The sequence below is a fragment of the Nostoc sp. NMS4 genome (assembly GCF_017115095.1).
GTDB lineage: Bacteria > Cyanobacteriota > Cyanobacteriia > Cyanobacteriales > Nostocaceae > Nostoc.
This window is the reverse complement of sequence record NZ_JABXKI010000204.1, coordinates 1-42,018: the sequence shown is the minus strand read 5'-3', so window position 1 is coordinate 42,018 and position 42,018 is coordinate 1. Positions and strand designations below refer to the sequence as shown.

Genomic DNA, 42,018 nt, shown 5'->3' with positions numbered 1-42,018 from the left:
CTGCTAGGGTATACAAACCCTGTCCTTGATAAAATTTGCCCAAGCCAGTGAAAATCAAGGTTAAATTTTCATCCTCCACAACATCAATCAGATTTTGTGCCACCTCAGTTAAATGGGGAATTGCCAGTTGCACTAACTTGATATCCTCAAGGGTGAGAGATTCAGGTATTTTCTGAGCAATTTCTACTAATACTGCGGCAAAGGCTTTTTTGAGGTCATCGGCTGTGTTTAACCTTACCAATTTCCCTTGCAAAAACTCCCTAATTAAAGGATGAATTTTATAGCAACTTTCTCCTTCTGCTACGCTTTGAATTAAATGGCGTTGATAAAGTTGCTTTCTCGCCTTGTCAACATCTGCCTTCGCCCAATTTAGCTGCTGACTGACAGATTCAACTATTTGCCAAGGAATGATATCTGGGGCAAATAAACTCAACAACTCACCGACATACTGTGTCATAGAATCGAGTTGTTGCCAGCTTAATTCAAATACAGCTTCCAATTGAGATTTTTGCTGGTCTGGTAATCGCTGTAAAATCTCTGTTAAAGACAAATTTGGATCTTCTGCCAAATACGCGCCGACTAATTGCAAACCTAAAGGCAGATATCCCAGCCATTTACATAAATTTGCTGCCGTTTGTGGTTCCCGTTGCACCCGCCGATCATTTTCACCCAACAAAGCTGTCAACAACTTTAAAGCATCGTTTGGTGACAGTTCATCTAAATTTATCTGTTGAACTGTTGAACCGAGATTTCGCAACCGAGTTGTCATCAATATACAGAAGCGGTTATCTGTTGGTAGTACTTGGCGAGATTTTTCCCAGTTAGTCACATCATCAACATTGTCCAATACTACCAAGACTAGTCCTGTTTGTGGTTGCCAATTACGCCAGCACCATTTTGCTTGTTCCTGGGAAGTCAATAAAGTTTGCGGTACTTCCAGTTTCATGTAAAACCGAGCAAATTCCACAATCTCTGCTGCTAAATCTGGTTTTCTGGCATCTAACCAGCAAAGCCCACCAGGATAATTGTCTTTGTAGCGCTGTGCGTATTGTGTCGCCAGTTCAGTTTTACCCATTCCCCCCATACCAGCCAAAGCCAAAATTGCTGCGTTGTCATTTTGCAGCAACTTTTTATGCACTTGGGCAAGTTTCTCATCCCGCCCGACAAAGTTGGCGACACCCCGATAAGGAATATTGTTTGGAGAAGTTGACTGTAACTGCTGAGTAGGAGAATTGTAGATACTAATATCGCCTTGATAAACTATTCCACCCTCAACCTTATTTTCCCATCCCTTGGCATTATCCTGGTTGCTTTGGTTCATGATGGCTCAATTTAAGAATTGGGCGGTGCATGATGAATGCTAATATCGCCTTGATAAACTGTTCCACCCTCAACCTTAGTTTGCCATCCCCTGGCATTGTCTTGATTGATTTGGGTCATAGTGCTTTTGTCTACTATCTTACCAGCCTCAATTTCACGAGCCAGCGTTTCTACTTCTTTCGCAAACTCTGGTTCTTCATGTAAAATTATCTGCAAGTAAGCAGCAACCCTATCTAAATCTGGTTTAGAGCCTTTTTCAGCAGCGACGAGGGCTGTTTCTGCTTTCAGATTTCCCCGTAACTTACCCCAAATCTTTTTCCGCAGCTCGTCCATTTTACCAAGGGCTGCTTCAGTAAATTTCTCGATGGTTTTCTCAAATGCTTTAGTAAAAGCGAGAGTTGCGATCGCACTAGCTGTGATTGGTTCCAAAATATCCTACCTTATCTGGCGACATCTTCACTGAGGGACTTCCAACAAATAAATTATCCAATATTGTGGGGTGGGTCGAAAAGCCATTAGTGTCAAGTTAAGAAAAATAGAATCTTGTCAACAGGGTAAAACTGAATGGATAAACTCAACACAAGGGTGTTGATTTGAGCCATAAGTAAGCCACGCAAAAAACAAGGAAATCCAGACTTTCGACATCGGGTAACTTGCCCAGCCCCAACAAACCAACAGATAGAATCACGGTTGATTGAACTATTAAGTCCAGGGACATTTGCTAATCTCAGATATTTTTTTATTTGGAAGTCCCTTAACTTTGGCAGTATTTACGCCATGACCATACCGCCATCAACATTAAATACTTGTCCGGTGATGTAGGCTGCGGCGGGATCGGCAGCTAGGAAGCGCACCATCCCGGCGACTTCTTCTGGTTGACCGAAGCGACCGAGTGGGATGTATTTGAGAATATCTTCGGGATTGTTGAGATTACTGGTCATGTCGGTGGTGATGAAGCCAGGGGCGACGGCGTTAACGGTGATGCCACGAGTAGCGAGTTCCTTGGCAACGCTTTTCGTAAAGCCGATTACACCTGCTTTAGCGGCACTGTAGTTCGACTGACCTGGGTTGCCCATTTGTGCGGCAACTGAGGTAATGTTGATAATCCGCCCCGATCGCTGCTTCAGCATGATTTTACTGGCGGCGCGTGTACATAAGAAAACACCGGTTAGATTAAGGTCTATCACTGCTTGCCAATCTTCTGGTTTCAAACGCAAAAGTAAGGTGTCGCGGGTAATACCTGCGTTGTTGACCAAAATATCTACGCGGCTGAACTTTTCCATGACGGCGTTAACTAGTGCGTCTACTTGCTCAATTTTAGAAACATCAGCTTGAATAGCGATCGCCTGACCTCCTGCTTCTATAATTTCTGTAACAACTGCCTCAGCCGCAGTATTAGAATTGGCATAATTGACAATTGCGATCGCTCCTTGTGAGGCTAATTCAATTGCGATCGCTCGGCCAATTCCTCTGGATGCACCTGTGACAATTGCGACTTTATCTTGTAATAGTGTCATTTAATGTTCCTCAAGCTTAGAAATACCGCGCTAATTATCTTATGGTGATTTCGTGAACATCTGAAATATTATCTGAATAAAATCTAATTCTTGCGATCGTCATTACAAATTACGTTAGCGCAGCGTTAGCGAGTCAGACGCTCCTACGTCCCTAATGCTTCTCTACGAGACGCTTTGCGAACGCTATCGAGCGTCATTACGAATTATTTAATGTAGATGCACAACCTAAAAGAATATACGTATTTTATTATAATTATTTAATCTTTTTGGCTAGCAAATCATTCTATATTAATTAATCTAATCTTTTACCAACAAAAACCCATGAACCTATACCGATTTTATTTTCTAAGAATTACTATTGAAACAAACAATTGAAAATCGGTGTGTGTCATCATGGCAACTAAAAAGCAATTTAATAGCTTTGAAGATATGCTGTCTGCTTCTGATGTGCCTGTATTAGTAGATTTTTACGCTGACTGGTGTGGCCCCTGTCAGATGATGGTGCCAATTTTAGAGCAAGTCAATGCCCAACTTAAGGATCGCTTGCGGATTGTCAAAATCGACACAGAAAAATACACAGATTTGGCTACAGAGTATAAAATTGCTTCTCTCCCAACTTTAGTACTGTTTAAGCAGGGTAAACCTGTAGAGCGGATAGAAGGAGTGATGCAAGCACCGCAGTTGGTGCAATATCTACAAACAAAGATTTAAGCTAACACTTAGATACTGAGATCCCCCAACCCCCTTAAAAAGGGGGCTTTAGAAGTTCCCCCCTTTTTAAGGGCTACAGTGTACACACAAGTCTTTCTGACCCCCTCTAACTCCCCCTTGGCAAGGGGGAGAACCGGATATTTCCCCCCTTTACAAGGGGGGATTAAGGGGGGTAAATCCAGGATTGGGGCTTCATTACCAAGATGTGTACACCGTAGCTTTTTAAGGGGGGCTAGGGGGGATCTAGGTTTCAGGCTTCAGTGCGTAAGTCCTAATTACTTTGAGCAGCAATTAGGTGGGCAATGCCCACCATACTATACTTAACTAACGCAAACTACTAGCTGGCATACCCAAAATATCCTCCAGCTTCGGCATATCTTCCAACGGAATCACTCGCCCTTCATCCTCAAAACCAACAATTTGATCGAAGTTCAAATACCGATACAAATCATCGGCAAAAGGCTCAATTCTACTCGCTACAATATCCATGTATTCCTGCACTGTGGGAAGCCGCCCCAGCAGCGCACAAACTGCGGCTAATTCGGCTGAACCAAGATACACTCGCGCATCTTTACCCATGCGATTATTGAAGTTACGGGTAGAGGTAGAAAACACTGTTGTGCCATCAGCAACTCGCGCCTGATTACCCATACACAAGCTGCATCCTGGCATTTCTGTCCGCGCACCCGCAGCCCCAAAAATACTGTATACACCTTCTTCTTTTAATTGATGTTCATCCATGCGGGTTGGTGGTGCTATCCACAGACGAGTTTTCACTTCCCCTGCACCTTCCAAAACTTTCGCTGTTGCCCGATAATGACCAATATTTGTCATACAAGAACCGAGGAATACTTCTTGTACTGGATCGTTGGCAACTTCTGATAATAATTTAACATTATCGGGGTCATTGGGAGCAGCAACAATTGGTTCTTTGATTTCGTTCAAATCAATTTCAATTATTTCGGCATACTCCGCATCGGCATCGCCTTCTAATAATACGGGATTGGCTAACCATTCTTCCATCTTGGCCACACGGCGCAGCATGGTACGCGGATCGTGATAGCCCCGTGCTATCATATTTTTCAGCAGGGCGACGTTAGAACGCAGATATTCTGAAATTGTCTCTACACTCAGCTTAATTGTACATCCAGCACAAGAACGTTCAGCGCTAGCATCGGTTAGTTCAAAAGCTTGTTCAACTTTTAAATCTGGCAAACCTTCTATTTCCAGAATTCGCCCGGAGAAGATATTTTTCTTGTTCTGCTTGTCTGCTGTCAGCAAACCTTTTTGAATTGCCACGTAGGGAATGGCATTCACCACATCCCGTAGGGTAATACCTGGTTGCAATTCACCTTTAAATTTTACCAAAACTGACTCTGGCATATCTAAAGGCATGACACCCAAGGCGGCTGCAAAAGCTACTAATCCAGAACCGGCGGGGAAAGAAATACCCAAGGGGAAGCGGGTGTGAGAGTCGCCGCCAGTTCCCACGGTGTCGGGTAGCAGCATCCGGTTTAACCAAGAGTGGATGATACCATCACCGGGGCGGAGGGCGACACCGCCACGAGAAGCAAAGAAATCAGGAAGTTCGTGATGAGTTTTGATGTCTACTGGTTTGGGATAAGCAACAGTGTGGCAGAAACTTTGGATAACTAAGTCTGCACTGAAACCAAGACAGGCGAGTTCTGTCAATTCGTCGCGGGTCATGGGGCCTGTGGTATCCTGAGAACCAACGGTAGTAATGATGGGTTCGCAAGATGTGCCGGGACGTACACCAGGTAGTCCGCAAGCCTTACCTACCATTTTCTGTGCCAGGGTGTAGCCTTTGCCTGTATCAAAGCCTTGCTGGGGACGGGTAAAAACTGTGCTGGGTTCTAAACCAAGTGCAAGACGAGTTTTGTCGGTGAGGGTACGTCCGATAAGTAGAGGGATGCGTCCACCTGCGCGGACTTCATCGAGGATGGTGTCGGGTTTAAGGGTAAAGGTGGAAATGACTTCCCCTGTTTCGTTGGTGATTTCGCCTTTGTAGGGATGGATGGTAATCACCATACCTGTTTCGAGTTTGGTGACATCGCACTGAATAGGCAAAGCACCGGCATCTTCTGCTGTGTTAAAGAAAATTGGCGCGATCGCACCACCTAAAACATAACCCCCAGCGCGTTTGTTTGGCACAAAAGGTATATTATTTCCTGTATGCCACAATACGGAGTTAATAGCAGATTTCCGCGAGGAACCAGTACCAACTACATCGCCAACATAAGCTACAGGATGCCCTTTTTCCTTCAACTCGGCAATGGTTGCCAAGCTTCCCGGTTGCCGTGACTCTAACATCACTAAGGCGTGTAAGGGAATATCTGGGCGAGTTGTAGCGCTTTGGGCGGGTGATAAATCGTCGGTATTGGTTTCGCCAGGAACTTTAAAAACGGTGACAGTAATCGCTTCTGGAACTGTGGGGCGGAGGGTAAACCATTCAGCTTCCGCCCAAGAGTCAACCACCCGCTTGGCGAAAGGATTGGTTTTAGACAACTCTAAAACATCGTGGTAAGCGTCATACACCAAGAGAATTTTGCTTAAGGCGTTGGCGGCGTAGGCGGCGATGGGTTCCTTTCCTTGTCCGCCCATTACTAGAGGTGTTTCAGATGAGTCTGAGAGGGATACAGTGGGCAATTGCAGCAAATCGATTAAAGATTGCACGTTGTAACCACCAATCATTGTCCCCAATAATTGCACCGCTTCGATGGGCGCAATTAAAGGACTGGTGATTTCTTCCTTGGCAATGGCGGTGAGAAATCCGGCTTTGACATAAGCTGCTGGATCGACACCCGGAGAAATGCGATCGCTCAATAAATGCAATAATATATCCTCTTGACCCTTGGGCGGATTTTTCAGTAATTCACATAATTCTGAGGTTTGCTTTGCATCCAATGGTAAAGGGGGAATACCGAGTGCTGCTCTTTCGGCAACGTGTTTACGATATTGTTCTAGCATTTTGATCTTCTCCATTGGGATTTTCTCCCTTCAATTATGAAATATTTTTAGGCAATACTTGGCTATAAAAGTTTAGCTTACTTTTATTATTGAAAGCCTTACTGGTAATCGGTTATTAGCAAAGTTTTTTTATACTGAAAGTTTGAAAAGTGTGAGGCGAATAGAATTTGCTACTACACAAAACTTAGTCCACCGACTTGGACTAAGAGGATGTTTGGAAAGTCATGATTGATGTGTCATATATTGTTTTACCCCACCCTAACCCTCCCCTTATAAAGGGGCTACGGTGTATACACAAGTCGAATTACCCCCCTTAATCCCCCCGATGCAAAGGGGGGAAACCGGAAAATCTAGTTCCCTCCCTTGTTTTTCGCCTTGGCGAGTTGCATTACTACTTGCATTGGGGGGAAACCGAAAAATCTAGTTCCCTCCCTTGTTTTTCGCCTTGGCGAGTTGCATTACTACTTGCATTGGGGGGAAACCAAAAAATCTAGTTCCCTCCCCTTTGCAAGGGGAGGGTTAGGGTGGGGTAAAACCCTGGTTAATCAGGTATTTCAGACTTGTGTATACACGGTAGTTATAAAGGGGAGGGAACCGGATTTTCTTGTTTCCCACCTTATAAAGGGGGGTAATAATTCGATTTCCCAGCTATAGTAATAATGAATTAGATTGATTGTTGGTTTAACCAAATTTCAAAATCAGCAACACTAGAAAAGTCTAGCAATGCTTCTCCTAAATTCTCTAATTCTTCGAGCGATAAACCTTGAATTCGTTCGATTAATGACGTATCAATCTCACCAATACGGCGATTGAGTTGACGTATAACTAGACGTTGTTCTCGTTGTTTATTTCCTTCCTGTATAGCTTGTTCTCTGTCTCTTTGATAAAGTGGTTCTAGTCGCATAATTAACTCTTTATCAATCGAAATGAATTAGATTGATTGTTGGTTTAACCAAGTTTCTAAATCAGCAACACTAGAAAAGTCTAGTAATGCTTCTCCTAAATTCTCTAATTCTTCGAGCGATAAACCTTGAATTCGTTCGATTAATGATGCATCAATTTCACCAATACGGCGATTTAGTAGACGCAGTATTAAGCCTTGTTTTCCTTCTTGCCTTCCCTCTTGCCTTCCTTCTTGCCTTCCTTCTTCTTTGGCTTGTTCTCTGTCTCTTTGATAAAGTGGTTCTAATTGCATAATTAACTCCCTATCATCTGCTTCTAACTCTTGATTTACTCTCAAGTTTTCCCGCAAGTTGTAAACTAATTCAAGAGTTGCTTTTTGGTATGGATAATCTAATGGTAACGCTTGCAACTCGATAATTGCTTGTGACTGCACACTTCCCCTACCTAAAAGCCTCAACCATAAAGTTTCTGGTGTTTGGGGTAGTTGATGTATCGCTACAATTGCTGTCCGCAAAGCATCTGGTAGAAAATGGACTCCTGATAACCAACCTGGTTTTTGCATAGTTCCAAAGCTAGACAATCTAGTTTCAGATATGGTTGGAGTAAGAACCCACAATCTGGGAATTTCTGAATCCTGAAGTTTGGTTTTATTTGCCTTAGCTTCTCGTCGCAATAAAGCCTTGATTTCTAATAATTTAAGAATACAGTCGCAGATTTCATCGGTAGAAGCTGGATTGCGGTATGGTTCTATAATTGCAGGATGTTCAGCAAATCTTCCTAGTAAACCCAGTATTTGTAAATTCGAGTTTTGCTGTTTAGCAGGAGTGAATAAAACATCTATTTCTTTAATCTCTCCTGATACTTTTTCTGATGCCTTGACTTCTCCGTAATCTTTTAGTAATTCTTCTAGATAGTCTTTGGCAAATTTATCATGTATAAAACGGGTCATTCAATTTTAAGATTTCGGAATTTCTGGGTTAATGCAAAGTCTTATTATATAGCAGTCCTGAATCATTCGTAATGAAATAGATCCCCGACTTCTCAAAGAAGTCGGGGATCTGGACACCTTAAATTTTCACAGATACCATTCTAAAAAAGTTAAAAGCAGATTCTATAAACCTTTTGAATTTTGACTTCCACGTAGCGGTACTAGGCGGTTATAGCTTTTTCATCTGATGTTTTATCTGTATTAGCTTTCAAGCGTGTTAATCTGCTTTTACGGATACGATCGCTATCTCGAACACCACCTGCAAGTCCATATTCCTTACTATTTTTGCCATACTTGAAACCAACTCCCATCAGCATTTTGTCTGAAACCTGATTTAAGTTTTTTTCCATCTCATCTAACTTTGTTTTAGAAGAGTCAATCATCGCTATAGCAGCGTTATACTCATTAAGTATATTGTGAAAATCTTCTATTAATTGAGTCAAATTTTGCAAGTTGTAAGTATCATCAAATCTGATATTTTGATCAATAGCTTTCAGCCCGGCAACTCTAAACTCAGCTTTTTCTAAAATCCGGGAGCTACGTTTTTTTCGAGACATAAATTTATCCAGATATTAAAGCTTTACAGAGCTATTTTGTCTCAATTAATCTATATTATGGTTCAGCAAAAAGCGCAGTCTTTTAAATAAAATTTTTTACTTATGTCCGTAATTTTTCGGTATTTAATCACCAAGGGTTGATTTCTTGAAAAATATAATATTATGTTTAAGTTGCACGAAAACTACAATATTGTTGCATAAGCGTAGGCATAGCCCGTCGTAGACATCGCACCTTTACTTCTAGTTAACTGCGATCGCTTTAATCTTAAGGCTTAATGTTGTAACTTTAAGGCTTAATGTTCTGGCTCTAAGGCTTAATGTTGTAATCTTAAGGCTTAATGTTCTAGCTTTAAGGGTTAATGTTGTAACTTTAAGGCTTAATGTTCTAGCTTTAAGGCTTAATGTTGTAACCTTAAGGGTTAATGTTGTAACATTGATGACTAAAGTTTGTTGGTGAGTGCAATCATCGCTAGTGTATATTGTTGATTTACAGCGATCGCAAAGTTGGACAGCAAGGATCAACAGTTATTATTCTTTTGTGTGGTGGTGATAAAAGCACTCAAGAAAAGGATATTGCCAAAGCCAAGGAATATTGGGAAGACTACAGGAGTAGAGATCATGCCTAAAAGTACAAGCTATCATGAAAAACTGATTCAAGACTTAAAAAATCCACTAGAAGCCGCAGCTTATATTGAAGTTATTTTAGAAGAAGGCGACCCGAAAATGTTGAGTAAGGCGCTGAAAAATGTCATAGAAGCGCTTTACCCCACCCTAACCCTCCCCTTGCAAAGGCTACCGTGTATACACAAGTTATCGAATCACAATCAGTCTGTTGAATTACCCCACCCTAACCCTCCCCTTGCAAAGGAGAGGGAACTAGATTTCCGGCTTCCCCCCAATGCATCGGGGGGATTGAGGGGGGTAAGAGGACTTGTGTGTACACCGTAGCCTTGGAAAGGGGAGGGAACTAGATTTTCTGGTTTCCCCCCTTTCTAAGGGGGGATTAAGGGGGGTAAAAATGCAATTAAAATCACAGCCAACGACTTTTCAAACAATTAGCTGCTCAGTTATTCAGATCAGGGACATCAATTGGTGCAAATATTGAAGAGTCTCAGTCTGCTGAGAGTGATAGGAATTTTATTAGCAAGCAATCAATAGCACTAAAAGAAGCAAAAGAAACAAAATACTGGTTGAAGCTGTTAATTAAATCAGAAATGATGACTGAGGCACAAGTTAGAAATATTTTAGATGAGTGTGAACAATTAATTAAAATTATTGCTAAATCAATCGTAACAACTAAAGCAAAGCTAGGAAAATAAGCTTTTGACTTTTGACTTTTGACTTCCCGTTAGGGCGTGTTACAGTTTACAAGTCTCGATGCGAGAGAAGAAAATGGTAATACTTCCACCGCCGAGTTTGGTATTAAACCTCCATGCTTCTTTTGTGTACCTAGTATATCTTCTACCTCCTCTGCACTCCGATGATCTAATCTGTAAGGGAGGTGTCCTTTTGGCGAGGCTGTATCATAATTTACGTCAGAGTAATTTATCCAACTACTATTCACTCTCCATCCTACGCGATCGCCAAACTTTTTCCAGGCTTCTTCGTAATCCTTGCCGTCAGCTTTACCGCCAACGCTCAAGTAAATTTCCTTCTGGACGCTGAAGCCAAAGTGTCCATTGCTGTATCTTACCCATAAGCCGTCAATTGTGCGTAAGTCAGTGCAAGGAAATTTAAAGAGTTCCTCTGAGGTGAAATAGTTGCCATATTCATACTTTACAGCCTGAAGCATCACCCGATAGGTTTCTTTGTCGGCTTCCTTCCAGTTTTTTGCTACTAATAAGTCGCGTAGTTTGGTATAGTTAATGCCTCTCTCTGATTCAAGTGAGTTGCGTTCTTCCCGTTGCTCCCTTAGAGGGATGCTGCTAGTAGGCTTTGTTTCTGGTATTGCAGTCTGAGATGATTCAGTGTTTGTAGGTTTATTATTTGTTACAACGGGCAGATTTCCTCCTTGACTCAAAATCCCTGCACCCACGACTGATGTTACTAAGCCTAGACTTCCCCAACCTACCCATTTCAAAAATTGTCTTCTGTCTGAAGGTTTTTGAGGCAGTTGAGATAAAGTGATGGGTTGTGTTTTTGGCTTTTGTCCAGTAATACCCCAAATCAACTGTTCCATTGGATCGGGATTTTGTAGCCGAAAATCTACCCAATGAAAGCCTTTTAAGAATCTCGGAACTGTATCTATAAGTTTATCAGGGCATCCAGGAAGAATAACTAAGCCTATGCGAAGCTTATGATTCTTCGCAAATTCAACAAGAAACTCTTTCATTTCGATATCTGCCCACGGCCCTACACCAGAGGAACCGAGAAATACAGCTACAGCTTTGACTTGAGGAATAATTTCTTCAAGTTGGTCTTGCCAACGTCGAAATGGCTCAAAATCATACTTATCTAACCAAGCATCTATTCCTTCTTGTAATAGCTGCGCTCTAATTTTTTCTACCTGTGCTTTTTCTTTGCTATTGTGGCAAAGGAAAACATCTTTTGGCATTTATCACTCCTCCACGCCTGCAATTTTTGCCAAAGCCTTAGCGTAATCTTCCAACCCACCGCGCAAAACTTCCAACTCACTTCGCAACTTGGGTTCCTCCGACCAACTCTGCTCATGTTCTTTGGGACTCACCCCCACAGGTCGTCTACCTTCCCATGCTTGCAACAAGGGATGCCATTTAGCCAAAAATGGCCTTAACCCATTATTTAACACAGCGATCGCAATTCCCCCCACAGAATCACGAGAAGCACCCACATCCGGCCCGGCGGCTTTGAGAACTTCGCGGGTTGTACCAAATAAACTATAAAGAGAGTTCATCGCTTCTCGTACCAAACCTTGGTCAACTTCCAAAGGTTGTACAGCAATGCGTGTCACCAATTCCACATAAAGCGACCAAGCCGCCTTCTTTTGTGTGGTGTCAACTTTCCAAGACATGGAACCAATGCCAAAAGGCAGACTTACAGATACAGTCTCTAAAGAAACGCGATCGCGCATATTTATAGTAAGCAAATTTAACTAATTTATTTGTGTATTGTATAGTAAATAATATTACTAATCTATAACTTGTTCAGAATTAGTTGCTATAATTATTCCTCTTTAACCTAAACTTTTATAGTAACATCTGGATATTTTTAACTAATTCAGATAAACTAATACCTTTGTCCGTTGCATCACACTTGTTTTGTATATGCCCAAAATTTACACCGTAGAAATCGATCACCAAGGCAAAATTCATACCTTGCAAGTTCCTGAAAATGAAACGATCTTATCAGTTGCCGATGCTGCTGGCTTGGAACTGCCGAGTTCTTGCAATGCAGGTGTTTGTACAACTTGCGCCGGTCAACTATCTGAGGGAACTGTAGATCAAACTGATGGTATGGGCGTTAGTCCAGATTTGCAAAAGCAAGGTTACGTATTGCTTTGTGTTGCCAAACCCCTTTCTGATTTGAAACTTAAGACAGAAAAGGAAGACATCGTTTATCAGTTACAATTTGGCAAAGACAAATAATCTGTGAACAGTTATCAGTATATCGGATGATTATTCATGACTGAATAACTGTTCACTAACATTACCAAATCTGATCAATAATATTATAAGTATTTCATCGCAGAGGACATCAGCTATTCTAGAAACTACAAACCAAGAGAATTTATCAAGATGACGACTCACTTTATTACCGCAGAAGTTGATTTACAAGAAACTCCCGCAGAGTTACTACAAGTAATTGAAACAGAGTTGAAGAAACAAGGCGAACCCCTACGTTGGGCAGTTACCTCTGTGGACGTTAACAAACAAAAAGCTACAATTGAAGCCGTGGTGACAAAGAGTGCTGAGTAGTGAGCAGGGTATATCGGCAAACAAAAGGGCGTAATGAGAATAACTCCAAACTCCTAACTCAGCACGGGCTAAACCTTAGCTATCCGCTAACAGCACTCAGTACTCAGCACTCAATATGTACACAGCTATATTAATTGTACCAACAGGCGTTGGGGCTGCCATTGGGGGTTACGCAGGAGATGCTTTGCCTGTTGCTAGAGTTATATCACAGGTTTGCGATCGCCTAATTACTCACCCCAATGTCTTGAATGGCGCAAGTTTGTATTGGAATATCCCCAATGCTTTCTATGTTGAAGGTTATGGGCTTGACAAATTCGCCTCTGGGTGCTGGGGTTTGCGTCCAGTTCGCACCAACAAGGTAGGTTTGCTTTTAGACCAAGGCATAGAGCCAGAGTTACGGCTACGACATATACAAGCAGCCGATGCAGTTAGAGCAACATTGGGATTAACCCTAACAGATTATGTAATTACAGATGCACCATTAAACGTAGAATTACGGACTACAGCATCGGGAGCGAGTTGGGGAACAATTGGCAACCCAGATAGTTTATTACGGGCAGCCGAGATATTAATTAAAAAAGCGGGGGCAGAAGCGATCGCAGTTGTTGCCCGTTTCCCCGATGATATAGATGAAGAAGCAGTACAAAAATATCGTCACGGTGAAGGCGTAGATCCTTTAGCGGGTGCAGAAGCCGTAATTAGCCATTTGCTATTGCGAACCTTTCAAATTCCTTGCGCTCATTCTCCCGCCCTTTTGAGCGAACCTCCACAACCTGATTTATCTCCCCGTTCCGCCGCCGAAGAATTAGGTTATACCTTTTTGCCCTGCGTCCTTGTCGGATTAAGTCGCGCCCCACAATTTATAATAGAGAGAGGAGCAATCGGATCGCAGCCAGAAGATATTTGGGCTGATGAAGTTGATGCTGCGATCGCACCTGCAACTGCTTGTGGTAGCAGTGCCTTACTGAGTTTAAGCCAAAAACGATGCCAAATAATTACAGTAGAAGAAAATAAAACTCTGATAAAAGTTCCTCCCCAACCCCTGGGGATAAAATCTATACAGGTAAACTCATATTTAGAAGCAGTAGGTGTATTAGTAGCACATAAAACAGGCATCAATCCCAACGCTCTCCGTCCCAAATTATTACCTTTGCAGTCAGTAATTAAAAGTTAGGAGTACAGACGCGATTAATCGCGTCTGTACAGGAGTTAGAAGTTAGGAGTTTTGTTTATCTCCCTCATCTCCCTCATCTCCCTACCCCCTATGCCCAATGCCCCCTCTTTCTTAAAAACCCGTGATTGAACAACAAAAGCAAGAGCCAGAAATTCCATACCTGACGCGCATCCAAATACTTGGGGCGATGGGAGCGACTGCAATCATTTTGTTGATAGTCGCCAAACTTTCGTTATACTTAGGCAACTTTTCGTTATTTTCTTGGGACTTGAACCAAAGAGAGTTGCTGTTAGGTGTAGGATTGGGATTCCTCATCACCGCCTTAAGTGGCTTAACTTATCGCCTGTGGACTGCCTATCGTAAAAGTGCAGATTATTACCTAGAAGTAGTACTCAAGCCTTTAGCTTTACCAGATTTAATTTGGCTAGGGTTACTACCAGGGTTAAGTGAAGAATTATTATTTAGAGGTGTGATGTTGTCCGCTCTAGGCTCCGATTTGACAGCTGTAATTGTATCCAGTCTTTGCTTTGGAATTTTGCATTTTAGCGGTTCCCAACAATGGCCTTATGTAATTTGGGCAACAATTGTTGGGATGATATTAGCATATAGCGCCTTGCTGACCGGAAACTTATTAGTGCCGATTGTCGCTCATATTATTACGAATTGGATTTCTAGCTATTTCTGGAAAATGGGGCAACTGGCGGCAATTAAAAAATAAATATCATGTTCGGCTGATTACTTAGGAACATGGATTAAATAAGATGCAAAACTTTATCCTGTCTCTAGCTTCCCTCTCCTTTATAAGGAGAGGGATTGAGGGTGAGGTAAACCCATGATATTACAACAAAAACCTTCTCATAAATAACAGCTCCAGCCCTTTCATATTTTGGCGAATTTTTCCTCAACTACTGCGTTAATAACTTGTCCCAAGACATTCTGACCAGATTTTTCTAAAATTTCACAAGCAACAGTGGTCTGAACAGAATCAACTACCCCCGGACGAACTACCAATAAAACGCCATCAGTCATTTGACCCAAAGTGACTGCATCGGCGACAACATTTAATGAAGGAGTGTCAATAATTACGAAATCATAGTTGTTAGCAAAACTTTGAATCAAAGAAGCCATCCGTTTTGAATCAAGGAGAGATGCTGGCGATGGAGGTACTACTCCAGTAGTGAGGACATCTAAATTATTCATAACTTTTTTGACAACAGTGCTGATTTGGGCTTCTTCCAGAATCAGATTACTCAGACCTTGATTATTACTTAATTCCCAAATTTGATGTTGAACTGGATGATGGAAATCCCCGTCCACTAGCAAAACTTGATATTCCATCTGTGCCATTACTATTGCTAAATTAGCTGCTACTGTTGATTTACCTTCTTTAGGCACAGAACTAGTGACAACAATAACTTTTAACTCTTTATCACCACGTTTAAACTCCAAATTTGCCCGCAACATCCGATAAGCTTCATTAATTGGGGAGTGAGAAGTTTCTCTCTCAACAAATTTTGAGGTAGATAAGTCTTGCTTTTCATCCTTTAAATCAGACTTTTGAGGCTTGCTAAAGGCAGGAATTACACCTAATAAAGTTAATCCTATTAATTCCTTCGCTTCATCAACAGTCTTAATGGTTTTATCTCTTACTTCCAAAATATATATAGTCGCCAAAGCAGCTAGAACAGCGACTAAACCTGAACTCAAGTACGAAATCATATTAGAAGAAATCGGCTGGTCAGGAATTTGGGCTTCAGATATCAAACTGGCATTACCGACGTTCTGATTTTCTGCAATTTGGCTCTCTTGCAATTTTTGTAACAAAAGTGAATATGTAGATTGTGATGCTTGTACTTTGCGTTCTAGCTGACGCTGTTGTTGTTCCAATCTGGGCAAAGTTTTCAATCTTTGTTTGTAGACTGCTTGTAATTTGGATAAAGTTACAGCTTGGCTAACTAAACCCATACGAGTTGACTCTAATCCAATCAAGTTTGCAGTAAGTTGCTGTTGTAAAGCCCCAATCTGCAAATTACCATTCAATTGTGCTTGATTTGTCCCTAAAACCTGTGTTGTTCGCTGTTGTATTATCTTTTTTAAGGCTTCTAACTTATTTTTTAAGGTAATAATTTCAGGGTGTGATTCCCGCAAAACAGTTCGCCTAACTGCAAGTTGAGACTCTAATTGCTGGACTTCTTTGAGAATATCCTGCAACCCAGGAGATTGGCTCAGAGAAGTCTGAGCAAACGCCTGTTTTGAATTCATATTTAATTGTTTACGGATATCTTGAGACTGAGCATTGAGATTGGCAATTTGAGATTGAACCTGGCTAGATTGCTTTTGTAAGTCTGCAATCACATCTAGTGAGTTAGTTGTTTCTTCTTGCAGGGAAACAACTTTGTTCTTATCTTTAAACTTTGCTAGTTCACTTTCTGCTTTTCTGACAATTAATTCAGCTTTTGGTAATTCCTTTTGAAGAAATTTACGGGCTGATGCTGCTTCTTTTCTTCGAGAAGATACGTTGTGTTCTAAATAGATATTTATTACCGTATTAACTACTTCAGCAGATTTTTTAGCATCCCTGTCCTTGTAAGAAACTTCTAGAATATCAGAACCCTTAATATCTTTTACTGTTAACTGTTTCAGGAATTCTTTGGGTTTTAAGGCTACGCCTTGATTGTTTTTCAAGGCAAGTTTATCTATAGTTTGTTGCACTAAAGGGACTGACTGAATAATTTCTGCTTCTGTGTTTAAAGGATTGGTTTTCTGATCCTGTGCTACTGCTTCTAGCTTCCCTATCCCCTCTCCTACTCCCGTCAGCGAGGAGATCGTATTCGTCCTTTGAAACAGTAGCTTTCCCTCTGCCTCATAAGCAGGTTTTTTTAAATATGAAGTCAGCACTAAAAATATAAACACTGGGATAAAGACAGCTAAACCTGGTGTCCAACGTCGCTTTAGTATTTGCCAATATTTATCAGATATTAAAGAAAATGTTAAAGGAGATGTTTGTGATTCCATAAATCAATTTTAAATACTGAATAATCTTAACTTAATCTAATAAATTTATCTAATAATTTAAATTTGTGATGTTGGTCGCCATTAAATATAGGGTTTTATACCGCTATTTTCACATATAGCTTTTCTAAGGTAGGCACTAAAGTCCTATGTGAAACATAATTAAGAATTACTATCTTCTCCACGAAACGCCTCACGAACTAGCGGGGCGTAGTCCATTACTAAATTCTTATGACTTGTTGTAATGTTTTAAGGATAATCAGTAGAGCAAAACCTAAGTTATCTTTACCAAGATATTGCATATTCAACTCTAATTTTTGAGGCATTATCTCGTTAATATAGACATTTTCCGGGTTAGCAGTATCTTCTAGTAGTTCACTTTCATTTCGGAATTTGATTGAAGCTGGATCGGTGATACCTGGAAGCACATCTAACACTCGCCGTTGTTCAGATGTATAATATGCCACATATTTTGGAACTTCAGGACGAGGCCCAACTAAACTCATTTCCCCTTTAACAACGTTGAATAATTGGGGTAATTCATCTAGCTTGTATTTTCTTAAGAACTGACCACTTCGCGTAATCCGCGTATCTTTAGCTACTGTAATTTGTTTTCCTCTGCTTTCGGCATCAGCTACCATAGTACGGAACTTATAAATACTAAATTCACGTCCGAAGCGTCCAATACGAATTTGTCGAAACAATACATTTCCTGGAGAATCCAGTTTTATCCAGATTGCAATTGCAACAAATAGGGGTAATAGGATCAAAATACCAACTAGGGCAAAAAACAAGTCAAAAATTCGTTTAGCCATCATTAAACACCTCTTAAAAACGCAGTTATCTTACTTTTTGTATAGACAGAGATTCATTAAGTCTTTAGAAAGCATTAATCCAAACATAAAATTATTTAACTAACAATATAGTTGCAGTTAAATTAGAACTGTTTGTCAACATTAACTTTGGTTGAGATAATTTTGTGATTGAGTTATTTTTGGTATTTTTTTCAGTTATTTGGTTTAGCTGATTGAAAGCGATAAATTACAACGCATCCAAAATAAAACTTTTATTAAAACAGCGTTAATGCCTATTTAAAGTTTTAGACTAGATGGTAGTTTTTTTTACTATTTTATAGCTATATTAGTTACTTTTTAAATTTTTTTGGATAATTTACACGAATTCTTCATAAAAGTCTGCCTTATGTGAGTGCAATTTTATAGCAAAGTTTAGTACAATAAGCAGCGCAATATGATACTGTAAGATAAATATTTGTTGTTTGCATGATAACAACAGTTTGAAAGTAAATATTTAAACACAAAAATGTTAAGATAATACCTCATATACTTAGTCTTAAGATGATTTTTAAATCAACATTTTTAGAATATATTTCTTAAAATATTAAGTCAAAGTTTTGTGAATGATTTTAATGATATGGGTTTGATCTGCTTCAGTCATTTTTGTGTATATTGGTAGGCTTACTATCCCTTGATATGCATAGGATGCTTGAGGGAAATCTTGTAAGGAAAGATTGTAAGTTTCGCGCCAGTAGGGATGCAAGTGTAAAGGAATATAGTGAACGCTACACCCAATTCCTTTAGCAGCTAATTGCTCAATAAAATTATTGCGACTCACTTGTACAGAGTCGGCTAAACGAATTACATATAGATGCCAAGAGTGAATATCTCCATTAGTAGGTGATGCTGGCAGATGTAAAGGTAAGTCGGCTAGTTCTATATTGTATCGATTAGCGATCGCAGCTCGCTGTTGCTGTAGTATCCTAGCTTTCTTTAATTGATGGATACCAAGTGAGGCCGCGACATCCGTCATATTATATTTGAATCCTGGTGCAACTACCTCGTAGTACCATGATGGTTTAGTTGAGGTATAGCGATCGAAGGCATCTCGATTGATACCATGTAAGCGCATAGTCCGGCATCGTTTAGCTATTTCCGGGTTACAGGTTACTAGCATCCCTCCTTCACCTGTAGCGATGGTTTTGGTGGCATAAAAGCTATAAACGGTGACATCACTATCTAAACTACCAATCAACTTACCCTGATATGTTGTCGGAATCGCATGGGCCGCATCTTCAACTACTTTTAATTGATGCTTTTGGGCAATTGTTAAAATTGATTGCATATCACAAGCAAGTCCGCCAAAATGGACAGGGATGATGGCTTTAGTGCGGGGAGTGATCGCAGCCTCAATTTTGCTAACATCAATGTTCATGGTAGCCAGATCAATATCGACAAAGACTGGATTGCCCCCTAAGTAACGAATCACCTCTGCGGTAGCAGTGAACGTGTGGACTGTGGTGATTACTTCATCTCCGGGGCCAATTCCCAATGCTTCCAGAGCCAGATGTAACCCTGATGTGGCAGAATTAACTGCGATCGCTTCTACCCCAGAACCAATAAAATCTGCAAAATCTTGCTCAAAACGTTTAGTCTTAGGGCCTGTAGTCAACCAACCAGATCGTAAAGAATCAACAACCTCAGCGATTTCTTCTTCTCCAATATCCGGTAAGGCGAAAGGAATAAATTCTGTCATAGGATGTAGTAATTAGAATCAGTAAGTAAACATCTGAGCAAATTATGGCTTGCTAATCCAACACAAGACATGAGTACGCAGAAACGGAAGTAAGTTAAAAACATTATAAAGACTGGGATGAATTTTGGTAACTCGGCGACTAATGGGAGGAGCTAAACATAATTGCCAAGTTTTGATATCTCCATCGGGAAATAGTTGATGAATTTGTCTTTTAGTAACACCTTTGACATCGGGATTGTTCGGGTTATTGAAGATAAAATCATACCAAAGTACACCTCCTCCAGGTTTAACCATCGACCACATCCGATTGGCTAATTTTTGTTGAAAAATGGAATCTAAAATTGAAGTAAAAACTGTTGATTGAAAAACAATATCAAAAGAATTCTCTTCTAACTTCAGAGTTGATGCATCACCAACTAAAATTTGAGTTGCTGTTGGTAGTAAGCGACGTGCATTTCGTGCATACTCTTCGATTAATTCATTTCCCACCAAGTTCTCTGGTTGAAAACCCAATGACATAAATAAACTCAGGTTATTTCCATTCCCACAACCAATTTCTAATAGACGTTTGTCTGCAACTGGCGCAAGATTAGCCCAATCAATCCAACGAATCAAAGCTTGACGCTTTTCTTGATAAAGCATATAACGAGATGGATTCAATGGATCATATAAAGTTGCTGACGGGATTTGCTGCCGTCGATTATAACGCTGACGGATTGCTTCAATTTCGGTGTTCATATAAGTTTCATCAGGAAAAAATAAATTATTAAAATACTCTTATTTGAGTGTTTTTGGTAGCTTTAAAACCCGGCTATAAATATCAGAATAAGCATCTGCTACTTGGTTAAGACTGAAGTTCGCCTCGACGTGTAATTTACTTCGTTTTCCCATAAGATTTCTTTGTTCTGGAGAATTCAGAAGTTGTAGAATCGCTGTAGCTAAAGCCTTGCTATCTCTGGGAGGAACCAGCAAACCATTCCAGCCATCTTTGACAACTTCCTTACAACCAGGCATATCAGTTGTAATCAAAGGGAGTTCCATTGTCGCTGCCTCTAACAACACCCTTGGCACTCCTTCACGGTAATAACTCGGCAACACAAATACATCGCTTAAGTTCAACAGTGTCGGGATATCATTACGAGGGCCAAGATAGCGAACAATTCCGGCTTGTTGGTGAATTTCTTCTATTGGTACGGCTTGTCTACCTTCAGAAGATACAGAACCAACTAAGAGAAACGTGACATTTTTCATTTGCTGGCAGACAATGCTAGCTGCCTGAAGAAATTCTCTCACCCCCTTAGAGACAACAAGACGTGAGATCATTGTGACTACAAGCTGTCCTTCTAATCCTAACTCCCGTCGTGTTGCTGCCAGTTTTTCTGGTGCGGGGGAGTTTTTCAACAGTCCTTCGATATCAATACCCGATCCTAAAACTAAATCATCCCGACCATCCAGTACCATTTTGTGTTTGCAGAAATAGGCGCGATCGTCAGGATTTTGAAATATAGTTATGCCAGTTGCGATCGCAGCTTGCTTTTGAAGATGGCGATATATTGGTCTAAGGACAAGTGCTAAGGTCGATGTGGAAGAAAAGACGTAACCCATTCCAGTTATAGTTCGCACCCGTCCGGGAATTCCGGTCTTCATTGCCACAATGGGTGCAATCATCGCAGGTTTAGTATCAAAACTATGAACAATATCTGGTTGATGTTGCTTAAATAAAGCAGAAAGTTGGCTGCGAGTATATATATCAGCCCACGGGTTTATTCCTCGTTCCAGGGTGTATCGAAAATATGGAATCTGAACATCTGCAAAAGTATTTCCATCTTCAGATCCCACCGCCCCAACATTGAAACCTTTCTCCCGCAGTTTTAGCAGCAAGGGGATACGAAGACGTATATCTTCACCGCCAACGTGCCAAACAGTGATTGCAGAAGTTTTGCGATCGCTTAAATCTTTGCTAGGTAAGGAGAAAACTGAAGAATTTTTGTCCATCTTTTAAAGGGAATTTATCAGAAAGCTAGAGGGTTGAACTTTTGATATTTAAACTTGGTAGTAAGAACGATACCAACTAACAAAACGTTCAACTCCTACCTCAATGGGTGTATTCGGTCTAAAGTCCACATCTCTTGCGAGATCGTCAACATCTGCATAGGTAATAGGTATATCTCCAGGTTGTATGGGGAGTAGATTTTTTTCTGCTTTTATTCCCAAACAGTTTTCCATCACTTCGATAAAGCGCATTAATTCCACAGATTGATTATTACCAATGTTGTAAAGTTTGTAGGCAGCATTACTAGTTTCTGAGTTAGATACATCTCGTGACAAAATAGAATTTGGCTCAGGTATTTTATCCATGACGCGGACAACACCCTCAATGATGTCGTCAATATAGGTAAAATCTCGCCGCATTTGACCGTAATTAAAGACATCAATGGGGTTCCCTGCCAAAATTGCTTTAGTAAATAAAAATGGTGCCATATCTGGACGACCCCACGGCCCATAAACTGTAAAAAAGCGGAGTCCGGTAGTTGGTATACCATACAAGTGGCTATAAGTATGAGCCATTAACTCGTTAGCTTTCTTAGTAGCAGCATACAAGCTGACTGGGTGATCTACCTTGTCATGTACAGAAAATGGCACTTTCGTATTTGCACCATAGACTGAACTAGATGAAGCAAAGACTAAATGCTTGACTCCTGAGTGGCGACAACCTTCTAAAACATTGAGAAAACCCACTAGATTACTATCTATATATGCATAAGGATTTTTGAGTGAGTAGCGGACTCCAGGTTGTGCAGCCAAGTTAACGACTAAATCAAAGCACTCTTCGGCAAATAGCATAGCCATGCCTTCACGGTCAGCCAAATCGATCTGGTAAAATCTAAAATTGGAGTGATCCTGCAACTTGGCTAGCCGAGCTTTTTTGAGATTTACATCATAGTAATCATTCAGATTATCTAACCCAACAACTTCGTTTCCACAAAGTAGTAAACGTTGGCTGAGATGAAATCCAATGAAACCAGCTGCACCTGTAACTAATACTTTGAACATCGCTTTTATGCCTATAAACGCTAATTAAAAAATGTTTATTCCCCTGATTATTTCATAACAGTTTATTTAACATATCCCCATCGTAGGGATTTACTATACCTAATCGATTCCAGGCTTTTTCGTAAATATCAGGTAATGGATCTAAAATGCTTTGCCAAGCAAGATCGTTCCTGATTTTATTAATTCCTGGAAAAGGGTATTTACCTACTAGCAATCCTTTGATAAATTGACCTGGCGATGGATAAGGAATCTTTTCAGGTTCTGTACAAGTAAGTTCTTTTTTCAGGTTTTCAGGTAATTTTTGTCCTTGAGCTAACAACATACCCAAGTTTACAAAGTCTATCCCATAGGATACTGAAGCTCCGAAACTACCCCAAAATCTGGGATTACATTCTATTACTTTAACAGAATTAGTTCTTTCATCAAATCTGATATCGAAATTAGCTACACCACTGTAATTGCATGAATATACGAGTTTATGGGCTATTCCTAAGATTTCTTCATCTTTAAAAAATTCAAAAAAATAGGGGACTCTTCTATTAATTGTCCAAGCAACTAGCTTTCCATCTTCTGCAAGTATATTCAGGAGAATATCATAGCCATGTATATATTCTTGTGCTAATAAAGGTAAACCATCCAGATTATTTTCATTTGATACATATCTTTGCAAATCCTCGATTGAGTCTATTTTTTTTACCCCATATCCATTACTTAAATCTAATGGTTTGACTATGATAGGAAAATCTAAATTCAATAATTCTATTTGTTCTGCTGTTTCAATCAATGTTGTTTCTGGAGTGGGAATATTATGTTGCTTCAATATTTGATAAAAATACCATTTATTATTTAAGTTACATATTTTCTCCGCACTATTTAGAGGAAAAACTGATGAATGTCTCAGCTTTTTCTTAATTAAAGCAATTAAAACCGTCCCCAAAAGACCTGATGGAATAATAATATCAATTTTCTGTTTTTTACAGTAATCATTAATTACATTAGCTATCTGTTCTGTGTCTTGTGATGACTCAGAAAGAAAAGAGGAAACGTAGTTTTTGCAAAATCTTGAAAACCTTGATGAATCCGAAGATTTCCAGATGCTGATTATATGTGGCCTAATATTAAGTAATCCAAGACATCTCAATAAGGATAGGGTGATGCTATTACTAGAGGAAACAATTAATACATTCATTTATTGAAATCTCCAAAAAATATAGTCTTAAAGATTTGTGAAACTTGATAAAAATCAATAATTTGCTTCTACATCAACACGTTTTGTTGCACAACTATCAGCAAATAATCGTTGCTCATTTGTACTAGATATGTACTAAAAAACAGTAACATTACGTATTTTAATCTCTAGTTTTATTTTTTATAATCCAACAAAGTTTTGTACAAACTTTCGTATTGATGCACAACTGAATCAAGGGAAAATAAATTAATCACTCTTTCTCTGGCTGCTTTTCCTAATATTTTTCTGTCCTTATACTCTAAATCTATTAACTCTTTGAAAGCATTAGCTAGTAACTGGGGATTTTTCGGAGGTACAACTTTTCCCGTATCACCAACAAGCCAAGCTGAATCACCAACATCTGTAACTACACAGGGAACAGCACAAGACATCGCTTCTCCTATCACCATAGGAAATGCTTCGCCATAAGCAGAAGCAGAAGTAACAATATCTAAACTGGCCATCAACCGAGGCATATCGTTACGTTCCCCTAGTAGATATATATGGTTAACAATCTCCAATTCTTTTATTAGCTGTTTCAAAATTTGATTTTCTTCAGCAACTCCTCTTCCAGCTAACACGAAGATAATATCTGGGTATTTTTTTAACAAAAGGCTGGCTGCTCGAAGAAAATTTTCGTGATCCTTCATTGGATGATAACGACCAATTAGCCCAATCAGAAAACTTTTATCAGATAACCCCATTTCTAATCTAAAACTACTTCGAGCTTCATCTGATGGGATAAACAGCGAAGTATCAAAACCGTTAGGAATGATATAGCTATTGTTAGAAGAATACCCTAATGCTTCATGTTGTAACTTACTAGCCTGAGAAACAAAAAGTATCTTTTTAGGTAACTGAGAAATATATGCACCAAATTTAATAATGTTTTTTGTGATAAATTTATAAGATTTTATCTCATGAATTGACGAATGAATACTCCAAAGAACAGGTATTTTATTATAGTCTAAAAAACAACTAGCAAATTGTGCTGCAAAATTCCCATGATACATCCAACCTTGAATTAAATCAGGTTTGATTTTCCGAACAATGGAAATCAATCTGCCAATTACAAATGGTGTCGGAAATCCCTGTTTCATACTCATAGTATAAACTGGAATCTCTAGAGATTTGAGATAATCACCTATGATATCCCAATTCATTAGAGAAACTACAATTGGAGAAAATTGCTGCCGATTTATTTTAGATAGCAAATTGTAGAGCATTATTTCAGCACCTGCTGCTTCCAGTCCTGTAGTAATAAATAAAATTGTACTTTTGTGGCGATCGTTTAGATTAGTACTCATGATTTGTAAACACGAATGGTTATGTAAGCTAGCTAATATACTTTTCCAGAAATTGATAATTTATTCTGAGTAATAGTTATGAGTAAATCCATCTTTGCCAAACAATATAAACAAGTGTTTTATATAGTTATTTACGGCTACAGGTTAAGAATATAAATTTAAAACTTTGATTACCTGCCATATCATAAATACTAAAATAATCTCCTAATATTTTTGCTTTATAAAAAAAATTATTTTATATCCTGATTTTTCTGCCAGTTAGATTTTCGGACGGGTTTAGTAATATAAAATTTGCATCCAATGAACACCAAAAATGAGCAAGATGTCAATGACATAAAATCACCTTGTAAGAATGTCTCAGGATCGGAAGTCATAAAAGTTGCCCATAATTGAGCAACTATAGTATAAAAATGTGGCATCCAAAAAATGCTATTAAGATGTTTATTTAGTATGGCTTGTAAGAAACCACCGAGCCAGCCATAAATTAAGCAGGTAATAATCAGTCCAGGCCACGACATACTGTATATACCAAAAGCAAGAATCCCAGTTGGCACTGCGGCTCCTACAGCATCATCCGGCCCTAAAATGTACACACTGTTGTAATAAAGTATTGATTGGGGCGACTTTACTCCACCCAAGAAAATTTTTGGAATTAAAGAAAGAAATCCATAGATTATGTCTGAAAACCAGCGCAGATCGTAATTCTTGTTAGTTAAGGCTGTATCTAGGGAAAAATTTGTATAATAGAAGTTGTTCATAAATTCATAAAAATTAAAACTTTCCTTATTACTACCTGCAATAGATTCATTAAACTTTTGGATGACTGCATCCAAACCATCTGGCATAGCAGAAAGGCTGAAAAAGAAGTTTTTACCATATAACAGAAATAGAGACATTGTAAAAACAAAAATAATGCTGGTTATCCAAGGAATTTTCTTATTTATTACAACATAAATTTGATAAAATCCTAACAAGAAAGCAATAATATTAAAGCGCCCAGCCTTTGTCAAAAAACTTGTAAATGCAGTAATAAAAGAAGTGATAAACCAGAAAAGTTTACCAAATTTTCCTTGACCAATATTTTTCGTAGATAAATAAGCTAATAGAATATAGCAAGCAAAAGTTGCTGCTGACGTAAATCTAGTAAAAAATCCTAAATCGCCTTTAGATTCTATACCGGCACGAGATGCTGATGAGTTTGTTATAGCTGCAAGAATACCACCAAACTGCAAGGTAGCTATATATAATGCCAGCATAGCGAATAAACATAAAAAAATTGCATAACTATAAATAGATGATATTTTACGAGATTTGATAATAACTTTTTGCCCATTTTCTTGAGCTAATTTAGAATAAAAACTTGTAACAATAAGGAAATAGCCAATAAAAATTGCCACGGCTGTTTCGAGATTGTTTGTATGGAATCTCATGTTATACCAGTGATCCCAAGTGATTGCATTTTTCAGATCGATAGCGAGAATGAAACCAGGCAGTGCATACCATAAAAGATAATAAATATTAAAAAGAGTTAGAAAATCCATGATGCTTTCTTTCTTTCTAATTATTTCTACAAAAGGTATGATGAAAAGCAAGATCAAGTAAGCTGAGGCTAGCATTTAAAATCACATCTAGATTGTTATGTTCTGTAGGAAACTTTCGGTTTTTTCACATAGACTTTGCGTACTAAATTGTTCCTGAATACGCGCTCTTGACATTATTGATAGCTTTTGACCGCCTAGATGTAAGATTTTCAACCATGCCCCCAGCAAAGCCTCAGAATCCTTTGGTGGTACTACTAATCCTGCATCCCCAACAAGAAATGTTGAATCCCCTACATTTGTAACTACACAAGGAATACCACAAGCCATTGCCTCTCCAATTACATTAGAAAAGCCTTCACCGTAGGCAGAAGCAGAAACAGCTATATCGAGAGCATTATGAACTTCAGGCATATCTGTGCGAGCTCCTGCCCAGATAACTTTTTCAGAAATACCTAGCTCATTACTTAGCTTAAGCAATTCTTGGGTATAGTTGTTTGATCCGATACCAACACAGACGAAACGCATATTCTCCCTTTGTTTGCATAGTAAGGCTGCTGCTTTCAGAAAAGTGGGATGGTCTTTCATAGGATGCAATCGTCCTACCAGACCAATCAGAATTGTGTCTTCTGAAATTTTCCATTCCAATCGGACTTTTGTCCTGCCCTTTGTGTCAGGCTTAAAACGTTCAGTATCAATGCCATTAGGAATTACCACTATCTTGTCAGCAGGAAATCCATAGGTTTGGTAGTAGCTTTTACCAGCATGGGAATTAGCAATAATCAAGTCAGCAAAGCGTGATAAGAACGACTCTAAACGAAAGATAATACGCGATAGCCAATCAGAATGCTTGAGATTCATGTTTGAATCTCGTATTCCCCAAACGATCTGAGTTGAAGCAAAAAAAGGCTTAAAGAAGATCGCTAGTAAATTTGATTCATCAAGATATCCATGCAATATGTCAGGCTGTATTTGTTTGAGATGCTGAAACAAACGCCAAAAGAAACCGAAGATATCCCAACGTCCCAATTTATCCAGACAGATCAATGGAATTTCGCTGTTTTTTAGATCGAGTTCTAACATATCACCAGAGTAGAAATATAAAACGGTGATATCAAATAATTGCTGATCAAGCCCTTTTACCAAAGTCAGCAATTGTCTTTGAGCACCCCCATAGCTTAGATTCCGAATGAGAAATATAACTTTCTTTTTCATATAAATTCAAGCTAATCGATTAGTAATTCATCATCAGCACTTCACACCATATTGACAGGATTCAATTTTAAGAAACTTCTGAGATTACGAAACGGTATTTACCAGAAGCCGTTGTCTTAATATCATCAACAAACTCAAAATTAACTATGCAATCTTCACCCATTAATATTTTGGTCTTTTCGACAAACTCATCCAATTCTTCTAATGGATAATTTGAGGTTAACGGCACAATTTTTACAACTATTTCTGAGTAGCTTTTCTGAATAACTTGATAATTTTTAACCCAGTCTTTAAAGTACATTAGCTCCTCAAAGTATCCTGATTCTGTTAAAGTTCCATCCTTCGTCTTAAGCATGTCAGTATCTTTACCAGAAATTTTCTGGAATATCTGTCCTGATGAATGATTAGCTGATAAAACTCCTCTATCGCCAATTTTGTAACGAATCAAAGGCATAGCAAAGTTTGTCAGAGATGTAATCAGAATGTTGCCTTCAACCCCTGCTGGTAGAGGATTATTATAATCATCCACAATCTCAACATAATTACCCCAAGGTGCTATCCAAAAGCCTTCGTATCCTGGGCGCTCACAAGCTATATCGCCAACTTCTCTAGAGCCATAGCGGTTAAAAACCTTACATTGAAACATTCTCTCGATCTGTTCCCGCATCCAAGGATGAAGATTCTCCGCCGAAGTCATGATTGCATTTGGAGGAGTGATTTCGAGTTGCTCAGACTCAGCAAATTTTGCTAATTCATAAATTGCGATCGCATAAGCAAGAATTAACTTCGGAGATTTCTGATTGATTAACCGAATGTAAGCAGCCATTCTCTGAGGATTCATCTGATAAGCATTCATATACGCGGTATTACTAAGAAAACCAGAAAATATGGCTCTCCAGTTTGTAGTGGCTTCCAAAATGTCTCTTTCTGAACCCCATAATTTCACCTCTGGTTCTCCTACTTCTCGTCCAACTAAATAAGAGTAAAGTAGTTTAACTGCTTGAGAGCGATCAAAATACTCCCGATCTTGGATTAATCTGATCGGCTCTCCAGTTGAGCCACCAGAAGCGTTGAAATACCACTTACGCTTTTCCAAATCTAAAGATTTTAGTTCTTCAAAGTTCTTGCGAATTATATCTTTAGTTAAAATTGGTAACTTGCTCAGATAGACTTCTGGATTCTGCTCAAGCAACTCATCACAGCCAATCTCATTCATCAAATTGGTATAGTATGGGACTGACTTCTGAGAATGGCGCAGGAGTTTCGTGAGTAGTTCCTTAGTTACATGAGAAGCAACAATAGATTTTTCTTCCTTTATTAAATCTCTATAGATTTCAGGGTAACGAAACCCTCTCAACTTATTCAAGGTCAGATAGATATGTTTTTTAATATTCATGGCTGAAAAACCTCCTGTAAAATTAATTGTTTGAGCAGTTAAGTATATTTTCTAAGTTTAATTTTGGCACTAATGAAAATATAAAAGAAACAAAAAACATAAACAAAACTAGTAGATAAAGCAATACCATTAATTCCCATCCACTGCATAAACAGGTAATTCAATCCAATGTTGAGTGCAAAGCTTAAGGTGTCAACTTGAAGGAATATATGATTAAGTTGCATCGCTGAGATTAATCTTATTATTAAAATGTTAGCAATGTAAAAAGGAATTTGAAAAGCAAAATAAAATTGGATTTGAGCAACTGAGTAAGTATCATTAACTGTGAAAGAACCTCTTTGAAAAAGTAGTTGAGTAATTTGGTAAGAAAATAGAATAAATAGCAAAGTCAGTGGCACACTTACTATAAAAATAATTTTCAGGTAGTGGTTAAGTGTATGATGGATACTTTTCCAATCTTGATGAGCAACCATCTTGGAAAAATAGGGAATAACGGCTGCGCTTAATGCGGTAGTAGCTAAGGTGAGTGGCAAAGCAATGACCCGATTTCCATAGTTCAACGCTGCGACACTTCCTGGTGACAACATAGCCGCCATTGATTGATCGACTAGAGCAGTACTGCACATTAAAAATGAACCAGCAATCGTCGGAATATATTGACTAGATACCTGACGCAGATGAGGGTCAAATCCGTACCATTTTGGACGCAATGAAATACCTTGTCGATGAAGCGCGACTCCCAATAATAAGATTTCTAGTACTGCACCGCCAACTATACCTGCGACTAGGGCAAAGCTTTCTAACGAACTAAATTCTAGCAGAAAAACGATGGTAATTAATGAAGTTGAGGCAGGAGAAAGAGCAGCTAGGAAAAATTTTTCTCCGGCGTTCAAAACAGAACTCCAGATAGTAATAACTCCGCTCAATAAAATAATTGGTGCCATTGTATATAGTAGCTGAAAAGTCAGGCTTAACTTCTCAGAACTGAAGCCCTTAGCAATAAATGGTAGATATAAGGGTGCAGCCACTATCATTAATATTGTCGTAATTCCCAGTAGAGCTAAACTCCAGACTGTAACTCCAGAGAAAAGTTTTTGAGCTGCCTTTTGTCCCTCTTGCTCTCGCACCCGAATATAGGTAGGGATGAGGGCAGCATTAAAAGAGCCAGCTACTACGTTGACAATAATAGAAGGAATTAGTAAGGCAATTAAAAATGCATCTAAAGCATCGCCAGTACCAAACTTCCAGGCAACCACTAATTCTTTAACGACAGCTACTCCTTTAACCAACGCTGTGCCAATAGCAACCGTAATCGCTGCACCAAAGATTTGGCGATTCACAGATCCATGAGTGAGTTTTCTCCAGTAATCAAGTAAATAATGCAATTGCTCAATTTTCATATCATCATCCAATCACTCAATTTATTAAATCTATTTTAATGAAAGATCACGATGGAGATAATTGGATGGCTCGGAGTTAATTTCTGAGGTATTAAATTGATTTTTGTAGCTCGGATATTGAGGTTTATATTCAGGGATTATTTGCTCCAACAAAAACAGAATTGAATAGCCATCATTTTTATCTGCCGATTTACACAAAGCCTCTACAGCAACATTCATATTCTCTGGAATCATCCGACTAGCATTTTTCACTACTAACAATTTTTCATGTTGAGTTGCTTCGTACTCTTCTCCTTCAATAAACAACTCCTCAAACAACTTTTCTCCTGGTCGTAGTCCTGTAAAGACAATTTCAATGTCTTTATTAACTTCATATCCTGAAAGACGAATTAGTTCTTTTGCTAAGTCAACAATTTTTACTGGCTCGCCCATATTCAGCATTAACACTTCACCACTACGACCCAGCACAACTGCTTGTAAAACTAGTTGTACTGCTTCCGGTATGGTCATAAAATAACGGCAAATATCAGGATGAGTAACAGTTATTGGGCCGCCTGTTGCAATTTGTTTTGTAAAAGTAGGAACTACGCTACCCCGACTACCTAAAACATTGCCAAAACGCACAGCAACATAAGGCTTGCCACTGTCTCTTGCGGCTTGCAACACCAACATTTCAGCAACTCTCTTACTAGCACCCATAACATTAGTCGGGTTAACTGCTTTGTCTGTAGAGATCATCACGAAATGTTTAACATTGTATTTTTTCGCCATATCCAGCAAATTTTTTGTCCCTAGTACATTATTGGTTATGGCTTCTGCTGGATTTAATTCCATTAGAGGGACATGCTTATGCGCCGCCGCATGAAAAATCACATCTGGTTGGAATCGCTCAAATGTATGTTCTAATCGAGACCGAAAGCGAATATCAGCAATGAATCCAGAAATACGGGGGATGTTTGATTGTGCTTTACCATCGTGTTTGAGTACTTGGGTAAGTTGTTCTAATTCTTGTTGGATGTTGAAGACAGAATTTTCCCCATGTCCCAACAATATAATTTCCGCAGGTTGGCACTTGAATATTTGACGGCAAAGTTCGCTACCAATTGAGCCACCTGAACCGGTAATTAAGACTTTCTTGCCTTGAATAAATTGATAAACTCTCTCAATATCTGTTTGTACAGGTTCCCTTCTGAGCAAGTCTTCAATGCGTACATCGCGTATGCTGTCTACCCGCACCCGACCATTGAGAATTTCATGTATGCCTGGTAGAGTGCTAGTCTGAATTCCATTTGCTTTGCAAATATCAACAATTTCCCGAATGACTTGTCCTGCAACACTTGGCATTGCAATTATTACTTTGTGTATTTGCAGATATTTCACTACGTCAGCTATGTAGTGGCGATCGCCTACTACAGTGATACCACGAATGTTTACATTAAATTTCTGCGGGTCATCATCAATAAAGGCTACAGGATAAAAACCTAACTGCGGATTTCTCTGCATTTCTTGTACTAACGAAACCCCTGCACTACCAGCACCAACTACTAATACCCGCTCGTGTGTATTTAAGACTATTTGCTTATGGCTAGTTCTTTCCACTGCCCGAACACTGAAACGCAGACCACCAACAAAAATAAAGGTAAGTAAACTATCAATAAATGGTAAAGATTGTGGTAGTTTCTCCATAGAAACATGAGGCATATTTTGGAACAAACAAAACAATAATTCTTGGATAATTCCCGCAGCCAAAATCAGCATTGTTATATACGTAAGATCCTCAATGCTGGCATAGCGCCAGTAACGCCTATAAAAACTAAAACTCCAAAAGAAAGTTACTTTGACTGTTAAAAACAGTATCGTTGCAATTATTAGCTCTGATATGTATGTTTTCAAGGTGAGAGCGCCGTCTAAACGCAGAATCAGAGCTAACAAAGGTGTTATTGAAAATAAAATAAGATCGCAAAACAAAAAATGTCTATTTCTCAGATGCAGTAATTGGTTCAAGAATATGCTGGCAGACTTTTGCGATAAACAGTGAAAGTTCAAGAAAAACAAGTTCATTTGGGTAAAAGTATTTAAAATCTCAATTACTACACATATTGGTTAATGAAAATTACTAGTTTGATCTAATCTGCATTGAGAAAATTCTTCTTTTTAAGAATGTGAAAAACGGCAGAAAGTACTAGCAAATTTTTAGCTGGTGTGAACAAGATAGTTTCAATGAAGAAAATCACAGCCATAGGTGGAAAAGAAACGAAAAAGAAGCTCTAGACTAGAGACTAGTGGTTTATGTCATTAATTCTGATGGTTTGTGAAAATCTATAGCAATTCTAGACTTTGAACTTGAGCGATAAATCGCTTATTACAAACCGCACAAAATTAATGACATAGACTAAAGTAGTTGTCTCTCAACCTGAAATTGATGGGTAAGTGAGTTCTTAATAAGGACTAAAGCACTTACTAGAAACCCTCAAAACGACTAGTACCGCAAGGCGGAATTCAAAATTCAAAATTCAAAATGAATACAGCGTAAGCGTTTCGTTAATCTGGAATGGGTGGTTTATTTACGCCGTGCTGTACTAGCTTGGCAAAGTACTAGTACTTTTAAGTTAGGAGATAGAAGACAGCGATCGCAAAGGTTTAAAGATTGCTTGACTTCGTTGTAAATTGACTTGTATTGGGCATGACATAGCCTACAAAAAGAAACCTTCTTATAGTATTGGTTTCCTAAATATAGATGTTTGGAGTTGAGCTTAAACCCTTCTTCAGGAATCGTCGTCAAAGTCTTAAATTGAGCCTCCTGCCCCTTGTATAACTGCTTTCCTTGGTAAATTAGGGGATAAGATTAAACCTGTCGATCGCTCTGGTTTTTATTTTCGAGGTATTGAGACTTTTCAAGACTGATATTGGGTTACTAGACTGATATTAGTTTGCCAAACTGATGTCAGGTTGCTAGACTGATATTAGTTTACTAGTATCGATATTCATTTGAAAGCACACTGAGACTGAAATTTTAATCCAACAAAGCTTTTATATAAAAACTTTTCATTAATCAAACCGAAGTCCTGTATTTATCCTTACAGGCAAAATAATATGGTTACAGCAATTTGCAAGTATGTGTCCTCGATCACAAAAATAATGTGCTTAAGCACACTGCTAATTTAGACAAATTAATATAACAATTAACCGATAATCAAAGATTGACTATCACTTTCCAGCATAATTAAAACAAGTCTGTAAAAAGCTGTCATTTCGTTAATTTTCCTTGTGGAATAATGAGTGTAGTTATATCGATTTTGTTAAATCAACAGCAGAATATTCCTGCCTATATCTTCTGTTTGTACTCCGATCGTCTAATAGCTCATATTCTGTTGGAAATTTAGTGGGTTCCCTAACGCATCCACGGTGGCATGAATCTTGGTAATCCGCATTGGGTTCAATAGCTTCAGCCCGGATTTCTCACCACATCTCTCAAAGCCTTTGCTTGAGCAGGGGAGCAGGGGAGCAGGGGAGCAGAGGAGAGTTCAAATACCAAGTTCTTTCCCCTCTGCTCCTCTGCCCCTGCGCTCCTCTGCCCAATATCCCCTCAAGCTTGTGAGAAATGCGGGTTCAGGAGATGCCTCGCCAGTCCTTGCCGGGAGCATCCCAATTTGGCAAATTTACCAAGATTGATTAGTTGTTATTGCGAATGAAGCGAAGCGGAATGTTCGCAGAACGTCTCGTAGAGAAGCAATCGCAAAGTACAGATTTTGCGATCGCTTTGCTTCACTGCGTTCCGCTCGCAATGATAAATTATGTTTTTAGACATTTGGGATGCTCCCTCCTTGTCGGCACTACAGCACCGAATCGATTATCTCTGCTGTCACTCCCACAGATTGTTATCTTGCTAGTACGAAGTCTTTGATCCCTTCCCATCGGTCATCGCATAGAGCATAAAATCGAGCCATACTTGCTTATAAAAGTACACAATTTTATGTGGATTTTTATAAGCAAGTACAATTTGGCATTCTTAGGTGAGCCACTCCTGGGTTTGACTGTAGCTCTTGAATCCTGGAAGTTGAGATAAACGTTCCTTCAATTGCCTGATTACTTTGTGTGGTTCATTTTTTTCACAACTCATTTAGGATTGCTATAGTTTGATTTGATGCCGCTATAAGAAGGAGGTTGTAATTTAATAACACGAACAAATCTTACCGTAAGGTCTTGTTTTCCACCATTAAATATTCGGAAATCCATATTGCCATTCTGACGGTTTAGAAAAGCTGCATCTTTGATTTCAAAAGTTACTGTTTTCCATTGGTTATCATTTCTATTATTCACTAAAGAGGATTTCTTATAAATATGACCATCAGCAGCATCATATTCAATGCCCCAATCAGCCCTATTATTATCAAGATAAGTTACCTTAATCTGTATATTATTATTATCACCTTTGATAAATTTATCATCAACTCCTAAGTAAATATAGTCACTATAGTTTTGATGATCCGTGCGTCTGGCTTCGTAAGCAGATTCATTGTATTTGACTGGAAGTGTAACTAAATTAGTTGAAACTGTCTTACCATTCGGCTCAACTTCCCTTTGAATAAGCCAGCGTTCAAAGTTTCTAATCCACCACTCTGTCTTATCGCCAAGATGCCAATGCGCTCCTCTCTGATAAGCATCCTTTGCTTCACGTAAGGCAGCCCATGCGTCTGGAGAATCATAATAGTGTCTGCCCAGACTTTTTAGCATATAGTTATGTAGTTCTGGTTCCGCATCCCAAAATTTTGCTGTAGTAGACATTAACACGTTCACCCTTGCTTGTAGATTTTTAAGTGCAGTCATTCTGTACTGGTTTTTGACTAAAGCAGGATTGGTTGAAAGAGGAATAGTGGAACCTCCAAATTGTACGGTTTCGCTTCCAATAAATCGCTTGGGATCTGCAATCAAGGGAGCATTATCATTAGTTACCATGTACTTGCCATTGCCTATATTAGCTACTGAAATACCATAGGTTGGCATATCAGTTGCGACAAAGTTATATTTTGCGAGTAGCCCAAAACGGTTACTACCGCCTTGTGTCATAACATATTTGAATGGGTTTCTACCAATTGTCTTTGCCCAGTTAAGATTTCCATCGAACGAGTAAAGGATATCTTGATCGGTATACATAAGCTTATGAGCATTGTCCTTACCAAAAGCATCTACATAAGCATCGAGCATTTCTTTGAACCAGTTTAATAGGTCGTTAGGGAGCATCCCTTTTGCTGCCATATTTTGTTGAACAACATTGAGATCTAACTCCCCCCATTTCCAAGCACCAGGTATGTAGAAGAACTTCAGATGAGGATGGGAAGCTAAATTGCGTGCTTTAAAACTCTGAAGTAATTTTTTAAATTCTTGCTTAAATCCTGGATGCCACATCGGATAAAATAAACCTGCACTTGTAATATTAAAATCATCGGGATAGGAATCAATTTTAAAAGGCTTGAGGTCAGGATATTTACTTGACAACCATTTCGGGCAATGTATTACATCCGAGTTGAGAAAGCGAACGTAAATGTTATTTGTTTGTTTAAGAGCTGTTTCGAGAACACTCCAGTCATAGACTCCCTCAGTAGGGTTGACATCTCGCCAGCGAAGCGTGACTACATCTAAAGTTTGTGATGGTACTTTAGGATTAGGTACATTAAACGATACAACATCAGGAAGTGGATTCACCCATCCGGGCAACCACCAATCATCGCCATTCTTAATGATTGGTTGATTGCTCATAGCCAATTTTTGGGTTATTGTTCCTCCTCTAGCATTACCTAATGAAGGTTTTTTCACTGTTGTATTTAGAGAATTATTAATTATATTTTCAGGGAATTTTCCTAAATCGATAGCACAAGAAGTCGAACTGAATGTCAAGATACTACATACTAAGAAAGATAACCCACCATTTAGAATAGTGCTGAAATCGAGGAAAGAAGAGAGCAGGTTTGTTGCAAAACCTACAAATGCTAGTCCAATAAAACGAAGCTGTCGCATAAATATCTCATCAAAAACAACTCTATGATCTCATCAAAAACAACTCTACGATCGCAATCAAAAGAGGCGATCGCAGCAGTAGCCAGTGATGGAACAAGACGCTGAGGATAAAACCCCAAGTACGCCAATACTGCTGAGTTAAGGGCAAATAGGTGATAAAGTCAAGAATAATTTTTTCGCGCTAATCACACGAGGACAAAAAAATCGTTGCGATCGCGTCCCCTTGTCGGTCAATTTCTATACATCATTTGTTGATTAGCAAAATGCGATCGCAATTTATGCTTAGTTTTTGGACATTGGTTACATTGGATAACATCAGAACTTGACAACTGGTCTAATTTATTGTTGTAGCTGGGTAAAAGTTCAACTTTTTTACTTTTTATTGAGCAAACTGTGCGCTGCAATGCTTCGATACGTCCATAAGGGCGCTGCGCTGCACCGGACTATTAACCAGGAGACTACAGCAATGATGAAAGCTGAAGATATCATGACCAAAGACGTAGTTACCATTCGCGGTTCGGCGACTGTTGCTGAAGCTGTGGGGCTAATGAAGGAAAAAGGATTACGGGCGCTGGTTGTGGATCGTCGCTATGACAATGATGCTTATGGCATTGTCACAGCAACGGATATTGTCTATAAGATAACAGCCTACGGTAAAGATCCAAAGCAAGTCCGGGTTTACGAAATTATGAGCAAGCCTTGCATTGTGGTCAATCCTGATTTGGGTGTGGAATATGTAGCGCGGTTATTTGCTAACACTGGTATTCATCGAGCGCCTGTGATTCAAGGTAAGCTGTTGGGCATCATCTCGATTACAGACATTTTGACCAAAAGCGACTTTGTGGAAGCGCCAAAAGCATTACTGCTGGAGGATAAAATTCAAAAAGCAATTGAGCAAGCTCGTGCTATTTGCACTGAACAAGGTGCTTATTCCAAACCCTGTGCAGCTGCCTGGGATGAAGTAGAAGAACTCCAGGCAGAAGCAGCCCATCAGAAATCTGAGGGTATGGTATCAGCCAAAGTCTCTTTTGAGGAATACTGCAAGGAAAATCCAAACGCACCAGAATGTCGAAATTATCACCCGTAATTGAAGTGTGGGGATGAGGGGGCAGGGGGAGATGAAAGAGCAAGCGAACAATTATTATTCTTCCTCATCCCCCTGAATTTAACGTGAGTTCAACGGTTAATAAAGCCTAAAAAAGTTGATAAATATTGGTTTATGGATATAATTCCTCTTCTTAACAGAATCCTATTATGCCAATGGAGAGTCCTATGATAATGTAAAAAATCATTGTGCAATTCTAAATTAAAAAAAATTATGCTTCAACATCTTGCGCCCAAGCTAAGTTGATAATTCTTAATAAAACGCTCGGCGCAAAATCGTTCCAAATTTATAATTGCTTTCTGGCAAAGGATTTTCGATGAATTACTATGAATACAAATACCTAATTTTATCAGACCTTTTTCGGATCACAGGAAATGTTAAGCTTACCGCACTCATCCGGTATATCTTCATTGGTGGGTCATATAAGTACAACTTCTGGATGCGAACATGCTGCTACACTCAGGCTAACCCTTTGCTGAGATATACTATATATCCAATAGGGAGGATTATACTTTCCAACTTAACCTATAAATTAGGTATCTCGATTTCTCCCTCTACAAAAATCGGTAGTGGTTTTTATATAGGTCATTTTGGAGGAATAATTGTTAACGAAAAGAGTGTGATTGGAAAGAATTGCAATATTTCTCAAGGCGTTACTTTGGGGCAAGCAAATCGAGGAAAAAATAAAGGGTATCCAACATTAGGCGATAATGTCTATATAGGGCCAGGGGCAAAAATAGTCGGCGCTGTGAAGATTGGAAACAATGTTGCTATCGGTGCAAATTGCGTAGTGACAAAGGATATGCCGGACAATTCTGTTGTTGTTGGCATCCCCGGTAAGGTAATATCACAAGAGGGTGCAGCAGAATATGTCTGCAATACGGAATATGACAAGATAATAAAAGACATTAGGCTTGTCAAAGTGTAACCTAGTAGCGCAAGGCGTAATTCGTAATTCGTAATTACCATTATGTAAGGGTTTTAGACATTTTAAATGGGTGGCTTATTTCCGCCGTGCTGTACTAGTACAGCATGGCGGAAATAAACCACCCATTCCAGATGAACCAAACGCTTATGCTGTATTCATTTTGAATTTTGTTAGCGCAGCGTAAAGCCTTCTCTACGAGAGGCTTGTCTGCGACACGCTCCGCGAACGCCAACGGCATGGCAACTCTTAGAGACGCTAGCGCGAACGCTTAGAGCGAGTCCTCGATAGCGTAGCGGTAGCGAGTATTCGTTCGCTTTTAGCGTCTCGCAGAGAGCGTCGCGTCATTTTGAATTTTGAATTTCGCCTTGCGGTATTAGGGTTTTCTTGTTATTTAAATTAGCGTTTAGCAACTCGCCTCAATAACAATAGACCTATTCCCAAAAAAAGAAAGTTGGGCAACCAAGCACCCATAAAGGGAGATAGGACACCTGCTTGTGCGATCGCACCACTAATAAAGAAAATTAAGTAGTACGAAAATATAACTACGACACTAATCCCAAAGCTAGTACCTCTTCCCGTTCGCTGGGGTATGCTTCCCATCGCTGCGCCTACTAAGCCAAAAACCACGCATACAAATGGCAAAGAGATTTTTTGTTGAATCCGCACTTCAAGTTTACGAATTTTTTGGCGATCGCCACCAAGATTTTCCACTTCTAGTTGCTGTAGTGCTTCTGAAATATTCATCTCACCATAATCCCGGCTTTTTTCTGCCAAACTTAATGGCGTGCGCGGTAGTTGCAGTTGTTGGTGTTCAAATCTGACGATGTTACGATAAGAGCGATCGGCGGCGACAAAATAGATTGTACCGTTGTAAAAATCCCAGACATTTTGAGAAGGATTCCACTGGGCAGATTCTGATACCACAATTTGATTCAGATTTTTTGTTGAGCGATCTATAATTGTCAACCCTTTCATCCGCTTACCATCAAATTGGTCAGCATAAAACAAGCGTGTCAATATCCGATTCTTAGAGCCATCCGGCTGGGCAACATCCTGGTATTCAGGATAGAAAATATTTTGCTGTTTAAAAGTTGGCTTGTCTGATTTCAGGGCTTTCTCTAAAGTCATCGCCGCTTGATAATTTGCTGCTGGTGCAATTTCTTCGTTAAACACAAATGTCATTCCTGTAACCACAAGACTTAACATCACAGCAGTTAGCACCATGCGATAGACACTTACGCCACAACCACGCAGAGCAATTAGTTCGCTCTCGCTAGAAAGACGACTGTAGGTCATCAAAGTAGCCAGCAGCGTAGACATGGGAAAGGCTAAAACAATAAAATTGGGAAATTTTAACAAAAAAACTTGAATAGCAATGTCTATGGGTAGCCCAGATTCTACAATTTTTCTAACGAGATCAAATACAGCATCAATGGTGACACCAATTGATGAAAAAGCTCCGACACCAAAGAAAAATGGCGCTAACAATTCGCTGGCAAGATAGCGATCCATGAGCGTAAAAGGCAGCAGCGAATAGAGACTATTAAAAGACGTGAGCTTCTTTGATATCATAAGCAACTTGAAAATTTAGATATTGGCAACCCTAGCAAAGCAAAGTATCTCTACTGTATTTAGTATCAAAATTAAATACTTTAAATTCATCCTGAAGAATAGAAAATCAAAATATCCTTTTAAATTATTAACTAAATAATTGTCAATTTAGACTTGAAAATTATCCCCTAAATAATATTGCCGCACGAGCGGGTTGCTGTAGAGTTCGTCAGCAGCGCCAAAAGCGAGGATTTGTCCTTCGCGCATGATGTAGGCGCGATCGGTGATTGCTAGGGTTTCACGGACATTATGATCTGTAATTAAGATTCCCATACCGCGATCGCGCAGTTGTGCTACGATTTGCTGAATTTCTGAAACTGCGATCGGATCAACTCCCGCAAATGGTTCATCCAAAAGTAAAAATTTTGGACCTTCTCTTCCAGCCGCTAAAGACCTTGCTAATTCCGTCCGCCGTCGCTCACCACCAGAAAGTTGAATTCCTTTACTTTTAGCTAATTTTTCCAACCGAAACTCCCGCAGTAAAGTTTTGAGTCGCCTTGACCACTCCCATCGTGGCACATGAGTTTGCTCTAGCACTAACAGAATATTATCCTCTACCGAGAGTTGGCGAAAAACACTTGCTTCTTGTGCTAAATAGCCAATACCCAGTCTTGCCCTTTCATGCATTGGCATTCCCGTCACCTCTACATTACCCAGCCAGACTTTTCCTTGATTGGGTTTTTCTAAACCTGTGGCAATGTAAAAGGTTGTGGTTTTACCAGCCCCATTGGGGCCTAGTAAACCTACAACTTCGCCCTGAGCAACAGAAAGGTTGACACGATTGACAATTGCTCGCTTGCCGTAAGACTTGTGAATATTCTCTAAAACAATTTTCACGCTGGAAGCACCCTTTCTTGGTGGTAAATGCTAATTAGAAGGCTTCAAAGGTGGTGTCTTTGGGGCAGGTGTCGCAGTTTGTCCACTATTATCTGATTCCTGCACCATGTAGATCGACTCTACCTGACGGTTGGATTGGGGTAAAGCCACAAATCGCCCTTCGTCAATTAAATAGGTTACTTTCTCCGCCCGAATACTGTTACCGCCCTGTTGCAAAATATAGACATTGCCACTGAAATCAATTCGGCGTTCTTTACTAAAATACTGTGCTTGGGCAGATGTTGCCTGAATTTGGCGAGCCGGATACAACATTTGCACATTACCGCGAGCGGTAATTACTTGATTTTTAGCATCATATTCTTGCACATCAGCGCGGATAGTAAGGGGGCGATTTGCCGCAGATGTTTGTGCAGTAGCGGTTTGCACTTGGGTAGGAAAAGCAAAAGCGCCCAAGAGTGCAGCTGGCAGCATCAAAGCTAATCCAAAGCGACGTATCTGTGATATGGGCAATTGATAGCAGGGCATCATAGGAATTGGGGATTTAGGATTTCAGCTTGCATTCTAATTATCTCAAGTACTTTATCCAGATATGAAATATCCAATCTGGAGTGATTTAGGATAACTACTGGCTGAAATAGTGACGCTACCGCTAACCTCAAGGTTTCAGGCTTTCAACTCAACACTCTACACTGGCTCAACCTTAGCTATCCGCTAACAGCACTCATCATCAGATGTCTAATCAGTAGTTAGCACAATTCTAGGCAAAGATAA

Annotated in this window: 35 protein-coding genes and 2 pseudogenes; 10 read left to right on the top strand and 27 right to left on the bottom strand. The window is 39.4% G+C overall.

Annotated features, from left to right (window positions below; genetic code table 11):
• The 3 genes from HWQ37_RS17455 to fabG all read right to left on the bottom strand — a co-directional run.
• On the bottom strand, positions 1-1,321 hold a 1,321-nt coding region (locus HWQ37_RS17455; RefSeq protein WP_292749079.1), incomplete at its 3' end, for an NB-ARC domain-containing protein.
• Positions 1,322-1,332: 11 nt separating this feature from the next.
• Positions 1,333-1,749 (bottom strand): hypothetical protein, encoded by a 417-nt coding sequence (locus HWQ37_RS17450; RefSeq protein ID WP_292749077.1) that lies wholly within the window; start codon positions 1,747-1,749, stop codon positions 1,333-1,335.
• A gap of 341 nt (positions 1,750-2,090) precedes the next feature.
• Positions 2,091-2,837: a 3-oxoacyl-[acyl-carrier-protein] reductase gene (gene fabG / locus HWQ37_RS17445; protein WP_292749075.1), complete on the bottom strand. Its 747-nt coding sequence runs from the start codon at positions 2,835-2,837 to the stop codon at positions 2,091-2,093.
• Between the two features lie 393 nt (positions 2,838-3,230).
• On the opposite strand from fabG, the gene trxA reads away from it, so the two are divergent.
• Positions 3,231-3,548, top strand: a complete 318-nt coding sequence (gene trxA, locus HWQ37_RS17440) for a thioredoxin (protein WP_104907825.1) — start codon at positions 3,231-3,233, stop codon at positions 3,546-3,548.
• A 324-nt stretch (positions 3,549-3,872) separates the two neighbouring features.
• Here the strand turns inward: trxA and acnB are convergent, their stop codons facing one another.
• The 5 genes and pseudogenes from acnB to HWQ37_RS17415 all read right to left on the bottom strand — a co-directional run bounded on the left by acnB (position 3,873) and on the right by HWQ37_RS17415 (position 9,506).
• The gene (gene acnB, locus HWQ37_RS17435) at positions 3,873-6,536 is read right to left on the bottom strand and encodes a bifunctional aconitate hydratase 2/2-methylisocitrate dehydratase (RefSeq protein WP_292749121.1); all 2,664 of its coding nucleotides are present in this window, start codon (positions 6,534-6,536) and stop codon (positions 3,873-3,875) included.
• 664 nt (positions 6,537-7,200) lie between these two features.
• Positions 7,201-7,455, bottom strand: a pseudogene (locus tag HWQ37_RS17430) (DUF4351 domain-containing protein); the annotation flags it as partial.
• 12 nt (positions 7,456-7,467) lie between these two features.
• Positions 7,468-8,388 carry a DUF4351 domain-containing protein gene (locus tag HWQ37_RS17425; protein WP_292749069.1) on the bottom strand — a complete coding sequence of 307 codons (921 nt, stop codon included), beginning with the start codon at positions 8,386-8,388 and terminating at the stop codon, positions 7,468-7,470.
• A gap of 200 nt (positions 8,389-8,588) precedes the next feature.
• Positions 8,589-8,984 carry a hypothetical protein gene (locus HWQ37_RS17420; protein WP_292749067.1) on the bottom strand — a complete coding sequence of 132 codons (396 nt, stop codon included), beginning with the start codon at positions 8,982-8,984 and terminating at the stop codon, positions 8,589-8,591.
• A 240-nt stretch (positions 8,985-9,224) separates the two neighbouring features.
• The gene (locus HWQ37_RS17415) at positions 9,225-9,506 is read right to left on the bottom strand and encodes a hypothetical protein (RefSeq protein WP_292749123.1); all 282 of its coding nucleotides are present in this window, start codon (positions 9,504-9,506) and stop codon (positions 9,225-9,227) included.
• Between HWQ37_RS17415 and HWQ37_RS17410 the strand changes: the two are divergent.
• The 3 genes and pseudogenes from HWQ37_RS17410 to HWQ37_RS17400 all read left to right on the top strand — a co-directional run.
• Positions 9,491-9,610: pseudogene (locus HWQ37_RS17410) on the top strand (type II toxin-antitoxin system RelE/ParE family toxin); the annotation flags it as partial. The gene HWQ37_RS17415 and the pseudogene HWQ37_RS17410 sit on opposite strands and share 16 nt — an antisense overlap.
• Positions 9,603-9,932: a helix-turn-helix domain-containing transcriptional regulator gene (locus HWQ37_RS17405; RefSeq protein WP_292749065.1), complete on the top strand. Its 330-nt coding sequence runs from the start codon at positions 9,603-9,605 to the stop codon at positions 9,930-9,932. The pseudogene HWQ37_RS17410 and the gene HWQ37_RS17405, both read left to right, overlap by 8 nt.
• Positions 9,933-10,072: 140 nt before the next feature.
• A complete protein-coding gene (locus HWQ37_RS17400) occupies positions 10,073-10,303 on the top strand; it encodes a four helix bundle protein (protein ID WP_465249702.1) in 231 nt (76 codons plus the stop codon).
• Between the two features lie 29 nt (positions 10,304-10,332).
• On the opposite strand, the gene HWQ37_RS17395 is transcribed toward HWQ37_RS17400, so the two are convergent.
• Positions 10,333-11,538, bottom strand: a complete 1,206-nt coding sequence (locus HWQ37_RS17395; protein WP_292749063.1) for a GUN4 domain-containing protein — start codon at positions 11,536-11,538, stop codon at positions 10,333-10,335.
• A gap of 3 nt (positions 11,539-11,541) precedes the next feature.
• Positions 11,542-12,033: a hypothetical protein gene (locus HWQ37_RS17390; RefSeq protein ID WP_292749119.1), complete on the bottom strand. Its 492-nt coding sequence runs from the start codon at positions 12,031-12,033 to the stop codon at positions 11,542-11,544.
• Positions 12,034-12,226: 193 nt separating this feature from the next.
• On the opposite strand from HWQ37_RS17390, the gene HWQ37_RS17385 reads away from it, so the two are divergent.
• The 4 genes from HWQ37_RS17385 to HWQ37_RS17370 all read left to right on the top strand — a co-directional run bounded on the left by HWQ37_RS17385 (position 12,227) and on the right by HWQ37_RS17370 (position 14,769).
• The gene (locus HWQ37_RS17385) at positions 12,227-12,547 is read left to right on the top strand and encodes a 2Fe-2S iron-sulfur cluster-binding protein (protein ID WP_292749061.1); all 321 of its coding nucleotides are present in this window, start codon (positions 12,227-12,229) and stop codon (positions 12,545-12,547) included.
• 150 nt (positions 12,548-12,697) lie between these two features.
• Positions 12,698-12,877, top strand: a complete 180-nt coding sequence (locus tag HWQ37_RS17380) for a hypothetical protein (RefSeq protein WP_292749059.1) — start codon at positions 12,698-12,700, stop codon at positions 12,875-12,877.
• A gap of 115 nt (positions 12,878-12,992) precedes the next feature.
• Positions 12,993-14,051, top strand: a complete 1,059-nt coding sequence (locus HWQ37_RS17375) for a DUF3326 domain-containing protein (protein WP_292749057.1) — start codon at positions 12,993-12,995, stop codon at positions 14,049-14,051.
• A 121-nt stretch (positions 14,052-14,172) separates the two neighbouring features.
• Positions 14,173-14,769, top strand: coding sequence for a CPBP family intramembrane glutamic endopeptidase (locus tag HWQ37_RS17370; RefSeq protein ID WP_292749055.1), 597 nt, complete (start codon positions 14,173-14,175; stop codon positions 14,767-14,769).
• Positions 14,770-14,930: 161 nt separating this feature from the next.
• Here HWQ37_RS17370 and HWQ37_RS17365 read toward each other — a convergent pair whose 3' ends face one another.
• The 14 genes from HWQ37_RS17365 to HWQ37_RS17300 all read right to left on the bottom strand — a co-directional run bounded on the left by HWQ37_RS17365 (position 14,931) and on the right by HWQ37_RS17300 (position 36,766).
• A complete protein-coding gene (locus HWQ37_RS17365) occupies positions 14,931-17,066 on the bottom strand; it encodes a GumC family protein (protein ID WP_292749052.1) in 2,136 nt (711 codons plus the stop codon).
• A 218-nt stretch (positions 17,067-17,284) separates the two neighbouring features.
• Positions 17,285-17,881 (bottom strand): sugar transferase, encoded by a 597-nt coding sequence (locus HWQ37_RS17360; protein WP_292749050.1) that lies wholly within the window; start codon positions 17,879-17,881, stop codon positions 17,285-17,287.
• Between the two features lie 580 nt (positions 17,882-18,461).
• A complete protein-coding gene (locus HWQ37_RS17355; RefSeq protein ID WP_292749046.1) occupies positions 18,462-19,613 on the bottom strand; it encodes a DegT/DnrJ/EryC1/StrS family aminotransferase in 1,152 nt (383 codons plus the stop codon).
• A gap of 42 nt (positions 19,614-19,655) precedes the next feature.
• Complete coding sequence (locus HWQ37_RS17350) at positions 19,656-20,351, bottom strand: class I SAM-dependent methyltransferase (protein ID WP_292749043.1); 696 nt, start codon at positions 20,349-20,351, stop codon at positions 19,656-19,658.
• Positions 20,352-20,390: 39 nt separating this feature from the next.
• Complete coding sequence (locus tag HWQ37_RS17345; protein WP_292749041.1) at positions 20,391-21,608, bottom strand: glycosyltransferase family 4 protein; 1,218 nt, start codon at positions 21,606-21,608, stop codon at positions 20,391-20,393.
• A gap of 48 nt (positions 21,609-21,656) precedes the next feature.
• A complete protein-coding gene (locus tag HWQ37_RS17340) occupies positions 21,657-22,667 on the bottom strand; it encodes an NAD-dependent epimerase (RefSeq protein WP_292749039.1) in 1,011 nt (336 codons plus the stop codon).
• Positions 22,668-22,719: 52 nt separating this feature from the next.
• Positions 22,720-23,856, bottom strand: coding sequence for an ATP-grasp domain-containing protein (locus HWQ37_RS17335; protein WP_292749037.1), 1,137 nt, complete (start codon positions 23,854-23,856; stop codon positions 22,720-22,722).
• 173 nt (positions 23,857-24,029) lie between these two features.
• The gene (locus HWQ37_RS17330) at positions 24,030-25,202 is read right to left on the bottom strand and encodes a glycosyltransferase family 4 protein (RefSeq protein ID WP_292749035.1); all 1,173 of its coding nucleotides are present in this window, start codon (positions 25,200-25,202) and stop codon (positions 24,030-24,032) included.
• Between the two features lie 230 nt (positions 25,203-25,432).
• The gene (locus HWQ37_RS17325; RefSeq protein WP_292749033.1) at positions 25,433-26,743 is read right to left on the bottom strand and encodes a hypothetical protein; all 1,311 of its coding nucleotides are present in this window, start codon (positions 26,741-26,743) and stop codon (positions 25,433-25,435) included.
• 87 nt (positions 26,744-26,830) lie between these two features.
• The gene (locus HWQ37_RS17320; protein WP_292749031.1) at positions 26,831-27,955 is read right to left on the bottom strand and encodes a glycosyltransferase; all 1,125 of its coding nucleotides are present in this window, start codon (positions 27,953-27,955) and stop codon (positions 26,831-26,833) included.
• A gap of 67 nt (positions 27,956-28,022) precedes the next feature.
• Positions 28,023-29,351 carry a phenylacetate--CoA ligase family protein gene (locus tag HWQ37_RS17315; protein WP_292749029.1) on the bottom strand — a complete coding sequence of 443 codons (1,329 nt, stop codon included), beginning with the start codon at positions 29,349-29,351 and terminating at the stop codon, positions 28,023-28,025.
• A gap of 38 nt (positions 29,352-29,389) precedes the next feature.
• A complete protein-coding gene (gene murJ, locus HWQ37_RS17310) occupies positions 29,390-30,751 on the bottom strand; it encodes a murein biosynthesis integral membrane protein MurJ (protein ID WP_292749027.1) in 1,362 nt (453 codons plus the stop codon).
• A gap of 30 nt (positions 30,752-30,781) precedes the next feature.
• On the bottom strand, positions 30,782-32,812 hold the full coding sequence (locus tag HWQ37_RS17305; RefSeq protein ID WP_292749025.1) for a polysaccharide biosynthesis protein: 2,031 nt from the start codon (positions 32,810-32,812) through the stop codon (positions 30,782-30,784).
• A gap of 2,055 nt (positions 32,813-34,867) precedes the next feature.
• Positions 34,868-36,766, bottom strand: a complete 1,899-nt coding sequence (locus HWQ37_RS17300) for a beta-galactosidase (RefSeq protein ID WP_292749022.1) — start codon at positions 36,764-36,766, stop codon at positions 34,868-34,870.
• A gap of 466 nt (positions 36,767-37,232) precedes the next feature.
• On the opposite strand from HWQ37_RS17300, the gene HWQ37_RS17295 reads away from it, so the two are divergent.
• Together HWQ37_RS17295 and HWQ37_RS17290 are read left to right on the top strand one after the other, a co-directional pair.
• Positions 37,233-37,853 (top strand): CP12 domain-containing protein, encoded by a 621-nt coding sequence (locus HWQ37_RS17295; RefSeq protein ID WP_292749117.1) that lies wholly within the window; start codon positions 37,233-37,235, stop codon positions 37,851-37,853.
• Positions 37,854-38,187: 334 nt separating this feature from the next.
• Positions 38,188-38,799: a serine O-acetyltransferase gene (locus HWQ37_RS17290; RefSeq protein WP_292749020.1), complete on the top strand. Its 612-nt coding sequence runs from the start codon at positions 38,188-38,190 to the stop codon at positions 38,797-38,799.
• A gap of 396 nt (positions 38,800-39,195) precedes the next feature.
• Here HWQ37_RS17290 and HWQ37_RS17285 read toward each other — a convergent pair whose 3' ends face one another.
• The 3 genes from HWQ37_RS17285 to HWQ37_RS17275 all read right to left on the bottom strand — a co-directional run bounded on the left by HWQ37_RS17285 (position 39,196) and on the right by HWQ37_RS17275 (position 41,775).
• Positions 39,196-40,311, bottom strand: a complete 1,116-nt coding sequence (locus tag HWQ37_RS17285; RefSeq protein ID WP_292749115.1) for an LptF/LptG family permease — start codon at positions 40,309-40,311, stop codon at positions 39,196-39,198.
• A 207-nt stretch (positions 40,312-40,518) separates the two neighbouring features.
• Entirely contained in the window at positions 40,519-41,247 is a 729-nt protein-coding gene (gene lptB, locus HWQ37_RS17280; RefSeq protein WP_292749018.1) for an LPS export ABC transporter ATP-binding protein, read from the bottom strand.
• Between the two features lie 30 nt (positions 41,248-41,277).
• A complete protein-coding gene (locus HWQ37_RS17275) occupies positions 41,278-41,775 on the bottom strand; it encodes an LptA/OstA family protein (RefSeq protein WP_292749015.1) in 498 nt (165 codons plus the stop codon).
• Between the last annotated feature and the right edge of the window lie 243 nt (positions 41,776-42,018).

Excerpts from the sequence above, each read along its gene's own strand:
- fabG (WP_292749075.1), bottom strand. The coding sequence starts at position 2,837 with ATGACACTATTACAAGATAAAGTCGCAATTGTCACAGGTGCATCCAGA.
- trxA (WP_104907825.1), top strand. The coding sequence starts at position 3,231 with ATGGCAACTAAAAAGCAATTTAATAGCTTTGAAGATATGCTGTCTGCT.
- acnB (WP_292749121.1), bottom strand. The coding sequence starts at position 6,536 with ATGCTAGAACAATATCGTAAACACGTTGCCGAAAGAGCAGCACTCGGT.
- HWQ37_RS17425 (WP_292749069.1), bottom strand. The coding sequence starts at position 8,388 with ATGACCCGTTTTATACATGATAAATTTGCCAAAGACTATCTAGAAGAA.
- HWQ37_RS17420 (WP_292749067.1), bottom strand. The coding sequence starts at position 8,984 with ATGTCTCGAAAAAAACGTAGCTCCCGGATTTTAGAAAAAGCTGAGTTT.
- HWQ37_RS17405 (WP_292749065.1), top strand. The coding sequence starts at position 9,603 with ATGCCTAAAAGTACAAGCTATCATGAAAAACTGATTCAAGACTTAAAA.
- HWQ37_RS17395 (WP_292749063.1), bottom strand. The coding sequence starts at position 11,538 with ATGCCAAAAGATGTTTTCCTTTGCCACAATAGCAAAGAAAAAGCACAG.
- HWQ37_RS17390 (WP_292749119.1), bottom strand. The coding sequence starts at position 12,033 with ATGCGCGATCGCGTTTCTTTAGAGACTGTATCTGTAAGTCTGCCTTTT.
- HWQ37_RS17385 (WP_292749061.1), top strand. The coding sequence starts at position 12,227 with ATGCCCAAAATTTACACCGTAGAAATCGATCACCAAGGCAAAATTCAT.
- HWQ37_RS17380 (WP_292749059.1), top strand. The coding sequence starts at position 12,698 with ATGACGACTCACTTTATTACCGCAGAAGTTGATTTACAAGAAACTCCC.
- HWQ37_RS17375 (WP_292749057.1), top strand. The coding sequence starts at position 12,993 with ATGTACACAGCTATATTAATTGTACCAACAGGCGTTGGGGCTGCCATT.
- HWQ37_RS17365 (WP_292749052.1), bottom strand. The coding sequence starts at position 17,066 with ATGGAATCACAAACATCTCCTTTAACATTTTCTTTAATATCTGATAAA.
- HWQ37_RS17360 (WP_292749050.1), bottom strand. The coding sequence starts at position 17,881 with ATGATGGCTAAACGAATTTTTGACTTGTTTTTTGCCCTAGTTGGTATT.
- HWQ37_RS17355 (WP_292749046.1), bottom strand. The coding sequence starts at position 19,613 with ATGACAGAATTTATTCCTTTCGCCTTACCGGATATTGGAGAAGAAGAA.
- HWQ37_RS17350 (WP_292749043.1), bottom strand. The coding sequence starts at position 20,351 with ATGAACACCGAAATTGAAGCAATCCGTCAGCGTTATAATCGACGGCAG.
- HWQ37_RS17345 (WP_292749041.1), bottom strand. The coding sequence starts at position 21,608 with ATGGACAAAAATTCTTCAGTTTTCTCCTTACCTAGCAAAGATTTAAGC.
- HWQ37_RS17340 (WP_292749039.1), bottom strand. The coding sequence starts at position 22,667 with ATGTTCAAAGTATTAGTTACAGGTGCAGCTGGTTTCATTGGATTTCAT.
- HWQ37_RS17335 (WP_292749037.1), bottom strand. The coding sequence starts at position 23,856 with ATGAATGTATTAATTGTTTCCTCTAGTAATAGCATCACCCTATCCTTA.
- HWQ37_RS17330 (WP_292749035.1), bottom strand. The coding sequence starts at position 25,202 with ATGAGTACTAATCTAAACGATCGCCACAAAAGTACAATTTTATTTATT.
- HWQ37_RS17325 (WP_292749033.1), bottom strand. The coding sequence starts at position 26,743 with ATGGATTTTCTAACTCTTTTTAATATTTATTATCTTTTATGGTATGCA.
- HWQ37_RS17320 (WP_292749031.1), bottom strand. The coding sequence starts at position 27,955 with ATGAAAAAGAAAGTTATATTTCTCATTCGGAATCTAAGCTATGGGGGT.
- HWQ37_RS17315 (WP_292749029.1), bottom strand. The coding sequence starts at position 29,351 with ATGAATATTAAAAAACATATCTATCTGACCTTGAATAAGTTGAGAGGG.
- murJ (WP_292749027.1), bottom strand. The coding sequence starts at position 30,751 with ATGAAAATTGAGCAATTGCATTATTTACTTGATTACTGGAGAAAACTC.
- HWQ37_RS17305 (WP_292749025.1), bottom strand. The coding sequence starts at position 32,812 with ATGAACTTGTTTTTCTTGAACTTTCACTGTTTATCGCAAAAGTCTGCC.
- HWQ37_RS17300 (WP_292749022.1), bottom strand. The coding sequence starts at position 36,766 with ATGCGACAGCTTCGTTTTATTGGACTAGCATTTGTAGGTTTTGCAACA.
- HWQ37_RS17295 (WP_292749117.1), top strand. The coding sequence starts at position 37,233 with ATGATGAAAGCTGAAGATATCATGACCAAAGACGTAGTTACCATTCGC.
- HWQ37_RS17290 (WP_292749020.1), top strand. The coding sequence starts at position 38,188 with ATGAATTACTATGAATACAAATACCTAATTTTATCAGACCTTTTTCGG.
- HWQ37_RS17285 (WP_292749115.1), bottom strand. The coding sequence starts at position 40,311 with ATGGATCGCTATCTTGCCAGCGAATTGTTAGCGCCATTTTTCTTTGGT.
- HWQ37_RS17275 (WP_292749015.1), bottom strand. The coding sequence starts at position 41,775 with ATGATGCCCTGCTATCAATTGCCCATATCACAGATACGTCGCTTTGGA.